This is a genomic window from Pseudoalteromonas undina, assembly GCF_000238275.3.
Classification (GTDB): domain Bacteria; phylum Pseudomonadota; class Gammaproteobacteria; order Enterobacterales; family Alteromonadaceae; genus Pseudoalteromonas; species Pseudoalteromonas undina.
Genome location: NZ_AHCF03000004.1, coordinates 634384 through 692054 on the forward strand (window position 1 = coordinate 634384; position 57671 = coordinate 692054).

The window sequence follows — 57671 nt, forward strand, 5'->3', positions numbered from 1 at the left end:
TCGAAGAGCATAATGTGTTTGCTTACCCATTTAGAGATCCTGCACAAGTAGGGCAACCTTATTGGCGCGATGTAGGGACCTTAGATTCATTTTGGGAAGCGAACATGGAGTTGGTTATGCCTGAGCCTCAATTGGATTTGTACGACCCTACTTGGCCAATTTGGACATACCAAGAGCAGCTTCCTCCAGCTAAGTTTATTTTTGATGATGACGATCGTCGGGGTATGGCTGTTGATTCAACCGTATCCGGTGGCTGTATTATTTCAGGCTCATTAGTGAGAAAGTCATTACTGTTTTCTAATGTACATATTCGCTCATATTGTACTATTGAAGAGTCGGTTATTTTACCCGGTGTTATAGTTAACCGTGGGTGTAAAATAAAACGTGCCATTATTGATAGAAGCTGTGAGATCCCCCCAGGGTTAGAAATTGGTTATGATCGTAAAACCGACGAAGCCAATGGCTTTAGAGTATCTAAAAAGGGAATTGTTTTGGTAACCCGCGAGATGCTGACAAAGTTAGACACTAAGTTAAATCAATAATTAAATAGCAAGGCGAAAGCCTTGCAGCTAACTATAAGAGTAAATAAATGCATGTATTAATGGTTGCCGCAGAAAATGATGCGTTACCTAATGCCAAAGTCGGTGGTGTTGCCGATGTCATACGTGACGTACCTAAAGCGTTAGCGGCACAGGGACTAACGATTGATGTGGTAATTCCTGATTATGGCTTTGAATTGGGTGAGCGCCGTTTTATTGGTGAAGTCAACGTTGCGTTTAATTCAGCCTCTCACGTTTTATCGCTGTTTGAAATTCCACAAACGCAAAATGCAGTGAGGCAAATAGTAATAAGCCACCCTTTGTTCAGCCAATCACATAGTGTGTATTGCAACGATGATAACAATCGTCCATTTGCTACTGATGCGAGTAAGTTTGCACTGTTTAATGCCGCGATTTGTGAAGCGCTTTTACAAGGGGTTTTAAAACAACCAAACACGTTACATTTACACGACTGGCACAGTGCTTGTGTGGCGGTGTTACTAAAATTTGAGCCTCGCTATCGTAAACTTGCTAAGCTGCGCTTGGTGTACACGGTTCATAACTTAGCCTTACAAGGTATTCGCCCTTTTAAAGACGATGACTCTAGCTTAGAAGCGTGGTTTCCCTCATTAAGTTATGATGGCCAATTGCTTTGTGATCCCCGTTACCCTCATTGCTTTAACCCCATGCGCAGTGCTATTAATTTAGCCGATAAAGTACATGTGGTTTCACCCAGTTATAGCCAAGAAGTGCAGATTGCGAGTAACGATGCAGGCGGTTTTTTTGGTGGTGAAGGACTTGAGCGTGATTTACAACAAGCGGCTGAGCAGGGCAAGCTGATTGGGATACTCAACGGCTGTGATTACACAACTCAACACCCGAAGCAGGCAACGCTTAGCGAGCTTTTAGAGCAGATAGAAGCTACGCTTTTTAGCTGGATGGCAAAAAACGTACACTTAGACAGCAGCCACTATATTGCTCACCAACGTGTTTTACAATTTATGGCATCAGAGCAGCAAGGGCCTTTAGTGACCAGTGTAGGGCGGCTCACCGAGCAAAAAGTATTGCTGCTGTGCCAGCCATACAACAATAGTTTAACTATTGATGAGGTATGCAAGGTTATAAACCAATATAATGGTCGCTTGATTGTATTGGGCTCGGGCGATAAAAAACTAGAACAATTATTTACCACTGCGATGGCACGAAATAGCAATTTATTGTTTTTAAAAGGTTATGGCCAAGGTGTTGGTGATTTAATGTATCAACTAGGGGATTTATTTTTAATGCCTAGTTCTTTTGAGCCGTGTGGTATTAGTCAAATGCTGGCAATGCGAGCAGGTCAGCCTTGTCTTGTGCACAGTGTTGGCGGCTTAAAAGATACAGTTGAGCATAATGTGACTGGTTTTAGTTTTACTGGTGATACCTTATTAGCTCAGGCAGAGGCACTGTTGCATAGTTTATCTGAGGCCTTGAATGTAAATCACGCTAATCCTAAGCAATGGCAAGCGATAAAAAATAGCGCTAAGAACAGCCGCTTTGGTTGGGATGACGTTGTAACTGATTATATTACATACTTATATTAAAAAATTTATTAAAGTTCAGTGACATCCGTTCCTATTTGCGCTTTAATTACTTAGTCTGGTGGAAATAATAAAAAGTAGGTAATGTGTCGGTATTTGTGGCAAGGCAAGCAATCCTTAATCGTAATCAAAATGTAGTTGCATATGAACTACTGTTTCGCGATAGCCCTGAAAATTGCTTTCCTGGTGTTTCTGATGGTCAAGCAACGGCTCGCCTGATCATGGAAAACCAGCTTAACTTAGGTACTCGCCATATTACTTCGGGTAAAAAAGCGCTGATCAATATTGGTCCTGAATCATTAAAACTCGATTTATGCGAATTTTTACCCTGTAAAGATGTGGTTATTGAATTACTCGAAACCATAGAGCCCACCGACGATACCTACGAGCTATGCCGTAAACTCTTTCACAGTAACTATAAATTAGCCCTTGATGACTTTGTTTACTCACCGCAGTGGGAACGTTTTTTAAAGCTAGTTAATTTAATTAAATTTGATATTCGGCTCACGCCACTGGATGAAATTCCACTGGTGGTCAATAAGCTAAAAAAACACAAAAATATTAAGCTGTTAGCTGAAAAAATAGAAACCGATGAAGAATATAAATTAGCTCGCCAAATGGGGTTTGATTATTTCCAAGGGTATTACTTTGCCCGCCCCGCAATGATAGAGCAAAAAGATATTCATTATAATTATGGTCTTGTCATTGCCATTTATTCAGAAGTAATGAAGCCAGATCCTGATGTGAAAGTAATCACCGGTTTATTTGAGCTTGATGCAGCACTAGCATATAAATTATTGCGTTTATTGAATAGTGGTGTATTTCCCCTGCAAAGCCAAATATCTTCATTAAAACAAGCGCTGGTTTACCTAGGGCAAGCGCGTTTAAAAAAGTTTGTTAGCCTAATTGTTACAGCACACACCGCGCGCACTAAGCCGATAGAGCTTATGCAAATGTGTGTTATTCGCGCTCGCTTTTGTGAATTAATAGCCAGCAAAGTCGCCAAACAAGTTCAAGGTGAGGCATTTTTAACTGGGCTGTTTTCTTTGCTTGATGCTATTTTAGATAAGCCAATGGACTTGTTGGTTGATAAACTGCCATTCCCAGATGAAATTAAAGTAGCACTAACCGGTGAGAAAAATGACTTATATTATATTCTTGAAACGGTAAAAGCATATGAAACCGGAAGTTGGTGGGCGCTTGAGAAAGCGGTATCACTCATTAATTTAGACAGTGCTTTTTTACCAAAATTATACAAACAAGCTGTAAAATGGGCCGATAGCTACAAAGATAATATTTAAAAGGATAGGGTTTGCGCAATTATAATATGGACTTTATAAGGGGCATAGCAGTACTTGGACTGGTATTTATTAACTGCTATTCCTTTGCAATTTTTGAACTCAATTACACTCCACTTACCACACCTCCAGCTAGCGATAATTTTTTACACACCTTAAGCCTTATATTTGTTGAAGGGCGGTTTCGCACATTATTTACGTTATTATTTGGTGCTGGTCTTTATATTCAGTTTCAGCGTCAGCAATGTATTCAGCCATTAAAAAAACGCCTATATTGGCTTATTGTGTTTGGCTTAATACATGGGTTGTTACTGTGGGCGGGTGACATTTTGTTTTTATATGGGGTGTCAGCATTACTGGTATTACGCTATTTAGATTACACGGACGAAGAGCTTAAAAGCAAAGCGGTCTTTTTTACTTTTATCGCTTTACTTGCCACAGCAATGTTTATGTTAGGGCTTAATGAAGAACCACTCTATAGGGATTCTCCCGAGTTTTACCAGATATATAATAGTTATTACCAAAGTATTGGTGCGCATTTTAGCCAAAATATAACAATGAGCATTTATATGTTGCTAACAGTGCCTATTTTATTACTGTGGGCAAGTGCTGGCTTTATGCTAATTGGTATTGTTGCCTACAAATGTAATGTGTTTAGTGATGGATTTAGTAGGTCGGGGCTAATTAAACTTGCTGTGTTAAGTTTGTTGCTGACTAGCTTACGATTAGTGTTAGATTCATATGAACAAGGTATTGGTTATGCGTTACAAGAGCCTGTTAATGAACTGGCTGCTTTATGTGTGGCGCTGCTTTATATTCATTTAATCGTTAAACTATGCAATAACAGCGCGCAAATAGGGGGGCTCATTCAACACGTAGGGCGGTTAGCGTTTACTTTATACATAAGCCAAACCATTATGCAGTTATTATTGTTTAAAGTGCTTTTCCCTCAGTGGGCGCTTAGTTTTAACCGCATTGATTATTGGCTTGTTGCTATTTGCTTAGTGGTTGTACAGCTTATGTTTACTGCACTCTACTGTCGTTATTTTAAGCAAGGGCCTCTTGAATACCTATGGCGTAAATTAGCGCAAATTAAGCGCGAAAAAATAGCTTGAGTAGTTTAAACTATGCGCCTTTATATTTAAGAAGATTTGCCATATGACAGACTTAAAGCGTTTAAATAAATTTATTAGTGAAACAGGGTTTTGCTCACGCCGTGAAGCCGATAAATATATTGAGCAAGGTCGTGTTACTGTTAATGGTGAATTACCCGAAATGGGTGTTAAAGTCGCACAAAGCGATGTGGTATTGGTTGATGGTAAGCCATTAAAAGCACCACCAAAACGGGTTTACATTGCTTACAATAAACCAGTCGGTATTACCTGTACCACAGAACGAAAAATTCAAAGTAATATTGTAAAAGCGGTTAATTATCCTGACCGTATCTTTCCTATTGGTCGCTTGGATAGGCCCTCAGAGGGGTTGATTTTTTTAACCAATGAAGGGGACATCGTTAATAAAATTCTTCGTGCTGGCAATAACCACGAAAAAGAATACGTGGTTACCGTAGATAAACCACTAAACCGCCAGTTTGTGAATAAAATGGCAAACGGTATTCCTATTTTAGATACCGTGACCAAAAAATGTAAAGTGACGCAAACGGGTGCCCAGCAATTCACTATTATTTTAACTCAAGGTTTAAATCGCCAAATCCGTCGTATGTGTGAATATTTAGGTTACGAAGTGGTTACATTAAAGCGTGTGCGTATCATGAATGTAACCCTTAAAGGGTTAAAAGTAGGGCAATGGCGTCATTTAAGCGATGCAGAAATGGCGGTTATTAACGACTCGATTGCTGATTCAGGTAAAACACAAGAACATTCGCTGTATGATGATAGTCTGCAGGGCAATCTACCTGAACAATCTAAACGTGCACATAAGCGTGAGTATCAAGGTGACAAGCCACGAACAAAGAACAACGAACAACATAAGCAAGCCAACAAAAGCAGCCGTAATACGCCATATCAGAAACGTTCAACCACCTATGTTGGTAAATCAAATGCCAATAAAGCCAATTCCGCATCAGGAACTAAAGCTAAGAGCAGTGGCACGTTAAGCTTAAAAAAGTAATTAAGCTGGTATAAATCAAGCAAATAAAAAACGCAGCCTAGGCTGCGTTTTTTTATTAATGATTAAGACTGTTTAGGGTAGTCAATTCTAAACACCACAGTGTATAAAACCGGCACCACAATCAGGGTTAGTATGGTGGCAAAACCTAAGCCAAACATAATGGTGACCGCCATTGATTGAAAGAATACGTCAAATAATAATGGGATCATGCCAAGTATTGTAGTGATAGCGGCCATGGCTACAGGGCGCACACGGCTTACGCCTGAGTCAAATACTGCTTGATAGGGTGATTTTCCTTCACTAAGTTCTAAGTTTATTTGATCGACCAATACAATACCGTTTTTAATCAGCATGCCGCTTAAGCTTAATAAACCCAGTAGCGCCATAAAGCTAAAGGGGGCGTTCATTACTAATAAGCCTGCGCTTACACCAATAATAGCCAATGGCACGGTTGCCCATATAACTAAGGGCTTTTTAACTGAGTTAAACAGTAATACTGTTACCGCAAACATGGCTAAATAACCCAGCGGTAACGAACCAAAAATAGCCTTTTTCGCTTTGCTTGATGATTCGAACTCACCGCCCCATTGCATTTCATAGCCTCGCGGTAAATCAATTGCCTCAACTTCAGCGCGAACTCGAGCAAATAATTTTGCAGGGGTTTCATCACCCAATACATCATGATCTGCCATTACCGTTATGGTACGTTTACGATCACGACGCATAATTAAGCTGTCTTCCCACTCAACAATAAATTCATCAACTACTTGAGTTACCGGCACAAACACGCGTAATACCGGGCTGTAAATTTGTAAATCGTGAACACTGTCTACATTTAAGCGCTCGCTAGCTGGTGAGCGGGCAATAATAGGCAACAATTGCGTACCATCACGATAAACACCCACTTGCTTACCCGACAGGCTCGTTAACAGAACTTGGTCAAGGTCAAACTTGGTGATCCCCAAGCGGCGTGCTTTTTGTTCGTTAAATTGGGGGCGAATCATTTTAGTGCGTGCACGCCAATCATCGCGAATGTTAAAAGCACCGTCGTCTTTGGCGATAATTTCTTTTGCTTGAGATGATAGCTGTCTTAATATCACCGGATCGGGGCCTGAAAACCGCGCCTCTATTTTAGCATCAGTTGACGGGCCAATTTCCATTGGTTTTACTTTTAGCTTTGCTGACAGCGGATGTTGCTGTGCGTAATCACGCACCTTTTGCATTACTTTAGCGACCGCATCACGGTTGGTGACACGAATAATTAACTGCCCATAAGCAGGATAAGACTTTTCTGGCGCGTAAGTTAGCATAAAGCGCGGCGCACCTTGGCCCACCGTACTGGTGATTTCTGTGACCAGTTCATCCTTTTGTAAATAAGCTTCGAGCTGTTTTATGCCCTCAAGGGTGGCACGAATATCAGCACCTTGATCTTGCCAGTAATCCACATAAAACATCGGTGTATTTGAGGCTGGAAAAAACGATTGTTTTACCGAGCCAAATCCCACTACAGCGCTGCATAAAAGGGCAACCATAAGGACTAAGGTTGTTTTTCTAAAGCGCATAGCTAAATTTAATATCGCTTTATAACCATTGAATATGATGCCTTGATAAGGGTCTTCATGTTCTTGATTATGTTCGTGTTTAAATTCGGTTTCTTTAAACATTAAATGGGCAAAAAATGGGGTAAGGGTAATTGCGGTGATCCAGCTTAATAGCAATGAGATAAACAGCACCCAAAATAAGCTGCCGGCAAATTCACCACTGGCATCTGAGCTTAAACCAATTGGTGCAAAAGCGGTTATAGCAATAACTGTTGCGCCAAGTAGTGGCCATTTCGTTTGATCTACAATATTAACTGCGGCTTTGAGCTTTGTTTGACCGCGCTTAAGGTTGATGAGAATCCCTTCGGTAACAACAATGGCATTATCAACCAGCATACCTAGCGCAATAATTAGCGCGCCTAATGATATACGCTGTAGATCAATTGCAAACAGCTTCATAAATATAAAGGTGCCTAATACCGTCAGTAATAAAATACCGCCAATAAGAACACCGCTTTTCAAGCCCATAAAAATAAGTAGCACAACAATAACTATTGCAATGGCTTCTATTAAGCTAACAATAAAACCATCTACAGACTGCTCTACTTCTTTTGGTTGGTTATACACCGAGCTAATATCAATACCATGTGGGCGTTGATATTCAAGAGATGCTAAATGTTCATCTATGTGCTTACCTACATCAACAACATTAACCCCAGACATAAACGAAACACCAATAAGCAGCGCCTGTTGTTGATTGTAATGAATGACATTGGTCGGTACTTCAGCATATTCACGGTACACTTGTGCAACATCGCCTAAATAAATTAGTTCGCTCGCACCAGGCTTTGAGATTAATAAGGTTTCCAGCTCCGTTACATCTTTAAATTCACCGGTTGGATGTAAGCGAATAGACTCATCACCGACACGAATACGTCCAGCGTTAGACACCGTGTTTTGTGATTGCAGCAAGTCATAAATATGACTAGGTGCAATACCTAGCTGTGCAAGCTTGCGGGTCGATACCTCAACCATTACTTGTGGTTGTTGTTGTCCTGCAATTGTGACTTTGCTAACACCTTTGACTAAAACAAGTTCACGCTTTAAATAGTCAACATAGTCTTTTAATTCATCATAAGAGTAGCCATCGCCAGTAACGGCAAACATAACGCCGTAAACATCGGCAAAATCATCAATTACATTACTCGGGTAAACACCACTTGGCAGCGACGGGCTTAGGTCGTTAATTTTTCGACGCATTTCATCCCATATTTGCCTTAGCTCTTGTTTACGATAGGTGCTTTTCATTTCTACGGTAATTTGTGATTTACCATTAGATGAAATAGAGGTGACATAATCAACATAGGGGAGCTGTTGGATGGCGTTTTCAATTGGAAATGTTACTTCTTCTTCTACCTGCTGTGGAGATGCGCCCGGATACAAAGTGATTACCATGGCTTTTTTCAAAGTGAACTCAGGGTCTTCTAGCTGGCCTAAATCAAAGTAAGACACGCTGCCGCCTATTAATAGCAACAACGTAAACATCCAGCTAATGACTTTCTTTTCAATAGATAGTTGCGCAAAGCCCATAATTATAAGCCTCGCTCTTTATTCCAAGGGCGAACAGACATGCCTTCTTGTAAAGAGTGAACACCGGCAGACACAATTTGTTGGCCTTCTTTTACGCCGCTAAGCACTTCAATAGTGTCGTGATGTAATTGACCTACTTGCACTGCTTGCTTATGTACAGTGCCAGTTTGCTGATTAAAAACCCACACATAAGCATTATCGCTTAGGCTTTTATTCGGATCTGAAAATACCGACTCAATTGGTAAAATAGTGTAGGGAGTTTGTGAGCGAGTTACTTTACTTAAATCTATCATCACTTGCCCAGACATACCCGCAAGCAAATTAAAATCTTTTGGCACCGGTAATGAAAACACCACTTTATAGGTAAGCGTTGCCGGATCGGCTTGAGTATCCCATTCTTTTAGTGTGAGTTTGTATTGCTTGTCGTGATAGCCATCAAATTCAACCATAGGTTGGTATTGGGTATCTTTTTGAATGCGCGCAACGATTTTTTCAGGAACCTGTATTTCTACATCCATAAAATCGCGAGTTTCTAGGCGCAGAACATTTTGTTTTGCTTGAATACTCTCAAAGTTTTTTACAAACACTTTAGCTACTATGCCAGCAAAAGGAGCACGAAGCTCACTGTATTCTAAATTGGTTTCTGCAATTTTAAAGGCTGACTCGGCAACTTGCTCATTAGCAACCGCTTGATCAAGCTCTGATTGACTCGTGATGTTTTTGTCGAATAATTGTTTAATGCGTTTTAGCTGTGATTTTGCCAGTTCGTATCGTGCTTTACGTTCGTTATATTGTAATTGAAAATCCTCAGGATCTAACTTAGCCAATAGTTGTCCTTTTTCAACTTGTTCACCAGCTAATACAGGAAATTCAACCAACTCACCGTTGACCCTAAAAGCAAGATATGAGCCTTGGTTTGCAACCACTTCAGCGGGGAAACTGCGAATGTTAGTTTGTGAATCATGACCAATGCTAAATAATTTAACCGGACGAATAGGCTCTTCCTTAGCTATATTCTCGGGCTCTGAGCAGCCTATTAAACTTAGTAATGTCGCAGATAGTAAACATAAGCGAAACAGTGGCATGATATCTCCATGATAAAAAAAGGCTAAATAAGTGTGTGCAGCATACGCTGCAAACATATAAAATAAAATTCATTAAATTTTAGAAACTCAATAAGTTTTACTTATGATGTGCTGAGTGGCCGATGAAACTTAACCAATTACAAATATTAGATGCTATTGTGCAAAGCGCGAGTTTAAGTGGAGCGGCATTAAAGCTACATAAAACGCAACCAGCGCTCACATTGGCGATTAAAAACTTAGAAGCTAAGTTAGGCTTTGACCTACTGGACCGTTCTCATTATCGCTTACAACTTACCGAAAAGGGGCGTATTTTTCATCGCGAGGCTAAACAGTTATTAGCCGCTAATGAGCAACTTACTCAGCTCGCAACAGAGCTGGCATTAGGCAATGAAGCGCAATATAGAGTCTGCTACGAGCAAATTTGTCATATGCAAAGTTATAACGAGATCATAAGTAATACTTTTAAGCATTTTTCGAGTACCGAATTTCGTTTAACCAGTGGTAAGCGGTTTGTGTCTTTAGAGCAAGTTAATACCGGTCAAGCCGAGCTTGGAATAGGCCCGTGGTTTGATTTATTCCATGCAACTGGCGATTTAGAAAGCCTACCCATTGGTAAACTAGATATTGGCATTGTAGGAGCTAAAGGGGTTTTACCTAAGCAGCTTAGCTATGATGAATTACAGCTTTACCCGTGTTTGGCTATGTTTGAAAGTGGTTTGAGCATAGACAGCGATAGACTTTCCTATTCAAAAGGAGCTGTGGTGATGAAAATTGATGATATATCTACCTTGAAGTCTTTTCTACTTTCAGGGGCTGGTTGGGCAATGATGAGTTTAGGGCATTGTAAAAAAGAAATAGCCGCTGGCTCATTACAGCAAATCATTGTAACCGACAGAGAGCACCAGTTCAGTGCGCAAATTAGAGCCTTTCGTCAGCATGCTATGCATCATGGGCCTGTAGCGCGTAAAATTTGGCAGCAATTTAAATTACTCAGTGAGGAGTATTTAAGCAAGAATGGACGTTAATAAAGAAACGGTTATTTACACTATCATAGCCAATATACCCAAAGGCAGTGTTGCCAGTTATGGCCAAGTAGCAGCACTTGCGGGTTATCCTAGTAATGCTAGGTTGGTAGGTCGTTTATTAAAAGAGATGCCAAAAGATTCGGCGATCCCTTGGCATCGAGTGGTTAATAGCCAAGGTAAAATATCATTTCCCGAAGGAAGTGATAAATATCAAGAACAACGACAAAAGCTGTTATTAGAAGGTGTTAATTTTAAGAATAATAAAGTGAATATGCGCGAGTGTAGATGGGAGTGATATAACCACTCTCGTCAGATAAGTGCCCGTGTAGGTTGGACAAGTGGCGGAGCCACGCCACCCGACAAAAATAATGAATTTACCAGAAACAACCCAATTTACCCGTTAGCGATATAAATAACTGATTTATACTGTAAGTTAAACCATCTATATTGACTGAGTGCCAATTGCAAACATTGGTAACGCCTCGTTAAGAGGCAAATAATATGTTGGCTAAAATTAGCGACGAAGGAGCAAAAGCCAACTGTTTTTTGTCCTTTTAAACGACTTGTAAAATGTTTTGTTACGTATGAACCTAGCAACGGGCTTTTCAAAATATTTAAATGATACAAATGCTACTGAAACAGTTAGAACGAAAGATAATAATAATTTCAATTCAACATTTAAATTAAGCTTGTTTACAAAAATAATAATTGGCATGTGAAGCAAATATAATGAATAAGATACTTTTCCCAAGAAGTCACCGAACCTGTTAGCTAATAGTACATTGTTATCAGGAACTAAAAATACAATGCAAAAAAATACGGAACTCATTACAAGTAATACTTCATAGCTTAACCACATTCTTGTCTTAGCATCAGACGTGACAGATGAGATTTCTGGGTACATAGCAGGTATTAATAGTAACACTAGAATAAAGTAATGTTTCTTAAGGTATTTCGGTACCTCAAAAGACTTATAGTGCATTCCAAAAATAACCCCAATAAAAAAATAAGGTAAACTTCTTAACGTATTAAATAAATTGTAACGTACTCCGTTTATGTCTCCATATACTCGAGGAAAGTTTGCGAAAAACAGCAGGAGCATAACCGCGAATATTGAAAGGTAAATATAGCCTCTCCTATTCTTTGAAAATGACCAAAAAATCAGAAATATGAAGTAAAATTGTATTTCAGGGGGGATTGACCAAAGTATGCTATCACCATATAAAAATAGCAGATGACTAATCAGTGCATTCGTATCTGGAATGTTATAAAGACTATCATTGCCGATTAAGGACAAAACATAAGAGCTAAGTACAATAACCAAGAATAATGGAACTACTCTTGCGATTCGAGCTAATAAGTAGTGCTTGATATTAACTTTGCTGAATTCTTGGGTCAGGTATAGGTGAGACATTAAAAAGCCACTCAGCAAGAAGAACAGCATTACACCGTACGCTCCAGAGCCTCCGCCTAACATTCCATTAAGCCAATTTGTTATATCGCTAAAGTGAGTAATAAACACAACTAATGCAGCCAACCCACGTAATGTGTTTAATTTTCTAATCTCCAACTAAAACTCCGGACTTGAATAATACAGGCATCTAACGCCGCCAACAGCGGCCGAGCGTAGCGAGGTCCATGCTGCTTGGCCTTGTTACATACTCATTGACCAATTGGGTAACTCACAATTGTTTGAAAGTCAGTGAACGCCATCATTTGATTTCCTTTAAGACCATGAAATGGAAACTCCGAGAACGTATAACCTCTAGGCGACAAGTCAAAATGTAGTTGGTCATCTCCAAACGCTAGTTTTCTTGAGTGCGCAGGAAATGTTCCTTCATCTTTCTTGGTTACCATAAACGCAATTGGAAAAAAACTGAGCAGACTAACTGTCGCAATGTGGCCTTCATTATAAAAGCCAACGCATTTAGCACTTAAGTGCTTGTTAAATGGGTAGAACCAGTAGTAAATATCATGAGAATCATCAAGTGCCGAGTCATCACCAAGAACAAAATCTTTCAGTGGTTGTAAATATGGTGAATATTTTTGAGGGCTCTTACACTCTTCTACAGATGTAGCAGCTAGGATATGGCCTATCATAGCTCTTGAAAACTTCATAGAGTCAACATCTGTAGATATGAAATTATACGGGTGGTTTAAGCTCGTAAAATAACCTTTAACTTTTAATGTAAGAGACTTACAAACTCTGGCGATCTCATCATCATTACCGCCAAGATGCTCATTATTGCACTTATGGCATATAGTCTTAAACTTACTTCCATTTGGTGACTCAACCCCTTTTACCTTGGAAGCTCCGACTCCCATTAGCTCAGTGATATGGCGTTGCTGTACCTTAGTTATTGTAATTGCCCCCTTAGGCGGAACGTGATCTGGCGACAACCGACCGAAAGAACCGCATATAAGACAATAACCTTCATTAATCTTTGTATGTGCAAATCTCTTAGAGATATTTTTGCTATAGTTTCCCATGACTACCTATGACGTATGTAACGCCCGCATAAGCGGCTATTAATAATGGGCTAAAATTATTGAGCGCAGCGACAATAGCCCATTGTTAATTGTCCGAGCGAGTTTACGAGCCTTGATGCTCTTGTTATATGGCGATTTACACTAAACCTTACCGCCCAAAATAGTGGCTTGCGTCAGAGTCTACTACTGTAATATTTTTGGTTTTTTCTTTTAGTTTCAAAACAACTTCATCATTGGAAACTGAAACGACGTCTATAAAATTGAATTGTTCACCTAGCTCACCAGGGGCTTCAGAACACCAACCAACTTTCTTTGAATGGCATCTATAGAGTTTATTATCTTCAATTTTTAGAAAAAATCGCCACGTAGTGTCAGTGATAAGATAATTATCATTGTGCCCTGATTTGATATTTTCAAAAAGTGCTTCTTCTTCGTCAAAGTTCATCTACTTTCCATAGCCATATAACAATTTAATAGTGCGCTCATCGCGCATATTTCTGCCGACTTAACGCTCATTTATCTATTTTATATGGTTTTAACAAATTATCTAAGGCATTACTATCACTAAGTTTTCTAAATTTTTTAGGTAAAGTTAAATGGACCAATATGCGCACAGCGCTCATTTTCATGAATATATGCGCAAGAGCAGTTTAACTAATCTATTAACGACAATATTTAGTCAATCTCAATGACCGTTTCTCGCTGTGTGTTGCATCGAATGGTTGAACTCACAGCTCAAACCAGACTAATCTATATGGCTAACCAGCCTAATAAACATAATTACTGATCGAAATATAATGGCTAACACATCCACCAATAACAAAGAGGTGCCAAATAGCATGGCTATATTGAGTGCTTTTAGCACTATAAAAAATAGTACCTACACTATAAAATAAGCCGCCAGCTAATAGCCAATAAAGTGCATTGATAGGCACGTTTAAATAAAGCGGATACACAATGGCTAATGCAAACCATCCCATTAATAAATAAGTAGCCAGTGAAACTTTTTTATTGCCATTTTTAACCAATAGCTTATAAGCGATGCCTGCAAACGCTACTGTCCAAATAAAGGCTAAGGTAGCCCAAGACCAGAGCCCAGATAACGACAGCAACAAAAAGGGCGTGTAGGTGCCAGCAATCAGTAAATAAATGGCGCAATGATCACATTTTTTGTAAAACGCTCTCAATCTTGGGCGCACACTGGCGTGATAAAGCGTTGAAGATAAAAATAAAATAAACAAGCTACTGCCGTATATCAGAGTACTGGCATAGCCTTTCACACTATTAGTTTGTTTTACTAAATCCCAAACAACAAAAGCAGCGAATACAATGCCTAAGGCATGACTAATAACATTTAACAGCTCTTCTTTTTTAGAATAGGGAGCTTCAAAAGACATAACAGATCCTACCACTTTGCGAATAAATTTTAGTGTACATGTGTACGCTGAAATTTTCAAATACGAAATAAAGTCATTAATTTACTGAACATTAACAAACACACTATTATTTGGTTTTATTTTTAAATTCATTGGTCAAAATTACTAATCTAGATTTTGTGGATTTCTTTTTAATTTATTTATTTCATTTTAAAACAATGGTTTATAAGGTTTTTCCATTGTGGCATAGCCCTTGATTGTAACTAAGCGTACTAACCAATAAACAAACAAGGAATACTATTATGAATACTTCAATCAACATCACAATCGCAAGCTTACTTGTATTAGGTTCAACTAACGTTAACGCTACAGAAGTCGATTTAAATATTACAGATATGCTAACTAACACTGTGTCTACTTATGTGTCACAGGCAAGCAACGAACTTGAAAAGTCTGTAAAAGAAGCCGTTTCTTTTGATGCACAGGTTATTCTTGACAGCTTACTTGAAAATAATCCTGTCGTTGATAACAGCAACATGGACGAAAAACAACGTGTAGTTAAAGCACAACCAAAGCAATAAAAAGGGAATAAAAGTAATGAACAGTGAGTTCGAATTATTAGCCTTAATGTTGGCACCTGTGGCAAGTATACTGAGTGTTTATTACTTGGTTTACATGATAAAAAATGTGGGAACGAGGTTTAATTAGCGGATGCATTTGCACTGTAAAGCAATTGATGTAACTAAAGCTGATCGACTTGAATAAAGCGCACGTAAATAAAGGCAGAGTGTTTGAAAGAAGTAGACTTTATGAAACGTGCGATTTTCCCATTACCTATATTTATATTACCTGAAGGCTATACGCGATTACGTATATTTGAGCCTCGTTATTTAACGATGGTAAAAAACGCATTAAAAACCAATAGCGGTTTTGTTTTATGTACCTTTGAGCATGACACCCCGTTAAACATAAGCGCCCAAGGCTGTTTAATGGATGTTATTGACTTTGATCAAGACGAAAGCGGTATGCTGTTAATTGATGTATTTGCATCTAAGAGTGTGCAAATAGATAACGTGTATCAAGATGAGCAGGAACTTCGCCATGGTGATGTATCCGCTTGCAACACACCTTATTGGTACAACAAAGATAACCACGAAATTGGTCAACACCAACTTTTACAAGTATCACTAGAAGACGTTTTTGCGAATAACCCCGATTTGCAATCGCTTTATAAAACCACCAAATTTAATCAGCTTGCGTGGATTGTGGCGCGTTGGCTTGAATTACTTCCCATTTCTATTGAGAAAAAACAACAACTTGCATTTGAGACTAACTTTGATAACTTGCTTAGATTCCTCCATACTGTGATTAATAACGAATTTGCCTAAAATAATTATGATCCGCTTGTAACCATTGCTCGTAATGGTATTTACTAAAGCAATAACGGGACATTTTACTATGGTAAGTCAACAACAATCACTAAGTTGTGAACCTAACACAGGTAAGTACACTGCCATGCCAGAAACACCAAGTACGGAACTCAGGGAAGCATTAGTTAATGTAGCTCAATCTCGCGATAAAAAATCTTTCGCGTACTTGTTTGAATATTTTGCACCTAAGATTAAGCGCTTCGGCATAAAGCAGTTTGGTGTAGAAGCCCAAGCAATGGAATTAGTTCAAGAAACCCTCACTTCCGTATGGCGTAAAGCCCACTTATACAATAGTGAAAAGGGTGCAGCTACTACTTGGGTCTATACCGTAATGCGTAACGCCTCTTTTGACATGCTTCGTAAAATGAAAAGTAACAAAGAAGAAAATATTAGCGAAGACATTTGGCCGTTATTGAACGAATCTGAAGATACACATCACGAATACAGCGACCACCTTGAAGACCAACAAATTAAACGTTATTTAGATAAATTGCCTCAAGCGCAAAGAGAAGTTGTGCGCGGCGTTTATTTTCAAGACATGTCGCAAGAGCAGTTAGCTCAACAATTAAACATTCCAGTAGGCACGGTAAAATCACGATTACGTTTAGCCTTGCAGAAATTACGTAATGAAATGGGAGATCAGCATGATTAAACATCACCCGAGTGAAACACTACTGACACAATACTGTGCAGCAACACTTCCAGCATCGCTTAGCCTCGCCGTATCAATACATGTTGATATGTGCCCAGTGTGCCAAGCTAAAGTTGAAAAACTTGAAGCGGCTAATGCGCGAGCAGTTTTTAGTGACAATATGGATGTGGCAACTGATGAGCAAGCCGATCAAGCCGATGATGTAATTGAATCAAGTTTACTTGATATGATCACGGCCGATGACTCGATTGATGAAGTATATTCTGTTGAACCAGTTAGTATTAATGTTAATGAGCATAATTACAGCTTGCCGAGAGCTTTAACACGGATCTCGCATGGTAAATTTACCCAAGTAGGTAAGCTTGCGCGTTCTCGAATAGCTCTTGATGATGGCCATTTACGTTCAAGCTTGTTACACATAGATGCTGGTGGAGAAATTCCGGAGCACACACATACCGGTTTTGAGGTTACTTTACTGCTTGATGGTGAATTTACAGACGAAGAGGGCAGTTATGTTCCTGGTGACTTTATTTGGCAAGATGGCCGTCATCAACACACCCCCCTAACAAAAGAGGGATGTTTGTGCTTTACTGTTGTTAGTAGTGCGCTACATTTCAATAAAGGACTTAGCAAGTTACTTAACCCAATTGGTGGCTTGATTTATTAAGAGAATCTATGCAAACAGATACAATAAAAATAGGTATTAGCGCCTGCTTGGCAGGCGAAAAGGTAAGATTTGACAGTGGCCATAAAAAATCAAATTTTTGTATGGAAGAGCTGGCCAAGCATGTTGAATATAAAATGTATTGCCCAGAGGTTGCGGTAGGATTACCAATACCTCGTCCAACCATTCGTCAAGTAAAAACAGGCGATACCATCAAAGTGTGTCGTCCGGATGGCACGGGAGATGTTGGCCCACAGCTCACAGAATACGGTAAAAAAATAGCTACAGAACAAGCAGGGCACCTAAGCGGATTCGTTTTTTGTGCTAAGAGCCCAAGCTGTGGCATGGAGCGGGTAAAAATCTACAATGAAGCAGGAACCGGTAACACCTCTGAAGGCGTTGGTTTCTTTGCTGAACAAATCATGAAACATAATCCTTTACTACCTTGCGAAGAAAATGGACGTTTAAATGACGTTCATTTACGCGAGAACTTTGTAATGCGTGTTTATACATTACATAACTGGCAACAGTTAGTGAAAGAGCCCGTTACTGTTCATCGTTTGACCCAGTTCCATGCTCAATACAAATATTTGTTAATGGCTCATAATTATCAAGCGTATCGTGATTTAGGCAATCTACTTGGAACGTTTGTAGGTGACGATGTTAATGCTCTAGCCGACGAGTACATTTTAGGTTTAATGAATGCGCTTAAGCGTCCTGCTTCAAGAAAAAATAATTCTAACACGTTGATGCATTTGCAAGGTTACTTCAAAAAAGATTTATCAAAAATCGAAAAGGAAGAAATGCGAGATGCAATTGATGAGTATCGCCAAGGGTTGGTGCCGCTGTATGTACCACTAACATTGCTTAAACATCATTTAAAGGTTCACCCGAATGAGTATTTAAGTAAGCAAATTTACTTTAACCCTTATCCTAATGAACTTAAGCTACGTTACGGTTTGTAATGAATTCACTATTTTGGTTTAGGCGCGATTTGCGCCTTTTTTCTAACGAGGCGCTGATCGAAGCGCTAAATAATGGTGCTAAACACGCCATTTTTTTTGTGTGCGAAAAACAATGGGCACAGCATAATACTGCTGCCATTCAAATTGACTTACTTAAACGCAGGGTGAGTTATATTCGCGAAAAGCTTGCCAAATATGGCGTAAATTTGCATGTAATAGACGCCCCTTTTTTTGCCGATTGCCAAACTAAACTTCTCGATTTTTGTCAGCAACACGATATTAAACACATAATAGCCAACACTGAGTATGAGCTAAATGAATTTAATAGGGACAAAGCGATTCAGGCACAGTGCGACCAACAGCAAATAACATTTACTTTATACGAGGGTGATATCATTGCTCCTGTAGGTAGTGTGCGCACTCAAAATAATGAAATGTATAAAGTATTTACACCGTTTAAACGCGCATGGTTAAAGCAGTATCAAGATACACACTTTAGTTTATTACAGTGGCCGATATCTGAAGAGCCGATAGAAATCGAACAGTGTGAGTTACTAAGTGGTGATGAAAGCTCAATAAAATGGCCTGTTGACGATGATACTCTATCAACCGTAGTCGATAATTTTATTCACGATAAATTAGCAAGCTATGATGACGTACGAGACATACCCAGTGTAAAAGGAACATCGGGCTTAAGCCCCTATTTAGCACTAGGGGTTGTTAGTAGTAAACAATTAATGGTTAATATACAACAACATTACCCCGATATACTGACCACCTCAAAAAGTAAAACGTTTACCTGGGTTAACGAACTGATCTGGCGTGAATTTTACAAACACCTAATTGCTGAATTCCCAAAACTTTCACGCGGTGCCAATTTTAACGAAAAGTACGATAGTGTGAGTTGGCGTGACAGTGACGCTGAGTTTAAGCAATGGTGCGAAGGCCGTACAGGCTATCCACTTGTTGATGCCGCCATGCAACAGCTATTGCAAACAGGCTGGATGCATAATCGTTTAAGAATGGTGGTTGCGAGTTTTTTAACTAAGCACCTACTGATTGATTGGCGTAAAGGCGAGCAGTTTTTTATGCAGCATCTTATTGATGGCGATTTAGCCTCAAACAATGGTGGTTGGCAATGGGCTGCAAGTACCGGCTGTGACGCACAACCTTACTTTAGAGTATTCAACCCCATTACCCAAAGTGAACGCTTTGATCCAAATGGTGATTTTATTCGTAAATATCTGCCTGAATTACAAAAAGTGCCAGATAAACACATTCATTTCCCACATACTTACTTAGCAGCAACGGGACAAAGTGAACACTGTTACTGGCCAGCAATAGTTGATCATAAAGCGGCACGAGCGAGGGCTTTAGCTGCATTTAAGGTGTGATATGGATAACCAATTATCAGTCGATAAATTTGTAGAAATATATCAAAAGCTTGATAAAGATAACCTAGAGTTATTAACTGAAATTTACGCTCAAAACATTCACTTTATAGATCCGCTGCACGAAATTAATGGCCTTGAAGATTTAAGTCGTTATTTTTGTGGTTTATATAGTAATGTTAAGTATTGTCGATTTGACATAACTGATTCATTTACCAGTGATAATAATGCATTTGTATACTGGACAATGCATTATTCTCACCCAAAACTTAACGCAGGCAATACAATTTCAGTGCAAGGGCACAGTAAACTAGTATTTGAAGGTGCGAAAATTATTAAACACCGCGATTACTTTAATGCTGGAGAGCTTTTGTATAAGCATATTCCATTACTGGGCAACATTATTAATTTTATTGATAAAAGGGCTGGTTAATTATGATTACGCTTATTACAGGTGCAACATCAGGTATAGGTGAACAACTCGCGATAAAGTATGCAGAGCAAGGTGATACAGTCATTGCGTGTGGACGAAATACGCAAAAGCTCGCAGAACTTGCCAAGCATAACAACATAAAAACCTGCCAGTTTGATGCAACCAACTTGCAAGATATTAAAGCTGCGACTCTCGGCTATCCGCAATTTGACCGCGTTATTCTTAACGCCGGTAATTGCGAATATGTTGATGATGCACGCAATTTTGATAGCGCCCTTTTTGAGCGTGTTATTAATGTTAACTTACTTTCTATGGGGTATTGCTTAGAGGCTCTTTTACCCAAAATAACATCAGGCGGCCAACTAGTGATGGTCAGTTCGAGTGTTACTTATTTACCTTTACCGCGTTCAGAAGCGTATGGCGCATCAAAGGCGGGCGTAAGCTATTTAGCTAAAACCCTTGCGGTTGATTTAAACGACGTTGATGTAACACTAGTCCATCCTGGTTTTGTAAAAACACCGCTTACAGACAAAAATGATTTTCCTATGCCTATGGCTGTTAGTGCTGAAAAAGCGGCTGACTATATAATCAAAGGCGTAAAAAAACGTCGTAAAGAAGTCCATTTTCCGTATCGTTTCACACTTATATTAAAAGCACTGCGAATATTGCCACTTTCGCTTTGGCTTAAAATTGCAAAAGGATTAACCCGTTGAAAAAAATAGCAATAATTGGGACTGGTGTATCAGGTTTAACTTGCGGACACCTATTGCATAAGCATTATGATGTCACACTATTTGAAAAGAATGATTATATTGGTGGCCATACTGCCACGGTTGATGTAAATCACAGCGGCATTAACTACGCAGTTGATACCGGTTTTATCGTATTTAACGATAGAACATACCCTTACTTTGAAAAGCTGCTTGAGCGTATTGGTGTAAAACGTAAACCGACCCAAATGAGCTTTAGTGTTCATAATGAAGCAACTGGCTTTGAGTATAACGGGCATACATTTACTAGTTTGTTTGCTCAGCGCAGAAACATAGTGAGACCTAAGTTTTGGCGTCTTTTGTACGATATTGTGCGCTTTAACAAACTGTGCAAGGCTTTGTATGAAAAAGGCCAATACACTGAGCAATCACTTGGTGAGTTGCTACAACAGCATCGCTTTAATGACTTTTTTAAATACCACTATATTTTGCCAATGGGTGCAGCTATTTGGTCGACAAGCATTAAAGAAATGGAAAACGTGGGCGTAGAATTTTTTGTAAAATTCTTTTTTAACCATGGTTTATTAGACATTACCAATAGGCCGCAATGGTATGTTATTCCGGGAGGCTCTCGTGAATACATTAAGCCGTTGATAGCTGGTTTTGCTGATAAAATACAGTTAAACACTGACATTAAATCGGTAACCAGAGACGAGCAGGGAGCCACCATTACATTTGCTGATGGTCAGCAAGCCCTGTTTGATAAGGTTATTTTTGCGTGTCATTCAGATCAAGCGTTAGCGTTACTCGGTGATGCCTGCGAGCAAGAAAATAAGGTGTTGGGTGCTATTCCATACACTGAGAACTCGGTGGTATTGCATACCGATGTTTCATTATTACCAGATAGGAAAGCAGCGTGGGCGAGCTGGAATTACTTACTAAATAATAATACCGACAAAGCCGCTGTTGTTACTTATCAAATGAATATACTTCAAGGGATAGAGTCTGATACCCAATTTTGTGTCACTTTAAATCACTTAGAAGGGATTAATCAAAGTAAGATTTTACGTGAGTTTACTTATCACCATCCTGTGTTCAATCAACAATCTATTGCTGCTCAACAGCTGAAAAATACGGTTGACGGGCAAAACAATACTTATTTCTGTGGGGCTTATTGGTATAACGGCTTTCATGAGGATGGTGTGCGCAGTGCCGTCGATGTTGCAAAACAACTTGGAGTAGAGTTTGACTAATGCAGTGTATTTAGGCGATGTAAAGCATCGCCGTTTTGCTGTAAAACATCATGCGTTTAATTACCCACTTTATATGATGTGGGTTGATTTAAATAATACTCATGCGCTTAATGGCGTCCATAAGCAGCTTGGAACTTCAGGGTTTAAAGCATTGAAGTTTGAGCAATCTGATTATTTAAAAGGGTTACCCGATAGTCATCATCAGCCCATCATAGAGCGTGCTCATGCGCAGCTAGCCCAGTTAGGGGTAGATGAGAAATTTAGCCATGTGTACCTGCTAGGGCAATTACGCTGTTTGGGGATTTATTTTAGTCCAGTTAACTTTTACTTTTTTGGCCAACAAAACAATGAGTTTAGCTATATGGTGGCCGAGGTGAGTAATACCCCATGGAATGAGCGACATTACTACTTGGTTCCACTACAAAAAAAAGTGAACTTTAAGAAAGTATTTTCCGTATCACCCTTTATGAATTTGGATATGAACTATCATTGGACTGTTCGTCAAAAGAAAGACAATATACTGATACGTATAGAAAATAAGCGCGATGAAGAACTACTTTTCGATGCATCGTTAAGGTTACAGCGTCAACCCTTGTGCAATAAACAAATGAGCAAGTTGTTGAAGCGCTTTCCTGCGATGACATGGTCTATTTTCAGAGGTATTTACTATCAGGCATTTAAGTTGTTTGTTAAAAAAGTCCCATTTTTAGGTCATTCAGGCAAACTTTAAATTTAATTTATGTTGTTTTATAAGTAATAACAATAATATAGGTAAGTATATGGAAAAGGTATCGAGCTTACGCGTTCAGGAACGCACCAGTTGGTTTACTAATTTTTATAAAAAGTTAGTGTTTAAAGCGTTCTCGTCAATTGAAACAGGTCAGATAGTGTTGGTTGAGAATAACCAACAGTCTGTATTTGGGGATGCGTCTTCAGAGCTGAAAGTTACTGTCACCGTTAACGACAATGCCATGTATAAAGCGTTCGCTCTTTCTGGTAGCGTGGGTGCGGGTGAGTCTTACATTTTAGGGCAATGGCAATGTGATAATTTAACTCGGTTAATCGAAATTTTTGCGATTAACCAAGATCAACTAGATGCATTTGAAAAAAAGTTCGCGTTTTTTAGCAACATCGCTCACCGTATAAACCACATAAAAAACAAGAACTCACATGCGGGTTCAAAAAAGAATATTGTCGCTCACTATGACTTAGGAAATGATTTATACGAGTCTTTTTTAAGTAAAGAAATGCTTTATTCGAGTGCAGTCTACCCAAGTAAAGATGCTAGCTTAGAACAAGCACAGCAGTACAAGCTACAACGTATATGCGAACAAGTTGAGCTACAACAAGGCGACACTGTTATTGAAATTGGCACCGGGTGGGGCGCGTTTGCTATTTATGCCGCTACTCATTATGACTGCCATGTAACCACCACAACCATCTCTGACGAACAACACGATTATGTTGCTAATAAAATTAACCAGCTTGGGCTTGAAAATAAAATAACCTTGCTCAAGCAAGATTATCGCTTATTGACTGGCAAATACGATAAGTTAGTTTCAATCGAGATGATAGAAGCCGTTGGGCATGAATACTTACCCAGCTTTTTTACTAAGTGCGGTGAGTTATTGAAAGACAACGGTGCTATGCTTATTCAAGCAATTACGATTAGTGACCAGCGTTATCAACACTATTTAAAAAATTCAGACTTTATACAACAGTATATTTTCCCCGGTGGGTGTTTGCCTTCGCTTAACGAAATGAGTGAACAAATTAAAAATAACACCGACATGAATATTCACACCATAAACGACATTGGTGCTCACTATGCCCGCACTCTTGCTGATTGGCGAGAGCGTTTTATTGCCAGCTGGCCAAAGCTTGATAGCGATAAGTTTGATGATCGTTTCTATCGTTTATGGCTTTTTTACCTTGCTTATTGCGAGGGCGCATTTAGAACCCGAGCAACCAGTACCGTGCATTTAATGGCACGCAAACCCCGCTTTACGAGTAGTAATGATGAGATTGCACTCGCTTATTAATTTTGCGCTGTTTCAAGTAGTGTGGTTTATGTGCCTGCTACTTGAACAGCATGCAATTGTATACTCTGCTGTAGTCATCGCTTTGATGTTTTACTTATCAGCACAAAAAAAACAAGATGCTTTGCTGGTTTTAAAAGCCCTGCCACTAGCACTGTTGTGTGAGTTTATTGCGGTTCAGTTAGGGTTATTCGAATTTAAAGTCGATCCTCTGCCATTTTGGTTGGTGTTTTTATGGGTCGCATTGTTGCTGTGTATCAATACCTCTATGTCGTTTCTGACAAACCTTAAACCATGGCAAGCATTTGCTGTGTGTTTATTATTTGCCCCTGGCAGTTATTGGGCCGGCTCACGATTTGAGGTATTAGAGTTAGGGATGCCACTGTGGCAGTTTTGGCCACTTTACGGTGCTTTATGGGCTGCAACATTTACGTTTATTTTATTTTTAAACGGTAAAATAGGCGAGTTTGTTAAGCAATAACACAATACAGTTTGGAGATAACGATGAAAACGCTTTTAAATTTACTTATTGTTTATGCTTTATTTAGCCCTGTAGCTAATGCTGATACTCAGTTTAACAAGGTGGGTGAAGCACGTATGGAATACCTGTTTTGGGATGTTTATGATGCAACGCTTTATACACCTTCTGGTAGTTACACCGCTAAACAAACGCCTGTTAAATTTACCTTAACTTATTTGCGCGATTTTGACGCTAAAGACATTGTAAAAGCGACTAATGAGCAGTGGCAGCACCTAGGTAAACCTCAACTTTCAGAGCGCTATGCTGATAAATTACTCTCGATATGGCCAAATATTAAAAAAGGTGAATCGTTAACCTTGCTGACTGATAAGCAAGGACACAGTATTTTTTTCCATAACGATAACCAAATAGGTCGCATTGATGATGCCGCATTTGCTGAGGATTTTTTAGCTATTTGGTTAAGTGAAAACACCTCAGAACCATCAATTAGAAATCAACTATTAGGGATTTAATATGATTAATCTAAAACGCGTTAAAGTTGCCATGGTATTGGCCGTAAGCTTTTTTATTGCAAGTTGTTCAGCTCCAAGTGTTGAACATTACAAGGGTTCAGAACCAAATTTCGATTTTAAGACTTTCTTTAGTGGTGATTTGAAAGCCTATGGCGTTGTACAAGACTTTAAAGGTGAATTAACCCGAAAGCTTGTTGTTGACTTAAACGCTACATGGGATGGCAATAAGGGCACTATTGAAGAAGACTTTGTTTACGATGATGGAGAAACACAAAAACGCATTTGGAAAATTACCTTAAACGACGATAACACATTAACAGGAACAGCCTCTGATGTTTTAGGGATAGCTACAGGAGAGAGTGATGGTAGTGTGTTTCATTGGAATTATAATGTAGAGATCCCTTACGATGGCAGCACTTTAGAAGTTAATTTTGATGATTGGATGTACCTAGTAACAAATACACGCTTGATAAACCGCACGTCTATTGTTAAGTTTGGTGTTGAGGTTGGGGAAGTAACCTTAGTAATAGAAAAGGTAGAGTGAGTCATTAAGGTGCAAAGTTGCACTAATAGTGTGCTTAAATTAAGCTTTTGTTAACTCAACTCGCTGTATTTTACAGTGAATTTTACTATTTTTACTAATTTTTTAGTATTTTAGATAAAAAACGTAATTTGCTGTTGCTAACTCTTCGAAAATGCATAAAGATAGGATTTGCGAAGGCAAAATAATAACGAATAGGAATCTAATAATGAACAAAGCTCAACTAGTTGAAAAAATCTCTACTGACGCAGAAATCTCTAAAGCAGCCGCTACACGTGCACTTGACGCATTCACAGGCGCTGTAACTTCTTCATTAAAAGAAGGCAACTCTGTTGCATTAGTTGGTTTTGGTACTTTTTCAGTTAAAGAACGTGCTGCACGCACGGGTCGTAACCCACAAACGGGTGCAGAAATCCAAATTTCAGCAGCGACTATTCCAAGCTTTAAACCAGGTAAAGGTCTTAAAGACCAAGTAAACCTATAATTTTAGGTTTATAAAATATAATAAAAGGGCTATTTAGCCCTTTTTTTTTGTTGTAAATTTATCGCTTATTTAGCTTTAAGCGCTTTATCTCCTCGGCCAATGCCGACTGCGCCTGAGCGTACCACTTCAATAATGTCGGTCTCGTGGCGTAAAGTATCTAAAAATGACTCTATTTTATCGGTGCTACTTACCAATTGTAGGCTGTAACTTTGACGACCCATATCTAAAATAGCCCCTTGAAATACATCAACAACACGAGTTACTGCCGCACGAGTAGTTTCATCTTTGGCAAATACTTTTACTAACAGCAGTTCACGCTCTATGTGGCTCATGTCAGTTAAATCAACCACTTTAAGCACATCGACCAGCTTGTTTACTTGTTTTGTTATTTGTTCAACAATTCTGTCATCACCTTTAGTGGTTACCGTAATACGAGAAAGAGACTCATCATCTGTGGTACCCACTGTTAAGCTATCAATATTGTATGCTCGTTGAGAAAAAAGCCCCACTATACGTGATAACGCACCAGGTTCATTTTCTAATAATATAGATAATATACGACGCATTATGCCTTCACTCCTTTTCTTAACCACATTTCGTCTATACCACCGTGCTTAATTTGCATTGGGTAAACATGTTCTTTTTCGTCTACTAAAATATCTAAAAATACCAATCTGTCGGTTATCGACATGGCTTTGTCTATCGCGGGTTGTAACTCATCAAGGGTGTTTACTCTGATCCCAACATGGCCATAGCTTTCAACAAGCTTTACGAAATCAGGCAAAGATTCCATATACGATGAAGAATGCCTACCGCCATAAATCATGTCTTGCCATTGTCTTACCATACCTAATGAACGGTTATTTAAGGAGATCACCTTTACTGCTAAGTTATACTGTAAACAGGTTGATAGCTCTTGAATGTTCATTTGAATGGAGCCGTCTCCAGTCACACATAAAGACTCTTTATCAGGAAAAGCCAGCTTAACCCCCATAGCCGCAGGTAAACCAAAGCCCATAGTGCCTAGGCCGCCTGAGTTGATCCACTGACGAGGGTGTTTAAATGGATAGTACTGCGCGGCAAACATTTGATGTTGGCCAACATCAGAGCTGACATAAGCATCTCCGTTGGTCGCTTCATATATTGCCTCGATAACTGCCTGAGGTTTTATTTTGTCACCATCGCTGTTGTAACTAAGGCATTTTTGTTCACGCCAGCTAATCACTTGTCGCCACCAATCTTCTTGTGCACTGCGATCAATTTTAATTGGGCTGTTATCTATGGCAGTTTGTAATTGCTCAAGTACCGTTGCCAAACAGCCAACAACAGGAATATGTGATTTAATGGTTTTAGAAATAGAGGTTGGATCAACATCGACATGGACAATAGTGGCATTTGGGCAGAATTTTTGAACATTATTAGTAACCCGATCATCGAATCGTGCGCCAAGTGCTAAAATAACATCGGCATTGGCCATCGCTTTATTGGCTTCTAATGTGCCGTGCATACCCAACATACCAATAAAGTTAGGGTGAACGCCCGATATACCGCCCAGTCCCATTAACGTGTTGGTAATAGGGGCATTAAGTGACTCGACTAAATGAGTTAGTTGCTCTGAGGTGTTTGAAAGCACAATACCGCCACCAGAGTAGATAACCAGTTTTTTTGCTTCTAAAATAGCAGTAACGGCCTTACGAATTTGTTTAGAGTGACCCTTGGTATTAGGGTTGTAGGTTCTGAGTTCTGTTGCCGCTGGAAAGTTGTAAGCAAAAGTTAGCTCTGGGTTAAGCATGTCTTTAGGAAGCTCTACTACCACAGGCCCTGGGCGGCCAGTGCTGGCAATATAAAAGGCTTTAGCAAGAATATTGGGAATTTCACTCGCGCTTCTACAATTAAAGCTATGTTTTACAATCGGGCGAGAGCAACCAACAATATCGGTTTCTTGAAACGCGTCATCACCAATAAGACTTGTGGGCACTTGACCTGATAACACCACCATAGGAATAGAATCCATATACGCAGTTGCTATGCCTGTTACACAGTTTGTTGCACCGGGACCTGATGTAGCAAGTACAACACCTACTTCACCGGTGGCTCTTGCGTAACCATCGGCCATGTGTGTAGCCGCTTGTTCATGGCGTACTAAAATGTGCTCAATATCGTCTTGCTGAAAAAGTGCGTCGTATAAATCTAATACTGAGCCGCCGGGATAACCAAATATATACTTTACCTTTAGCTCTTTTAATGACTTAACAACCAATTCAGAGCCATTATATTCTTGTTTACTCATCCTCATTCCTCTGTTGATTACATGCAAAAAAAAACCCCCGCGTAGTGCGAGGGTTTTAAAAAGCATTTTTCACCTTTTAATACATCCCCGCTGGGCTTATCACTAAGACCAGTACGAGTAAGACTAAAAGGCGAAATTGTGTATTCATGATGTTTTGCTCTTTAAAATAAAATGCTGTTTAAATAACAATTTTTGTATGTGGTTATTTTTAAGGCTTTTGAGCACACATGTCAACCCATTAAACTGATTTTTGGATTAAAAATTCATTTTTAAATGTTTTTTAATCTAATAATCTATTTGATATGAGTTATTTTCACTTTATAAGCAGAAATTATGCAGTTTTGCGTGTTTGCCTAGGCTTGGGGATGGTCAGGGGGAAATTTAAATGCTGTGTTTCTGGCATAAAAAAAGCCAGCATTAGCTGGCTTTTAATTTAACTGTCCTAATTACAGACGGTCAATTACTGATTGTGTGAAATCAGTAGTGCCGTGGCTGCCGCCTAAATCGCGGGTAGTACGGTCGCCTGATTTAATCACATCAGCAACAGCGCTACGAATACGCTCAGCTGTATCGCCCATGTTTAAATGCTCTAGCATTTGAATAGAGGCTAAAATCACTGACGTAGGGTTTGCAAGGTTTTTACCAGCAATATCAGGTGCGCTACCGTGAACAGCTTCAAAAATAGCAGCATCTTCACCAATGTTTGCACCAGGTGCCATGCCTAAACCGCCTACTAAACCAGCACATAAGTCAGATAAAATATCGCCAAATAAGTTCGTTGTAACGATCACGTCAAACTCTTCAGGGGTCATTACAAGCTTCATACATGTTGCATCAACAATCATTTCAGTTGATTCAATTTCAGGGTAACGCTCAGCTACTTCACGCGCCACTTTTAAGAATAAACCAGAGGTTGATTTTAAAATATTTGCTTTATGTACTGCAGTTACTTTTTTACGACCTTCGCGCACAGCAAGTTCGTATGCGAACGTTACAATTTTTTCTGCGCCTTCGCGAGTGATCACTGATTTTGCTTCAGCTTCAGTACCATCTTCAGATACAACTTGGCCTGCACCTGAATACATACCTTGTGTGTTTTCACGAATAGTGATGATATCAATATCGTCGTAACGGGCTTTAGTACCGGCAAACGATTTAACTGGACGTACATTGGCGTATAAACCAAATTGCTTACGAAGCGTTACGTTGATAGATGTAAAACCTTCGCCTACAGGCGTGGTTAATGGACCTTTTAAGGTGATTTTATTCTTAGCAATTGTGTCAATTGTTTCTTGTGGAAGCAATTCGCCTGTTTTTTCAAGCGCAGCTAGGCCAGCGTCAACAAATTCATAATCAAAATCGCATCCTGCGGCTTTTAGTATTTCAAGTGCTGAGTCGATAATGCTTGGGCCGATGCCGTCGCCTTTGATCACTGTTATGGTTTGTTTGGCCATGAACTTTTCCTTTAAAGATTTGGATACACACATAAATAAAAATACTCAACAGAGTTTAGACTACTTATATGACAGGGGTACTAAATTTGAGCCGGCATTTATACCAATTTATCTCTCATTTTGCCAGTTTATAGTATGAATACAGGGTATAATCTTGAGTTATAATGGTAATAAGTCAGCTAAATACTATTGTGAAGCCCTAAGCGCAGCAGCGATTGATTAAAATCGGCTTCACTTTGCCAGCCATGGCGACTAAGTTGTTGATTTAATATTTGCTGTTGCCATGCTGTTAATGGCTGGTTAGGTTTAAGTACGCGCTGCGCCACTACCTTTAATGCTGCCCATAATTGACCAGCATCATCAAGCTGCTTTTTAGGCAATTTCTCTGCATTTAATAAAGCCGACGCCCATGGGTCGCCACTAAGTAATTCGTTAAGCTCACTGTTTAAATGAGAGGCATCTACGTTGTTTACACCAAAAAATGTACTAAAAGGTGTATCGAGAGATTTATTCGGTGTTTGATCAATGGTGATTTTTCTAGAAACATCTGCGCTGTAATGTATCAACACATAATATAGGTAAGCATATAAGCTTAAACTAACACGCTCACCTTGAACGCGGGGATTATGCTTTACTAATAGCTCTAAAATATTTACTAAACAACTAATACGGGTGCATAAAAAGGCATGTAAAGGATGAGCAATACTATTTACTAATTGTTGAAACACTACCCCTTGAATAATAGCCGGTGCTTTATCGTAACCTACCATAGATAAACTATGTCTTAAATCTTTAGCGGGTAATAGCTCTTTGTTGTAGTGCTTTACTGCTAAGCATACTGACTTTATAACGTCAGGGTAGGGGGTAAGTAAGGTGTTCAAAGCTTTAAAGCTGTATTCTTTTTGCGTTTTTATTTGTTTAACTAATTGGTACAAGGGTGCTTGTGCAGAGAGTTCACTATTCGGGATATTAAGATATTCACTGTCCCATACTTTTAAAAATAAGCGGTTATCATTGCATTCCCATGCTTTTGAGTCATCCATTAAGGACGCTTTAATACGATACCATGCCATTTTAGTATTGGCGTTATTAACTATAATATGTCGGCCTTGCGTATCCGTGGCTAAATAAACCATAGCTTGGTCGGCATACACGACTTGGCTGCCAGGCACATATTGTCCAACATGTGCGACTAGCGCTTTTAATAACGTTTGTGCAAATGAGTTGGGAGTTCTTATATATAAATCAGCTACCGCTTTATAAAAATTTATGTGCTGTTGTTTTTCATTACAAGTAACGTTAAGTGCTAATATATTAGCTAAAGCAACCAACACACTGGCACCGTCATAAAGCATAATTTTAGGTGTATCTAATAATGCGTGTTTGTATTTGCCTAATTTTGCCAAAATATGAGCAATTTGGTGCGCGGGTTGTTTAGCCGTTAATAATACTTTGGCTGCAAGTTTATGGCGTAACTGCCACATTTTTTTATCGGCTTCGTTAAACGTTTGCTGTTGAGCTAACTTATTTAATTGTTTAGCAACACAAAGGTGCTCAACTAATGAGGCACTAATATAAAGCTCGGTTAAATCGTTGTCGTAGTTTTGACTACGACACAAAGCACAGGTTAATACACATTGATTAACCACTAAATTGGTTGCGTAACTATACTGTGTTTTATATAAATTTAACTGAGCTTGCAAGGCCGCTGGGTTTTGTTTGTATAATGCAGCGTATTGCTCTGAAAGCTTACACACAAGAGGGTAGAAGGTATGCCACTGACTTTTATTGTTATGGGAGCTTAAAAGCAGTTGCGTGCTTTCGAATAGCTTTTTTAGTTTACCCGACAGTGGAGCTTCCATTAAATCTCCCCATCATTATGCTCAAGGTATTTTTCATAAGCACTTGGGCCCCACATTATTAGTTGGCCATTTTTAAATAATAACCCAGTACATTCATCCATGGTGGTGATACCGTCTGAGGTTTTATGTTGGGTACGATAAAAAACCACCTGCCATACTTGCTCGCCATCACGCCTAGCATAGGTTAAATCTGGGCTACCTAAATATTCAAGCACATCATTTAGCGTAAAGGTATCTTCTAAACGCAATTTTTCGATATAGCGTTTATTGAATGCTTCCCTGTCTTGCCAAATCATAGCTTGTGGATCGTCTTTATAGAACATAATAACTGACGTAGCTATTAGAGCGTATAAACCTAATCCTAATATTAAATACCTAATAAACTTTTTAAACATTGCCAACCCAGACCAAAATAGCTATCGCTAGTATACGTATTGCTAGTGTACAGTGCTATTAACTTGCGACTAATTAAGCCTTAACTGCTTTAAACTAAAGCCTAAATGGATATCTGTACGCAAACTCACCAATTGCTTAGAAATAACAAACATATCCATATCTTCATTAAGCTTTTTTTGTAGCCGCGTATTTAACGATTCATCATTTAGCGCTTCTTCAATAGAGCTATATTGATTAACCAATTGCTGCGCGGATTTAACACCAATACCTTTAACACCAGGAATGTCGTTGGTTTTATCGCCTGCGAGTGCCCAAAAGTCGATGAGTTTATGTTGAGCGACAGCAAAGCGCTCTTCAATGTGTTCTTCATTGAGGTGTTGCTTTTTAAAGTAATCGTATACTTCAATATGCTCATTCAAATGAGGCAAAAAGCCTTTATCAGTAGAGACAATGGTATTGTTTATCTGTTTATTAGCCGCTTTATGCGCTAAAGTCGCAATAATATCGTCGGCTTCATCGTTAGTCGGTTCAAATACCACTATACCGGTTTCTTCAATGGCCGCTTTAAAATGGGGTAACGCGTTTTTTAGGGTCTCTGGCATAGGTGCACGCGAATGTTTGTAGTCTTTATAAAAGTGGTAACGCCAGCTTTTGTCACCATCAAAAACCGCAATTGCATGGGTTGCATTGGTGGTCGTTAAAAGTTTTTTGCATGCATGTGCAACCCGAGCACAGCAGGCTTTTAACATGTGCTCGTCGCTGTGATGGCTTTGGTTTGCATCAACAGCATAAATGCGCCTAATTAAATTAAGCGCATCAATAAGGAGTAAATGGGGATTCAATTATAAACTCACGCTTTTATTGTATAACAAGGAATATACTTACTTCCGGGAAGTTTCATTCTACCTTGTTCTACAAATGCTTGTAAAAGCTTGTCCATTGCTTTCATTAAGTCAGGCTCACCACTTAGCACATAGGGGCCATGCTCTTTAATTGCATTTAAGCCTTCTTCTTTTACGTTACCAGCAACAATTCCCGAAAACGCACGGCGTAAATTAGCGGCAAGCTGTTGTTTGGGTTGATCAAGGTGTAAATCAAGTGACGCCATGGCTTCATGAGTTGGATAAAAAGGCTGCTGAAAATCATTTTCTATTTTCAACGTCCAATTAAAGTAATAAGCATCGCCTTGGCTTTTACGATATTCGCGAACTCCGCTCATAGCCGATTTAAGCTTTTGGCTAACTAATTGAGGATCATCAATAATCACTTCAAATTTACTCAGTGCAGCATCACCTAAAGTCATTTGAATAAACTTACAAAGCTCTTCAAAGTAAGCTTTGCTGTGTTTAGGGCCAGTTAAAATAACAGGTAAACATTGCTTGTCGTTTTCAGGGTGTAACAAAATACCTAATAAATAAAGTAACTCTTCGGCTGTACCTGCGCCACCTGGAAAAATAATAATAGCGTGTGCGGTGCGAACAAATGCTTCAAGGCGTTTTTCAATGTCGGGTAAAATAACCAGCTCATTTACAATCGGATTGGGTGGCTCTGCCGCTATAATGCTGGGCTCAGTTAAACCTAAATAACGATTATTGGTAATACGTTGCTTTGCGTGGCCAATAGTTGCGCCTTTCATTGGGCCTTTCATTGCACCAGGCCCACAGCCAGTACAAATATTTAATCCACGTAACCCCAGTTCATAGCCAACTTGCTTGGTGTATTTATATTCGACTTCGTTAATAGAGTGGCCACCCCAACATACAATCATGTTAGGTTCGCTATTTACCTTAAGCGCGTCGGCATTTCTAAGCATATCAAAAACCATATGGGTAATGGCTTTAGTTTCTTGGAGGTTCTTTTCATACTTTTGGCAAATAAACAAAATATCGCGAATAACCGAAAATATGTGCTCATGAATGCCTGTTACTATGTGGCCATCAACAAAGGCCGTTTGCGGAGGATTTTCTAACTCAATTTTTATACCGCGTTCACGGCTAACCAAACGTATATCAAAATCTTTGTGTTTATCGTAAATATCATTGCTTACATCGGTGTGGCTGCCTACATTGAGCACGGCCAATACACAGTTTCTAAATAGTCTGTAGCGTTCGCTGGTTGATGATTGCTCGAGTAAGTCTACTTCTAGCTGCGACAATAAATCTAATACCCCTGTAGGGTTTAATTGTATTAGCATCGACATTCTCCTTGAAACTTCTTGGGTAAATTTACTGCGTAGTTATGCCTTATACTCAAGGGTAAAAGTGCATAACACTATTTACTAATACACAGACGATCCCGGCCTGAGTTTTTAGCATCGTAAAGAGCCTCATCGGCTCTATCAAATGCTTTTAGAGGCGTATCACCCTCTTCAAATTGGGTTGCGCCTAAAGAAACAGTAATTTGTATTTGCTTGTCTTTAAATTTAAATGGGATCTTTTTAATCGACAGTCTTAATTTATCGAGATGCTCGACGGCGTTTTCAAGTGAGGTACGGGGCATTAATAACACAAACTCTTCGCCGCCATAACGGGCAATAAAATCAGTTTGTCTAATCGATTTTTGCAGCGCTTTGGCAATCACTTGCAAGGTAATGTCGCCGGCTGTGTGACCAAAACGATCGTTAATTGATTTAAAATGGTCTACATCAATAACCACTAAGGTTATGTCTGACGGGCGTTCGTTAAATACATTGATTTCGTGATTATAACGTTCATCAAAAGCTGCGCGATTAGGTAATTTGGTAAGACTGTCGAGTAAACTTTTAAAACGTTGTTCATTCAAACGTTTCTTATAATTACTAACTTTGTTTTCTAAACTGCCAATTCTATCGTTTATTTGTGCAAAGCTAGAAATTAAAATTTGGCGATCTTTTTGTTCTAGCTGCTCTTTTTCTAAAATATCAGCACTTAATGAGCGTAACTCATTTTCAACCAATTGCTTTAACTCTGTAATTGATGTTGCTTTATTTGTTTGTGTATTTAAATTTCTTAGCTTTTCACCAATTCGTTGATTAATTGAGTCAAACTCAACAGTCATCGATTCAGAATGTTCGCTGGTCGATACTAATGAGCGATGTAGCTCTCCGAGTGTTTGGTTTAAAGAGGTTAAGAAGCTTTGTGCTGACGCGCGCTCAACTTGAATGCTTTGTACAATAAGTGTGATTACATCAATTGCTGCATCAAGTAGCTGGTCTACGGCTTTATTTTTAGCAATACGTTTTTTTATTAAATACAGCGCTTCGTTGGCTTCTTCTTCGAGAACTAGCTGACTGACTAATTTAAATAGCTTTTCAGTAAGAGCACTTAGATTTGGAGGCTCAAAGGTATCGTTGCTTTTAGCAATTAAGGCTTGATGATAAAAAGTGATCAGCTGATTTAAAACAGGGATAAACCCATGTACAGATTGAATATCGTCTAGCTCGTTATCAAGCAAATGACGCAGTGTTCTGCGGGTATCGTCAGGCAAGCCTTTGGTTTGTTGTAATTGCTTACCTGCATTTTGTACACTGGTAAAGAGGTCGCGTTGATGTGCTAGTTGAATGGCTTCTTGGTTTTTAAGCAAAGCTAAAATATCATCCACTAAAGGGGCAAAGTCTTCAAAACTCATTCCTTTGTTTAACGCGCTTCGAAACTTAGCTAGGCGGTTATCAAGCTCAGTATCAAGTCCCTTACAGCTTAAAGACAACTTAGCTGCAAAATTAGAAAGCGTACTAACTTGATGTTGGCGAGCACTTTCTATTACTTTTCTACTGTCGATTGCTTGCTTTAGTTTTTGTTCCACCGTATTGGAGCTCCTAGACACCTACACACCATCATCGTAATACCTCTATTGTTTTAGTTTACAACAAAAACATATTAATAGTAGGGATGAGATCAAAAACTTAATGTTTTTAATAACAAAATACGAGCGATCTTAAATATAAGTGCATTTACCGCTTTTAATTCACTTTTAAAATGGGTCTTGTTAATCTTGGTACAACAATACGTTATATAAAAAAGAGCCTTCATGAAAAAGCTACTTGCCTTATCAATTTTAGCTGCCTGTTCAGCACCAGCATTTGCCGACGTTAACTACGCTTTAAATATCTCTCAGCCAGAGCATCATTTAGGTGATGTAAATGTAGAGTTTCCTAAAACGGCGCAATCATATTTAGATGTAAAACTGCCAGCATGGCGTACTGGTCGCTATGAAATTTTAAACCTTGCCAATGGCGTTCGCTATTTTAAAGCCAGCGACGATGAAGGTAATGCATTAAAGTGGGAAAAAATAGACCACAGCACATGGCGTATTCATTTAAACGAGCCGACTGAAGTTAATGTTGATTACCAAGTGTATGCCAATGAGCTAGGTAAGCGCGCTCGCCATATTGACGACAGTCATGCGTTTGTTGATGCATCGGGCTTTTTTATGTTTAGCGAGTCATTTCGCCAAGAGCCAGTTACGGTTGAATTAAACGTACCTAAAGCATGGCGCTCTGTGTCGGGTATGGAAAACTATAAAAATAAACACAGCTTTAAAGCCAGTGACTACGACGTGCTAGTTGATTCTCCAATAGAAACCGGTGTTAATGAACTGCGTACTTTTGAAGTTGATGGCCGTGAGTATGAACTAGTGGTGTGGGGCGAAGGTAATTACGACATAGAACTGATGCTAACCGATCTGAAAAAGCTAGTGGCAACGGGCAATGTAATTTGGGACAGCTACCCGTATGAGCGTTATGTATTTATGGTGCATGCTACATCGGGCGCGGGCGGTGCAACCGAACACTTAAACTCAACTATTATTCAACGCCCACGTGATCGCTTTGCTAAACGTGAAGACTATTTAGCTTTTATCAGTACAGCGGCACATGAATTTATTCATACTTGGAATGTAAAAGCATACCGTCCTAAAGGACTTGCGCCATATGACTACACTAATATTAATTATTCAAAATTGCTGTGGATTGCTGAAGGGTCTACCAGCTATTTTGAAGATCATTTATTAGTGCGTTCGGGTATTCAAACCACCGATGAATTTTTTAAGAACTTTAGTAAAACCATTAATCGCCACCTCACTACCCCTGGTCGTGAAGTGCAAAGTGCAAGTGAAACCAGCTTTGATAAATGGATAAATCAAGGTGGCGATCATGCACGTAATTACGGCACTAATATTTATCTTGAAGGCTCGTTATTGTCGATGGCGTTAGATATAGACCTACTTGAAAAAAGCCAAGGTAAAATAAGCTATAAAGACGTACACAACGAACTTTATAAGCAACATAAGCTACCAGCGGGTTTTACTGAGCAAGACGTATTAGCTATTTTAAAGCAACTAACAGGGCGTGATTACAGCGCTTGGTGGCAAAAAAATGTTAGCACACCAGCCAGCCTAGATTTTGATGAATTATTGGCAAAAGTTGGTTTAAGCTTTGAGCTGCCTGAAAAAGCCAAGGCCATACCAAGCTTAGATGCCTTTACTAAAAATACCGGCGAACTGCTTACACTTACCCATGTACGCCGCGATGGCGCAGCATGGCAAGGTGGCTTAACTACAGACGATAAACTCGTCGCTATTAACAAAAAGCATGTAGGGAAAAACTTAACCGCGAGCCTAGAAACCTTTAAAGCAGGAGACAAGGTAACTGTTGATTTTATTCGCCGTGATGCATTAATGTCGACTGAGCTTGTGTTGTCTGAAGATTTCGACAAACCTAAAAAAGTAGTCGCTAATAAAAATGCTACTGCTGAGCAAAAAGCGCTGTTTAAAGCATGGATGGGCGTAGCGCATCCAAATGATGTGAAAAAAGACGACTAGCATCGTATATCATATTGTTTAAAAAGGAGCTTAGGGTCACAAACCCTTAGGCTCCTTTTTTGTTTATTGGGCGCTATATTGTAACAATTTATCTCAGTGCAGTTGACCTGACTCATACTTAATGAGTAATCTGCTGGTTCAATAATAAAAGGGATTCTATAATGCGTTTAAAACCTCTTGTTGCCACGTTGGTAGCAACCTGTTCACTGGCTCTTTCTTCTGCGGCTCATGCCGATGAAGGCATGTGGCAACCTCATCAACTACCAGAGCTTGAGTCAATTTTAAAAGCCAAAGGGCTTGAAATTAGCGTTGATTCAATTTCAAAATTAACCGAATTTCCAATGAATGCGGTTATCAGCTTAGGCGGTTGTACAGCCTCGTTTGTTTCGCCAAAAGGCTTAGTTGTAACTAACCATCACTGTATTTATGGTTCGGTGCAATATAATTCAACGCCTGAAAATAACATTTTAGAAAATGGCTTTTTAGCAAAAACACCGGCTGAAGACCTACCAGCTGCGCCAGGTTCACGTGTGTACGTAACCGAAACAGTGACCAATGTGACCGATAAAGTGATTAGCGGCACTAACGAGCTAAGCGCAAAAGCACGCTATGATGCGTTAGAAAAAAATCAAAAAGCACTCGTTGCACAGTGTGAAGCTGATGCTAGCTACCGTTGTAATGTGTATTCGTTTCATGGTGGTTTAGAGTTTTACCTAATTAAATCGCTGGAAATTAAAGATGTACGTTTAGCGTATGCACCTGCCATGGGCGTAGGTAAATATGGTGGCGATATAGATAACTGGATGTGGCCGCGCCATACAGGCGATTTTGGTTTTTACCGCGCCTATGTAGGTAAAGATGGCAAGCCAGCAGAGTACAGTGAAGATAACGTACCGTACGTGCCAGAGTCTTACTTAAGTGTAAGTGCTAAAGGCGTGCAAGAGGGCGACTTTGTTATGGTAACTGGCTATCCAGGGCGTACCAATCGTTACCGTATTGCCGCAGAGGTTGATTACGTATTTAACGACAGTTACCCTAAAGCGCGCATGCACAATACTAAATACGTGTCACTAATTGAAGAAAACTCAGAAGATGGCAGCAAAGCCCGTATTGCTTACGAAAGCACCATAGCAGGTTACAACAACTACATTAAAAACTATGGTTCGATGATTGAAAGCTTCAAAAAAGGCACCATGTTTGAGCGTAAAAAACAGTTTGAACAAGAGCTTACAAGCTGGATAAACAGCGATAGCGAGCGTAAACAGCGCTACGGGAATGTGCTTAATGAGTTATCGGCATTAGTAGCACAATCGCAAGAGCACAGTGAGCGCGACCGTATGGTAGGCTATGTTCATCGTTCACAAATGATCAGCACGGCACGTCGTTTATACCGCTTAGCGGTTGAAAAACAAAAGCCAAATAGTGAGCGAGAATCAGGTTATCAAGAGCGCGATTTACCGCGTATTAAATCTTCTCTTGAGCGTATGTCACGTCGCTTTGATGCCAATGTAGATAAAGCTATATTACTGCACTTTTTAGAGCAATATGCAGCATTACCTAAAGCAGAGCGTTTTAGTGAAATTGATAAAGCTTTTGCTTTAGAAAACGGCTTTGATAAAGCAAAACAAAGTGCATTGCTAGATGAAATGTATGCCAAATCAAGACTAGATAATGAAATTGTACGTAATTCATTATTTGAACAAACACTAAGTCAGCTTAACCAAAGCCAAGACCCGTTTATGCAATATGCAAAAGCTATATTTGCTGTGATGAAAGCCGAAGAAGATAAGTCAAAAGCCTTGGCTGGTAAGTTACAAGCTGCTCGCCCAGAGTTAATGAGTGCAATTATTGCCTTTAACAAAGCGCAAAACAAACCGGTTTACGCCGATGCAAACAGCACATTACGTGTAACTTACGGCACGGTAGGCGGTTATTCTCCGCAAGATGGATTAGTGGCTACGCCGTTTACTTCACTTGAAGGCTTATTGGCTAAAAACACCGATGTTGACCCATTTAATGCGCCTAAAAAGCTGCAAGAGCAAATTAAAGCGAAGCTTTATGGTGATTACACTGGTGGCATGAATACTGTTCCAGTTAACTTTTTATCAAATGTAGACACGACAGGTGGTAACTCCGGTTCGCCAACGCTTAACGGCAATGCTGAGCTGGTGGGTTTATTGTTTGACGGTGTGTACGAAAGCATTATTGGTGATTGGGATTACAACCCTGAACTAAATCGCTCGATTCATGTAGATTCGCGCTACATGCTGTGGGTAATGGATAAAGTAGATAACGCCCAAAACTTATTAGACGAAATGAAAATCGTAAAATAAGTAGCAGTTAAAATAATCAAAAGGCGCTTTCTTAACTGGAAGCGCCTTTTTTGTTTAAAAATGTTTGGATTAATTTAACTTAGGGTACGGGCTTCGGGGGGAGCTAATATTTAACTTTTCACTGGCGCGTTTAAGACTGTGTGATGGTTTTGGTTTCTCATTTTTTGCTCATTCACTTCTCCTTGTGTAATAAGACCCTTAAGTGATTGATTTACCATGAGGGTGCACAGACGCTGCGCTTTTGTAGGAGCAGGGTGTTTTTAAATTTAAACTTCTTTGATAAAGGTAAATACGTTACGCTTAATTTATTAAATGCCAACTAACATAATTTTACCTTGTGCCATGCCCTCAAGCTGGCAGCTAAAATCAATGCGCTTTTCAGCAGGTGTTTTATACAGCAAAGTGAGCTTACGAAAAGGCGTGGTAATCACTTTGACCGTTTTGATTTGTAAACTAACGCGCGTTCGCTTGTCTAAAAAGGCAAAAGCCGTTTCCGTTAACGCTTTTTTACATGCGCTTAATGCTGTATTCGTCACAACGCCCGATAATATTGAGTTACTAATATCTTCAGCCGACAAGCTACTATAGCCACTTGCCATTACGCACGCGGCATAAATATCAAGTATGGCAATGGCACGTACTTTTTGACTTTTTGGATCCTCATAAACAGCCATTACACAGGGGACTTTAGACTCATCGAATACCTGCGGTTGAATTGTGTTTACGATTAAAGACTGACTTATATGTTTATGAAACAACCGTTCTAATTGCGACAGCTTTGGTAACGCTAAATCACTGTTTAATTCAATTTCATCAGGAATGACTTCGTTATTTTCTACAAGTTGAACCAGAGGTAATAACTTATCGTGAAGTTGTTCATCGGTAAAAGGTTTTGACAGTACAAAAGATGCGCCAAAGCTAATAGCTTCTTCAATTTGAGACTTTTCATCAACAGTGGTTAGCATCGCGACTATTATATTAAGTTGTCTTTGCTTTATTGCACGTAATAGCGTCACTCCACACATATCAGGCATATGCCAGTCTGTAAGCACAATATCGGGGTGCCAACTACCAATCAGCGTTAACGCAGATTTAGCATTGTTGGCTTTTTCTATTAATAACTTCCGATAACCAAACTTTTCCAACCCTCGGCGTACAATTTCAAGTGTTGCATGGCTATCATCCACGATAAGTATTTTCACACAGGTAACTTTTTTTTAAATGTTGTTGTTATTATGGCAGATTTTTTTGACAGCGCTAAACTCAAGTAAATAAACACTTAATTTAAGATAACTAAATAATGCCATATGCCGTATTTCCGCCTGAGGTTTATCATTATATTGCTATAAATTTTGGGCTACTTATTTTAGCCGCGTGGTTTTATATTCTTTTACTGATACTCAGAGAGTTTAGGGCATTTGCACTTAGCATGGTTAAAAGTAACGGAACAATGGATGATGCTACGTTAGCTATGTGCAGAGAGTCTGTTGAAAATGCTATGAGCTATGTTAACGATAATCGAAAAACTATCGCTGAGTTAATCAGTGTACAAATGCTATTACAACAGCAATTGACAGAGGTTACTTCATCAACCAAAGATCATGTTACCGAAAAAGAACAACAGCTAATCGATGATCTCAATAAAAAATTAAAACGCTCGCATAAGTTAATCCGCAAACTTAAGGGTGATTTGGATAAAAGTGTTGAAAAATTAAAAGTTACTCGCCAAAAGCTCTATGCACAATATGATGCAGTGACTGTGCTTCAAGAAGAAAAAGACCAGTTACAAGCAGATTACGAAGCGCTTAAAACCGCAAGCGAAAATAGTGATAAAACATCAAACGCAGATGCATCCTCAACGCCCGACCAAACAAGATTACTTAACACTTTAAACGAATATAAAAGGCAAATTGCAGAGCAAGACCAACTGCTACAGCAATTGCAGTTACAAACTGACGGGCCAGAAAGTAGTGAGGAATTAGATACTCTAAAGCAAGAGCTAGAGAAAACCCAGTACGCACTTAAACACCTTACAAAAGAAAAAAAATTCATTGAAGGGCGCTATTTAGAAATGATGAAAAATAGCCAAAAACCAAGTTAGCAAACATCTATTTTTAGTATGAGCCAGTAAACGTTACTACTGTGTTTTCTACTCATTCACTTCTCTTTGTGAAATAAGGTATTTAGTGATTTATGCACAAAGAGGGCGAAGAGACGCTACGCTTCTAAAAAACAACACTGTGCTTTTCACTCATGCTTTAGCAAATATTGATGTGTTGCATAATTGATTGATTGTTTTTTGTTAATTAAAGGCTGAGATGTAAATGATTAAATAAACCTTATTTAAGGTTTTGTCGCACTGGCGACAGCAGCCAAAGAGGGGCTACCGCTGGTCCCTCTCTGGACACTCTCAGCGCACCCGAGCGTCACGCTTTATCCTTCAAATAAACCATTGCTTGAACGTAAGCGGCGTATATTCACCATCCTTGGCGAAGTTACGCCTTGTATTTCATCCATGGAATACATTACTCAGCAATACCTTATTTTCAGGGCGTGATGAAGGGGGAAATGTTAAACGTAACATGGGTAGTCACTTTTTACTTCGGTCGATTACAATGAAGCCCAGTAAACAAAGGCAACCTCAATTATTATTAGTGTTTTGCATTAACGATTGGCAGCAAAGTGCCAGAAGCAGATGGTCAGGAGTTATAATGTCTGAAGTCAAGATTTGACCCCTTTGGCTTCTAAAGAGTCGATGACTAAAACGGGTGTCAAAATAACCTATTTGTGGGGTAGCCTTGAAGAAGGTGAATTTAGAGGTGCACTTCTCAAATTTCCACCAGGTGTATCAGCAGCACTGAGCAGTAAAGCAAATACACTTCACGCTGTATTAATCAAAGGAAAGATAGCCTATCAAACACAAAGTAGTTTAAAGGCACTTAAACCCGGTAGTTATTTTGGTTCAAATGGCCTACATGCTCACCAACTTTCTTTCAACGATGATGATGAAAGCTTTATTTACGTGCGAAGTGATGGTGAATTCGACATTATATTAAACCCTAAACCCTAAACCCTAAATTCTAATTTATATCAATAAATGCAAGGCGGTCGTTACTTGAAAGTTACGACAGCCTTGGATAAACACAAGTCATGTCAATATTAGAATTTGCTGAATCAGCGTTGTTCAAATAGACTGGCTCAGTATGAGTTGGTAGTCGTTATTGTTATATTGCCTATGGTTTGATCATTAATAAGGGTAAAGACTGCCATTTTGATAAATGTTTGCCAGCCAGTCATTCACGATAGTGTTGGCTTCACTGAGTTCAGCCTGTGAAAGCTGAGGGTATAGCCGTTGCTCAAACCATGCATAACGATTATATAGTTCACCGTTTTCCGTTATTTCCATCATTAGGCGATTTAATGCGTACGACTTTGCTAAGCTATTACCGCTGATTTGTTGCGAATGATACAAAGCCGACAATTTCATTAACGCTTTTTCACTGCCATGCTGGGCTGCTTGCTCTAAAAAAGCGATTTTTTGTAGCTTGAATGCATCGCGCTTTTTAATGTACTCATCTCTGTTTTGTGTTTTAAAACCTTGTGATTGCATATAAAACTCTGCTGTTATATCAGCAAATGTTTGTTGCGCTGCAACAGATCCGTTTTGCGCTGCATCATAAAAATATAAATAAAACTCACGACGTTGCTCCTGATTAATTCCACTACAGTAATCAAATCTTTCTAACGTAGCATCAATTGCTTCACCTGCATCGGTATAATCAGCTATGGCTTCTAGCTTTGCTTGTAAGGCAAAATCATCAATAGGGGCAGTAAAGCAATATCTTAAATTGGCTGCAACAATATACTTTGCATCAATATCGCCTTTGCCAGCCTTATTTTTTAACTGCACTAAATGTGTTTTTAGTTGCCCTTGTTGTTTCCAGCGAGGAATAGCCATTACAGCAAGTTGGTTATTTTGATCTTGTATGCCTTTTTCTAAAGGGGCGATAGTGTTTTTATCGGATAAATCATCGAGTGTTTTTTGTTTTAAACTAAGGGGGGGAGTTGTTTTTAATGTATTTGGTTCCTTTACCACTGAGTTGAGAGGTGAAGAGTGCGATAATCGGCCATTGCTATAATTTAGTGCAATCAAAAGTAATATTAAGGCTAAGCATAGGCAAAGTAAAACACCTAAATTTTTATTATTTATTTTCAAAGGCTTGGTACCTTTTCTTTACGTTAAGTTAAAACAGATTAAATTCCTATTATCCTAAGTTAGCATGTTAGTTATTAAATAACTTCATCTTCATTAGCTGGATCACCACTCTCATCTTCGCTTTTAATTTGTTTTTGCTTCATTCTTTCAATTTTTTTTATTTCTTGAGGAGGAATAGGGTAGATTGATATTAATGGAAAAAAAGCTAAAAAGACCAATGCCCCCTTTGGCATTTTTTTGCTCCAAGTAACTAACTTAAACATTCCCTGAAAAACTACTAAGGCGAGTAACATTCCACCCAAATAATACACTTCAATATCAATAGCGTTGAGTAAATCCATTTATCGCTCCATCTTGTTATAGTAACTCAATGGGGAGAGTGCTGATCATATTCAAGAGTTAAATGATTTTTGGTACTCATTTACTACTCATTGCTTTCTCTATGTTCAAATGGTTTTAAGGACATTGTCGGAGTTTAGGTGTTTGTCATATTCCTGGTTAACATTTGATAAATGCTTATTAAATAAGTTAAAACGATAACGCAAGAGATAGCTAAAATACTAATGTTAGGGAATAAATACCAAGCGGCTACAATTAAAATACTTCTTAGCACAGCATGAATTAAGCCAACAGGGTGTTTAACGATCCAAGAATACACTACCCAATGAAGTCCTAAGCCAACGCCTAAACTCAAAGGAACAAATTCAGGTGCATTTAAAAGTAACGGTATATGGACAGCCCAAAGAAGATTAACCATCACTATGCATAAACCCATTAGTTTTGCTAAAGGATTAGATGAGGAAACTAAGTTCTCATTTCTAAATTTAGCAATTACTAAAGCTATAGGAAAAATACCGCCTGTTGCAAAAAGTAGAATATATATAGAAATATTTGCGCTAAATTGTGTACTTAAAAGCCCAACTAAACCCCAAATAATGATTCCAGCAACCGGCATTGAAATAGATCTGTTTGAAGATTGTTCAAATTCTATTCTGTATTCATCTAATGTCAAAATACTCTCCTTGCTTGAGTAATGCTCAGACTTATTGAAGCACATAACGCCCTGTTAAGGTGTGAGCAACGCAATACCGATGTTGCCGCATACCACCGTATACACCAAACGCAACGCATAGTAAAAATGCCACGCGTTGCGAATCACTCTTAAACAGTTTGTTATGCATCATTTCCACGGATTTTGTTAGACCATAACTTGACTACTCTTCGCTCTTTTTTTACCAGCCTAGCCCGCCACATGAGATCCGCAAGTAATATCGCGATGACTGAGTTGAAACGTGCTCTAGGAGTTGATTTTGCTTCGAACTCAGGAGAACCACACCAAGGTAATTGATTTACTAAGTGAGCCACTTTATCCGATTCAAAACTAACACCACGCCAACTATGACCAAACTCATTCCGAATTTTACGGATAAGTGTGATTTCGCGAAACTCATTATCTTGAATTAATCCAAGAGCATGTGCTGCTGTTACCTTTGCGGCAAAAGTGCCTAATGGCGCATTAAAACCAGATATTAGATCTTTTCCTGACCTATTATCGGCAAAAAATTCTCCGAGGATATTACCTAGCCAATCATCTAACACCGCAGCAGCATTTAAAGCCGCACCGCGATCACTCTCTTTGTTAAACTCACTAAGAAACTCTGATAGTTCCATAGTTTCAGGTTCTGACTTCATAATAGTCCTGATGCATAACAATTTAATAGTGCGCTCATCGCGCATATTCATACCAGCGCTGCGATCATTTTCTTTTACATATAGTTTTAACAAATTACCTAACATATTACTATCACTAAGTTTTTATTTTGTTTAATAAATACTTAGAGGAGTAATATGCGCGCTTGGCTCATTTTCTTGAATATATGAGCGACAGTAGTTTGAACACTTAGATATAGTATCAAATCTATTTCCTTCAACATTCTTTAGTATATTTCATGTGCACTTTGTAACCATTAAATGCTACGTTAGATGTAACTATATTGAAGGAATAAATTATGAAACTTGAGTCTTTAGCGTTGCACCATGGTTATGAATCTGAAGCCACAACTAAGTCGGCGGCGGTGCCGATTTATAACACCTCTTCGTACACCTTTGATAATACTCAGCATGGCGCTGATTTATTTGATTTAAAAGTGCCAGGTAATATTTATACCCGCATTATGAACCCGACCAATGCCGTACTTGAGCAGCGTATTGCGGCGATGGAAGGCGGCATTGGTGCGCTGGCGGTGGCCTCGGGTATGGCGGCGATTACTTATGCAATTCAATGTTTATGTGAGGTGGGCACTAATATTGTAAGCACCAGCCAAGTGTATGGCGGTACTTATAATTTATTTGCTCACAGCTTGCCGCGCCAAGGTATAGAAGCGCGAATGATTAAAGCCGATGATTTTGACGGTTTTGAAAACGCGATTGATGAAAACACCCGTGCGGTTTTTTGCGAGTCAATTGGTAACCCTGCTGGGAATATTGTTGATATTGCTCGCCTTGCAAAAATTGCCCACAGTAAAGGAGTGCCTTTAATTGTAGATAACACCGTGGCTACGCCGTACCTGTGTCGTCCATTTGAGTTAGGTGCCGATATTGTGGTGCACTCACTCACTAAATATATTAACGGCCATGGTACCGCGATTGGCGGTATGATTGTTGATTCGGGCAAGTTTGACTGGAAAGCCAATGCGACTCGTTTTGCGATGATGAATGAGCCTGATCCGTCGTACCATAATGTAGTGTATACCGATGCGTTTGCTGAGGCGGCGTTTATTGGTCGTTGCCGCGTTGTACCACTTAGAAATACCGGTGCGGCGCTTGCGCCTAAAAACGCCTCTGATATTTTAATTGGCCTTGAAACGTTAGGGCTAAGAATGGATCGCCACTGCGAAAACGCGCAAAAAATTGCTGAATATTTAGAGAGCCATCCTAAGGTGCTTTGGGTTAATTATGCGGGATTAAAATCAAGCCCGTATAACGAAATGAGCCAAAAAATTACCAATGGTAAAGCGTCAGGTATTTTAAGTTTTGGTATTGCCGGTGGCCTTGAAGCCGGTACGCGGTTTATTGATGCTCTAAACATGATTTTACGTTTGGTAAATATTGGCGATGCTAAATCGCTTGCTTGCCACCCAGCATCGACCACTCACCGCCAATTAAATGATGAAGAGCTGGCCAATGCTGGCGTTAGCCGCGATTTAATTCGTTTATCGGTGGGTATTGAAAACATTGACGATATTATTGCCGATGTAAGCCAAGCACTCGATAAAGCTTAAACCGTACAGTAAATACCTCAAACTTTTTTGAGGTATTTATTTTTGCAATTAAAAAGGAGTGCCGTTAGATGAAGTTATTAATTTTTATCGGTTCGGTTAGAAAAAGTACCCCACCTAAGCCTGCGCGTTTAGGGGAAAGGGTAGCGAAAGCATGTGAGCGTTGTTTGGTTGAGCATTACTCTGAGCATGAAATAGAACTTATTGATCCGCTCGATTATGATTTAGACCCTGTGTTTAAACCGCACTTTGCCTATACGCAGGCTGAGGTACCTAAACAACTTGATGATTTAGCAGCAAAAATTAAAGCCAGCGATGGCTTTGTTATGGTGAGCCCTGAATATAATCATTCTATGAGTCCGGCACTCGCTAATTTGCTAAACCATTTTGGTAGTTCTTTATTTGGCTATAAACCCAGCGCGATTGTGACCTATTCTGCAGGGCAGTGGGGCGGCGTGCGCGCTGCTGTTGGCATGCGCAGCTTTTTAAGTGAACTGGGCTGTTTGCCGGTATCAGCAATGATCCATGTACCAAAAGCACAGGATGTGTTTATTGAAAGTGGTGAAGCAAACAATGCGGCAGAGCAAACATCGTGGGATAGCTATTTTTCGCGCACCTTTAATCAATTAATGTGGTGGGCTGAGGGCGCAAGCAAACAACGTGAAGCGTTAGATCCTAAGCAATTAAGCAAAGATTTTAAACGTGACCCATCACAGCGTAATGCGCCTTAACGGTTAAAAATTTAAGCTAGTCTTTTTTGGCATCTTCACGAGGGGAGGCCAATATTGCTTCTTTTTGTTCGTCAGTTAAAATAATCCAGTCGAATATTTCGTCGCTGGTGCGACCGCACCCAGTACAGTAGCCCTTCATTCTATAACATTCACCGATACAGTCTGTTTTTAAATGAGTGGATTGTTTACTGGGTGTTTGGCGCATACATTCTCTCGTCATTATTTAGTGGCGACGGGCTTTCCTACTTCTAAAGAGGTCGACCAAGTTTTAATTTTTGATAACGTTTTGCTGGTATAAACAGAAATAACCGGCGACTTATCATCAAGTACAAAGGTAGTACGCAGCGACGTTTCTGACTCTTTTTGTGTTTCTAACCAGTTGTTTTTTTTAGTTAAACATTGGCGAGTGAGTTCAACTGCTTGTTGATGCATAGCTACCGCCTGCTGTTGATCTTTGTAGCTTTCTTGGCATTGATAGGTCACAGTTTGATTGTTAAAGCTAGTCACTTGGCAGTTATCGCCAAATACGTTGTACTTTGCAGTCCACACATCTAAATATGAGTTTTGTACTTTGGTGTCTTTTAACGCATCAAATCGATTATCGAATTCGGTTATTAAGCCATCCATTTTTTCACAGGGCGTTAAGCTGTCTAATTTGGCTTTTTGCTCGCTGGTTAAACTGCTACATCCAGACAAAATAAGACCAGTGAGTATAAGCGATATATAAGTTTTCATAGTGCGCTATCCTTTTGTAATAGCTATTCCTTGAATATTAGCTAAAGGATACCTAAGGGAGAGAATAAATGCTATTGAGAAGGCTGAATTAAAAAGAAAATTATGGCTTGTTATAACGATGTGCGCCACATAATGGCGCACACAGTAATCGTTGTATTTACTTATGACGACCTTGTAGGCAAGCAACTACATCAGTGAGTTCTAACCCTTGTCGTTGTAATAGTACAACGAGGTGATATAACAAATCGGCCGACTCGTTGGTAAGTTCATTGTTGTCGTGTTTCATTGCCGCAAGTGCCACTTCTACATCTTCTCCACCTACTTTTTGACAGCTACGGCTTAAGTCTTCTGCGAACAGTGACGCAGTGTAGCTTTTAGCGCTTCGCTGTTCATAAAGCCTTGCATTAAAATTACGCCAGATCGGGCATCTTGAACAATGGCAGGGATCATCTCGCTTTTAGCGAAAGCAACTTGAGTTCGTTTTTCTAAGGTTACTTGCATAGTCTTGCTGCCACTTGGTTATCGATTAAAAATTGTTTTAGTTCACCGATGTTTATCACGTTTTTGTGAAAAAACACTGGCTGCGAGCGCACCATCCACTTGGCTTTGTTGAAATACATCAACAAAATCTTGCATGCTGCCTGCACCGCCTGAGGCGATTAAAGAAGTATCACACAGCTGGCGTATTTTGCTGAGTTGCTCGTTGTCGTAACCGTTGCGGCTTGACGCATTAGGATCGCCAGTAAGCTGATAAACTAGATATTCACAGGTTGTTTCGTCAAAAAAGCTGTCAATGCCAACAACTACACACTGCTTGCCAAACTCATCATGTAATTCTTTAATTAGCTCTGGACGCGCAATAGAAGGGCTATTAATACTGATTTTGTCAGCGCCACGTTCAAGCACACGAGCTGCATCAGCCACCGATTTAATACCACCGGCTACACAAAATGGAATATCGATATGGCGGGCAATGTTTTCCACCAAATTGACATCGAGTAGGCGTTTTTCAACACTTGCACTGATCTCGTAAAACACCAGTTCATCAGCACCGGCTTCGCTGTAAGCTTTAGCTAGGGTAAGTACATCGCCAACCACTTCGTGGCCTTTAAATTTAACCCCTTTAACGACTTAGCCGTCTTTTACATCTAAACAAGGAATTATGCGTTTTGATAACATGAGAATGCCTAGTTTTTAAAATTTTGATTTGAAATAAAGCTGTTTTTACATTTATCGTTTGTATGACTAAATAGAAGACACATAGACTGCACTTGATATGTTATTTATTTGATAAATTTGAATAGTTCATTTAATGAATGAATCTTAATGCATTACTATGCAATGAATTCTTAGCCTCACCACATAATAGAACTCCGGCTATGTTAATACTTAAAGCTAGAACTTAAAGTGATAATTAATGCCTTAAAAAAGTATTCGCTTCAAAGCTTATTTTAAATTTATAAAATACTAAATTTAAAATGTTTATTTGGAAAAGCGATAACAGTTTCTGCCGGAGTTTTTAGCTTCATAAAGGGCTTGGTCTGCCTGTGTTTTAAGCTTAATGCTGGTTTGAGTTTCTGACGCGCTGGTTGCAATACCAATGCTTATACCTAAGCTGCATTGCTGATCAAAAATAGTAAAGGGGGTGTTAATACTTGTGATAATTCGCTCTGCAATATCCGCTATTGCTTTTTTATCGTTTAACTGAGGAAGAATTGCTGCAAATTCATCTCCCCCAATGCGCGCAATAATATCTTGTTGTCGCAAACAACTTTTGATGCGAATCGCCACCTCTTTAAGAACTTCATCACCTGCACCATGGCCTAATTCATCATTGATGGGTTTAAAGTAATCTAAATCAAGGTACATAAGTACCAAAGGGCAGGAAAGCTGCGTTGCTTTTATGATTTCTAAATCAAGCTGCTCTAAAAAAATACGGCGGTTATAAAGCCCTGTTAAACTGTCAAAATAAGCATAGTTTTCTACTTTGGCTTGATATTTTCTTCTTTTAATTGTGTGGATGGCAAAAGTATAAATAACAAATATCATTAACGTCATAATACCAAGATAAAGAGCGATAATAAGTTTCTTTAAGCTACTAAACTCACTCTCTATTTTAGCCAGCGGGACTTTATTAATTAATGTCCATTCGGGTCTGTTTATTAGGCTATTAGCGATATTATTTGGGAGCAACATGTCGTTTAATAAAGTTAAGTGATCATAAATATAAACATTGTTTTCATTTTCAATAATTCCATTCGCTTGGGTTTGCATGCTTTGCCATATGTGTGGCTGCTGATCTTTAAAACGGTGTTGCGGTCTGTTAGCAAACATAAATGACCATTGCTTATTGGTATCTCCAAATAACCAATAGCTATCTTTATTAAGCAGCATAATATTGCCTGATGAATTTTTTGAGATATTGTCTAATTGGCTAAGTAAGTGAGCTCCTTCAAGGTTGACGATAAGTAGCCCTATTTTAGTTCCTTTGGGTCCCATTAGCACAGAAGCTAAACGTATCATTGGTTTAAAAGGGCGTTCTATCTCACCGTTTTCAAAGTTTAAATCTAATGGGGAAATAAAAATAGCTGACGGGTTCATTTTTATAGCCTGTTTAAAATAGTAACGATGGCTTTTGTCTTGTAGCTGCTCTGCTGAGACTATAGCAACATTGTGCTTGTCTCTATGCACCCTTAATAGTTCCTTACCTGTTAGATCAAGAATTCGAATTTGTGTATAAAAGTTTTTAATAGAAATAAAGTTAGCATAGTCTTGCTCTAGCTGAGCTCTATTGACCGAACTTAAAATGTCATGATCTTTAAAATGATGATTGTTTCTTAAAATCAGCAAGTCACGAGAGGCATGATTAAGTTGTTGTAAAAAAGCTTTTTTTGCTTGTTTTAATTCATTTTTTTCATGTTGTATAACATTATTAATACGTGTTTGTAATTGGCTTTGGTAAAACATATATAAGGCGATATATAACAATACCGCAGAGCAAAAGTAGGCCAATGAACTAGTCAGTTTTGTCGTGTTTTTTTGTGTGTTATGTGATTGGTTTAATGAAAAAGCATATTTAATTACGAATAAATAAATAAGCGAGACACTTAAGCTACTTAAAATTAAGCCGTCAATGAGCATGATTTGCCATTGTTTTAACATGAGAGCATCAAAATTAAAGGCAAACATTATGATTGCTTCAACAGTGAACACAATCATAGCTATTTTTATAATAAGGAACTCAGTTCTGAGCTTTTGGTGAGTTACAAAGTCATTATCGCGAAATAAGTAAAGGGTAGTGACAATCGCTACTAACGCGATAAGGCTGGAATCTAATATTACTGAAAGCCAAACACCGGTAAACTTGGTAACAAATGCGGCTAAAAAAAGCATAATAACAGCTTCACTAAACGCTAAAGATAAAAAGAGGATCAGTAAGCGTTTTATTGGCATGAAAGTATCCGTGGAGTAAGTGTTATTATTGAATTTCAAAACGAAAACATTTTGTAACTATATAATAATTATAAAGGATGAGAATTACTATAAAGTTTATTAAATTAACTGTAGTTTTGACTAAAGTATAATAAGGATCCGGTCAAAGCAGAACATTGTTTAACCGAATCCTACAATTTAGAGCTTAATTACTCGCTTACTGATTTTGTTTAACATTCATAAAAATAGCATATAGCACGGGTATCACGATTAAAGTCAGCAGGGTAGCAAACAGTAATCCAAATACTAAAACCACAGACATTGATTGGAAAAATGCATCAAAATACAGTGGAATAACCCCTAACACCGTGGTCAGTGTTCCCATCATTACCGGTCTTACCCGACTATTTGCCGAATCGATAATGGCATTATATGCAGCTTTACCTTGGCGAATTTCCATGTCCATTTGATCTACTAATACAATGGCATTTTTAATTAACAAACCAGAGAGCGATAGCAATCCTAATATGCCCATAAACTCTAGTGGAATTTGTGTGGTTACCAGTCCAAAAACAACACCAATTAAGGCTAATGGCACGACAAGCCAAATAATAATTGGTTGTTTTAAAGCGTTAAATAACACAATAACAATCAGCACCATGGCTAAAAAGCCCAGCGGAATAGTTGAGGCCAGCATTTCGTTAGATTCTTTCGATTGTCCGTATTCGCCATCCCATTCAAGTCGATACCCTTGAGGTAGGTCAATGGCTTCTATTTTAGGCCTTACCCGATTAAATAACTCTGAGGCTAGTTCACCTGGTAGTGGATCGGCTTGGGCTTTTATAGTCCATTCGCGGTCTTCACGCTTTAAAATACCATCGCGCCAGACGGTTTTAAACCCATTGGTTACTTGCGCAAGGGGCAGTGTTTCACCGGTTATATTGCTTTGCACTTGAATATTTCCAATATCGTTTATGTCTACACGTTCAGCTTGTGGCGCTCTAACAATAATAGGAATGAGCTCTTCACCTTCACGATACTGCCCAACGATTTGCCCCGAAAAATTTTGCTGTAAGGCTTCAGCAACCGCTTTACGCGTTACACCAGCGCGCTGTGCATTAATGGCAGAATACTGTGGCTCAATAACACTAATGCGTTGTCGCCATGTATCTTTAATTGATAGAGCGCCGCCATCATCAATTAATATTCCTTTTGCTTGTGCAGCTAGCTCTCTTAATACATCTGGGTCGGGCCCTTTAAATGTGGCTTCTATTTTAGAGCCCCCACCAGGGCCCATTACAAAGCGCCATGCTTTGCCTTGAGCATCGACAAAGTTATCGTCAATGTAATTTTGTACGGTAGGTAAAAGTTGATCTAGCTTTTTGTAGTCATCGACTTTAGCTAAAATTTGCCCATAAGAACTATTTGGTGACTCACTACCATAAATAAGCATGTAGCGAAGACCGCCGCCGCCAATAAGCGTTTGTATACCTTCAACGCCATTTTGTTGCTTTACAAATTTCTCTAACTTGAGCATATCTCTTTTGGTTTTTTCAATATCGGTGCCTTGTGGTAGCCAAAAATCAACCACCATTTGCGGTGTGGTAGAAGCTGGGAAAAAACCTGATTTTACAAATTGAAATCCCCACATAGACACACTAAAAGTGGCAACCACAATGGCAATACTAAGCCAGCGGTGATGCAATGCCGAAACCACAACAGATTGATATAACGCCATGAGTTTATTCGGTTTTGCTGAGCCTGAGGTGTCGTTATCTTGCTCTTTAAACAAGCAATAACAAAATAAGGGAGTTAGGGTAATGGCAAATAACCAGCTGTATAATAAAGAAATTAAAATAACCCAGAATAAATGACCGGTAAATTCAGCGGTATCACCTGGGGCAAGACCAATAGGCGCAAAAGCAACAATGCCTACCAAGGTACCACCCAGTAGTGGCCACTTAGTTTGCTTGACGACTTCGCTGGCAATGTCTAACTTTTTACGGCCTTTTTGTGTACCAACTAAAATCCCTTCGGTCACAACTATGGCGTTATCAACCATCATTCCTAACGCGATAATCAGCGCTCCAAGAGAAATTCGATGCATGGGTATACCGCTCAAATCCATGGTCGCAAGGGTCGCAAAAATGGTTAGCAGTAATACTGCGCCAATAATAATTCCTGAGCGCAAACCCATAAATAGCAGCAGGGTAACCATTACGATCACCAGTGCGACTAAAACATTCACTACAAAGTTGTCGACTGAATCTTGTACTACTTTACCTTGGTGGTAAAACTCATGCACTGTGATACCCAGCGGTCTGAGGTTTTCAGTTTGTTTTACTTTGTCATCAACGCGGTCAAATACTTTAACCACATTAGCGCCCAATACACTGGCGACCCCAAGTGAAATTGCAGGTTTAGAGTTATAACGGACTAACTTGGTTGCTGGACTTTGAAAGCCACGGTATACATTGGCAATATCTTTAAGATAAATTGTTTTACCTTCACCGCTGGCACTAACCAATAGATTTTTAATGGTATCAACGGAGTTTATTTCTCCGGTAGGGTCGATAAAAATACGTTGATCGCCAATTTGAGTGTTACCAGCGCTCAATACAGCGTTTTGCTCATCTAAAATGCCGTAAATATTATTAATAGACACGCCTAAAGAGGCTAACTCTTCACGAGCTATTTCTACAAATATGCCTTCTTGCTGCACGCCTGTCATAGCAACTTTGGCTACGCCCTCTACTTGTAAAATGTCACTTTGCAAATCTTTAGCGTAGGCATGTAACTCGTCGGGTGAGTACCCTTCGGCGGTTATTAAATAGCTCAAGCCATACACATCACCAAAATCGTCATAAACTTGTGGCGTGCCAGTACCAGGCGGTAATGTTGGACGTGTGTCATTTATTTTGTTTCTGAGCTTAGTCCAAATAACTTGCAACTCAGATTTAGTCGGGGAAAACTCTGATTTAATCTCTACTTTAATTTCAGATAAACCTGTAGATGAGGTGGATGATATAGTATCAACTTCTTGTAGTTCTTGAATTGCACGTTCAAGTGGCTCAGTGACCTCTTTTGCAACTTCTAGTGGGCTTGCACCTGAGTACGAGACAAACACTTGCGCGGTGCGAATTATAAATTCGGGGTCTTCAAACCGCGCCATATTTTTATAGGATGAAAAACCAAACCCTAGCGTTAAAATAATGAGTATGGTGCTAATTAATTTATTATTGATTGTCCATTTTGCTAAATCCATTACCGCGCTCCTATGCTTTAGTCCAAGGACGTACTTTCATACCCTCAGTTACATAGTTTGCACCTGCACCAACAATTACATCGCCAGCACTTAAACCGTCAGTGACAATGAGTTGTTCTCCAATGCCATTTTCAATAGTAACGGGAGTTTTAGAAGCTTGCATAGTTTGAGCGTCAACCGTCCATACAAAGTGTTCACCATTTTGTTCAAAAATAGCAAAGGTTGGCACTAATAAACGAGTGGATGCTGAGCTGGCTTCACGTGTAAGTTTTAAACTGGCATTCATACCTGGCAATATATTAAGGTTATTTGGTACAGCAAATGCAAATCGCACTTCATAAGTTTGACTCGCAGAGTCAGCTTCTAAATTGGCACGTCTAAATGTTGCTGGAATGGGGGGAGTCGATACATCTTGTAAAATAACTGACGCTACATTGTTTTGCTTAGAGTCAACCGTGGCCACAATTGAAGCGGGAATATTTACCACCGCTTCCATTTCGCCTTTACCAAATAAAGTAACAACATGTTGACCCGCGCTTATGTTTTCAAGCTGCTTTACTGGCACCTCAGCAACAATGGCATCGTAAGGCGCTATAATTTTACTGTCAGATAGTGCTTTTTGCGCTGAGTCATATTGTGATTCTGCTACTTCTTTTTTAGATTTTAGTTGCTCTATATCTCGTTGTGAAATAACCCCATCTTTAGCGAGCTTTAAACCCCGTTGGTAATCATTGTCGGCGGTTTCAAACTGAATTTTGCTCGACTTAACCTCATTAATAAAGTTTCGTTGTTCCAATACGGCTATTACATCGCCTTTTTTTACGTTTTGTGCGGCAATAACGTTAAGCGTTTCTAGCTTTCCGCTAACTTGAAAAGCAAGCTTTGAGCTATTTATAGTGTCGATAGTGGCGGGGTAGGTGAGCGTTTTTGATTGCGACTCATCACCTATGGTTATTAGTTTAACCGCACGTGGTTCGTTTTGTTTTTGCGTGCTGACTTCACTTTCTGAGCAACCGGCTAATAAAAGTAGAAACATGATACTAATCAAATTAAATTGAGTAAAACAAGGTGTTTTGATCATCTGGTTTACCTTAAATAAAAAGTGCGTTGTTAATTGTTGGCATTTTTAAGCAATTAAAAATTATAAAATAGCCAATTGAGTTTGTTTTCAAATTTACCTTAAATGCAATGTATTAAGTAGTAACTACTGACTACTTGAATGGAAGCAGCCGTTAGCTAATGAGCAATAAATAACATTTTAATTTCAACAGTTTATTATTACTTGTACGGTTTTGTATTAATTTGTTTGATTGTGTAGAAAGCACCAAAATTACAACTTAGTACTTGCTCATATAGGCCTAAGTATAATTAACAATCAGCTTTTTAAAAGCGCAAGCTCATAAACATTAGCTGTTTATAGATTTAAAACCATAAACTGTATTTTTTATTAATTAAATTGAAATATTAATTGCTTAGCAGCGGTCTTGTAAAAGTCATGTTGGTATCGCTTGATAAAAGCGCTTCAACGTAAGGCATCACTCAGTAATGGTTAGCCATTTATTTACAGACGTAATGTTAACTATGAATAACTCCTAACATAATCATTAAAAAATAATCACACGAGGTCTAATCCTACCATGAGTAAAAAAATCACCTTAATTGCAATAATCACTT

At 39.1% G+C, this 57671-nt stretch carries 53 protein-coding genes and 2 pseudogenes (2 of these 55 only partly in view); 29 read left to right on the forward strand and 26 right to left on the reverse strand.

Annotated elements, in window-relative coordinates; translation table 11 throughout:
* The 5 genes from glgC to rluF form a co-directional block, all read left to right on the forward strand.
* On the forward strand, window positions 1–542 hold the final stretch of the coding sequence (gene glgC, locus PUND_RS17720) for a glucose-1-phosphate adenylyltransferase (RefSeq protein WP_010388932.1). It extends 733 nt beyond the left edge of the window; only the last 542 of its 1275 coding nucleotides appear in the window; its start codon lies beyond the left edge, outside the window; it ends in the stop codon at window positions 540–542.
* A gap of 47 nt (window positions 543–589) precedes the next feature.
* Window positions 590–2122 carry a glycogen synthase gene (locus PUND_RS17725; RefSeq protein ID WP_010388930.1) on the forward strand — a complete coding sequence of 511 codons (1533 nt, stop codon included), beginning with the start codon at window positions 590–592 and terminating at the stop codon, window positions 2120–2122.
* 83 nt (window positions 2123–2205) lie between these two features.
* Window positions 2206–3420 (forward strand): EAL and HDOD domain-containing protein, encoded by a 1215-nt coding sequence (locus PUND_RS17730; protein WP_010388929.1) that lies wholly within the window; start codon window positions 2206–2208, stop codon window positions 3418–3420.
* A gap of 26 nt (window positions 3421–3446) precedes the next feature.
* Window positions 3447–4532 carry a DUF418 domain-containing protein gene (locus tag PUND_RS17735; protein ID WP_010388927.1) on the forward strand — a complete coding sequence of 362 codons (1086 nt, stop codon included), beginning with the start codon at window positions 3447–3449 and terminating at the stop codon, window positions 4530–4532.
* A 43-nt stretch (window positions 4533–4575) separates the two neighbouring features.
* Window positions 4576–5547 (forward strand): 23S rRNA pseudouridine(2604) synthase RluF, encoded by a 972-nt coding sequence (gene rluF, locus PUND_RS17740; RefSeq protein ID WP_010388926.1) that lies wholly within the window; start codon window positions 4576–4578, stop codon window positions 5545–5547.
* Window positions 5548–5609: 62 nt separating this feature from the next.
* On the opposite strand, the gene PUND_RS17745 is transcribed toward rluF, so the two are convergent.
* Both PUND_RS17745 and PUND_RS17750 read right to left on the reverse strand, forming a co-directional pair.
* On the reverse strand, window positions 5610–8678 hold the full coding sequence (locus PUND_RS17745) for an efflux RND transporter permease subunit (protein ID WP_010388925.1): 3069 nt from the start codon (window positions 8676–8678) through the stop codon (window positions 5610–5612).
* 2 nt (window positions 8679–8680) lie between these two features.
* Window positions 8681–9763 carry an efflux RND transporter periplasmic adaptor subunit gene (locus tag PUND_RS17750; RefSeq protein WP_041709337.1) on the reverse strand — a complete coding sequence of 361 codons (1083 nt, stop codon included), beginning with the start codon at window positions 9761–9763 and terminating at the stop codon, window positions 8681–8683.
* Between the two features lie 122 nt (window positions 9764–9885).
* Between PUND_RS17750 and PUND_RS17755 the strand changes: the two genes are divergently transcribed.
* Window positions 9886–10788, forward strand: coding sequence for a LysR family transcriptional regulator (locus PUND_RS17755; protein WP_010388923.1), 903 nt, complete (start codon window positions 9886–9888; stop codon window positions 10786–10788).
* Window positions 10778–11083, forward strand: a complete 306-nt coding sequence (locus tag PUND_RS17760; protein ID WP_010388922.1) for an MGMT family protein — start codon at window positions 10778–10780, stop codon at window positions 11081–11083. Before PUND_RS17755 ends, PUND_RS17760 begins: the two co-directional genes overlap by 11 nt.
* A gap of 219 nt (window positions 11084–11302) precedes the next feature.
* On the opposite strand, the gene PUND_RS17765 is transcribed toward PUND_RS17760, so the two are convergent.
* From PUND_RS17765 to trhA, 4 genes are all read right to left on the reverse strand, one after another.
* On the reverse strand, window positions 11303–12358 hold the full coding sequence (locus PUND_RS17765; protein WP_021033129.1) for an acyltransferase family protein: 1056 nt from the start codon (window positions 12356–12358) through the stop codon (window positions 11303–11305).
* Between the two features lie 92 nt (window positions 12359–12450).
* Window positions 12451–12906, reverse strand: a complete 456-nt coding sequence (locus PUND_RS18415; RefSeq protein ID WP_240539522.1) for a hypothetical protein — start codon at window positions 12904–12906, stop codon at window positions 12451–12453.
* A 520-nt stretch (window positions 12907–13426) separates the two neighbouring features.
* Window positions 13427–13723: a hypothetical protein gene (locus tag PUND_RS17775; RefSeq protein ID WP_010388918.1), complete on the reverse strand. Its 297-nt coding sequence runs from the start codon at window positions 13721–13723 to the stop codon at window positions 13427–13429.
* 322 nt (window positions 13724–14045) lie between these two features.
* Window positions 14046–14675, reverse strand: a complete 630-nt coding sequence (gene trhA, locus PUND_RS17780) for a PAQR family membrane homeostasis protein TrhA (RefSeq protein WP_010388917.1) — start codon at window positions 14673–14675, stop codon at window positions 14046–14048.
* 281 nt (window positions 14676–14956) lie between these two features.
* Here trhA and PUND_RS17785 point away from each other — a divergent pair, with 281 nt between their 5' ends.
* The 15 genes from PUND_RS17785 (at window position 14957) to PUND_RS17855 (ending at window position 26209) form a co-directional block, all read left to right on the forward strand.
* Entirely contained in the window at window positions 14957–15235 is a 279-nt protein-coding gene (locus tag PUND_RS17785; protein ID WP_010388916.1) for a hypothetical protein, read from the forward strand.
* A 228-nt stretch (window positions 15236–15463) separates the two neighbouring features.
* Window positions 15464–16042 (forward strand): LON peptidase substrate-binding domain-containing protein, encoded by a 579-nt coding sequence (locus PUND_RS17790; protein WP_041709407.1) that lies wholly within the window; start codon window positions 15464–15466, stop codon window positions 16040–16042.
* Between the two features lie 70 nt (window positions 16043–16112).
* The gene (locus PUND_RS17795) at window positions 16113–16736 is read left to right on the forward strand and encodes a sigma-70 family RNA polymerase sigma factor (RefSeq protein ID WP_010388914.1); all 624 of its coding nucleotides are present in this window, start codon (window positions 16113–16115) and stop codon (window positions 16734–16736) included.
* Window positions 16729–17403 carry a ChrR family anti-sigma-E factor gene (locus tag PUND_RS17800; RefSeq protein WP_010388913.1) on the forward strand — a complete coding sequence of 225 codons (675 nt, stop codon included), beginning with the start codon at window positions 16729–16731 and terminating at the stop codon, window positions 17401–17403. The genes PUND_RS17795 and PUND_RS17800 overlap by 8 nt, the downstream gene beginning before the upstream one ends.
* Window positions 17404–17411: 8 nt before the next feature.
* Window positions 17412–18365 carry a YbgA family protein gene (locus PUND_RS17805; protein ID WP_010388912.1) on the forward strand — a complete coding sequence of 318 codons (954 nt, stop codon included), beginning with the start codon at window positions 17412–17414 and terminating at the stop codon, window positions 18363–18365.
* Window positions 18365–19759: a deoxyribodipyrimidine photo-lyase gene (phrB, locus tag PUND_RS17810; RefSeq protein ID WP_010388911.1), complete on the forward strand. Its 1395-nt coding sequence runs from the start codon at window positions 18365–18367 to the stop codon at window positions 19757–19759. Before PUND_RS17805 ends, phrB begins: the two co-directional genes overlap by 1 nt.
* 1 nt (window position 19760) lies before the next feature.
* Window positions 19761–20189 carry a nuclear transport factor 2 family protein gene (locus PUND_RS17815; RefSeq protein WP_010388909.1) on the forward strand — a complete coding sequence of 143 codons (429 nt, stop codon included), beginning with the start codon at window positions 19761–19763 and terminating at the stop codon, window positions 20187–20189.
* A 2-nt stretch (window positions 20190–20191) separates the two neighbouring features.
* A complete protein-coding gene (locus PUND_RS17820) occupies window positions 20192–20902 on the forward strand; it encodes an SDR family NAD(P)-dependent oxidoreductase (protein ID WP_010388908.1) in 711 nt (236 codons plus the stop codon).
* Window positions 20899–22152, forward strand: coding sequence for an NAD(P)/FAD-dependent oxidoreductase (locus tag PUND_RS17825; RefSeq protein ID WP_010388907.1), 1254 nt, complete (start codon window positions 20899–20901; stop codon window positions 22150–22152). Before PUND_RS17820 ends, PUND_RS17825 begins: the two co-directional genes overlap by 4 nt.
* Window positions 22145–22882, forward strand: coding sequence for a DUF1365 domain-containing protein (locus PUND_RS17830; protein WP_010388906.1), 738 nt, complete (start codon window positions 22145–22147; stop codon window positions 22880–22882). Before PUND_RS17825 ends, PUND_RS17830 begins: the two co-directional genes overlap by 8 nt.
* Before the next feature lie 49 nt (window positions 22883–22931).
* Entirely contained in the window at window positions 22932–24194 is a 1263-nt protein-coding gene (locus PUND_RS17835; protein ID WP_010388905.1) for an SAM-dependent methyltransferase, read from the forward strand.
* A complete protein-coding gene (locus PUND_RS17840) occupies window positions 24172–24672 on the forward strand; it encodes a DUF2878 domain-containing protein (RefSeq protein ID WP_010388904.1) in 501 nt (166 codons plus the stop codon). Before PUND_RS17835 ends, PUND_RS17840 begins: the two co-directional genes overlap by 23 nt.
* A gap of 23 nt (window positions 24673–24695) precedes the next feature.
* Window positions 24696–25184 (forward strand): chalcone isomerase family protein, encoded by a 489-nt coding sequence (locus PUND_RS17845; RefSeq protein ID WP_010388903.1) that lies wholly within the window; start codon window positions 24696–24698, stop codon window positions 25182–25184.
* A gap of 1 nt (window position 25185) precedes the next feature.
* Window positions 25186–25728 (forward strand): DUF3833 domain-containing protein, encoded by a 543-nt coding sequence (locus PUND_RS17850; protein WP_010388902.1) that lies wholly within the window; start codon window positions 25186–25188, stop codon window positions 25726–25728.
* Window positions 25729–25933: 205 nt separating this feature from the next.
* A complete protein-coding gene (locus tag PUND_RS17855) occupies window positions 25934–26209 on the forward strand; it encodes an HU family DNA-binding protein (RefSeq protein ID WP_008112559.1) in 276 nt (91 codons plus the stop codon).
* Window positions 26210–26274: 65 nt separating this feature from the next.
* Here the strand turns inward: PUND_RS17855 and ilvN are convergent, their stop codons facing one another.
* From ilvN to PUND_RS17895, 8 genes are all read right to left on the reverse strand, one after another.
* Window positions 26275–26775: an acetolactate synthase small subunit gene (gene ilvN, locus PUND_RS17860; RefSeq protein WP_010388900.1), complete on the reverse strand. Its 501-nt coding sequence runs from the start codon at window positions 26773–26775 to the stop codon at window positions 26275–26277.
* The gene (locus tag PUND_RS17865; protein WP_010388899.1) at window positions 26775–28499 is read right to left on the reverse strand and encodes an acetolactate synthase 3 large subunit; all 1725 of its coding nucleotides are present in this window, start codon (window positions 28497–28499) and stop codon (window positions 26775–26777) included. Before PUND_RS17865 ends, ilvN begins: the two co-directional genes overlap by 1 nt.
* A gap of 446 nt (window positions 28500–28945) precedes the next feature.
* A complete protein-coding gene (locus tag PUND_RS17870; protein ID WP_008112567.1) occupies window positions 28946–29953 on the reverse strand; it encodes an isocitrate dehydrogenase in 1008 nt (335 codons plus the stop codon).
* 179 nt (window positions 29954–30132) lie between these two features.
* A complete protein-coding gene (locus tag PUND_RS17875) occupies window positions 30133–31815 on the reverse strand; it encodes a hypothetical protein (protein ID WP_010388898.1) in 1683 nt (560 codons plus the stop codon).
* A complete protein-coding gene (locus PUND_RS17880) occupies window positions 31815–32210 on the reverse strand; it encodes a DUF3192 domain-containing protein (protein WP_010388896.1) in 396 nt (131 codons plus the stop codon). The genes PUND_RS17875 and PUND_RS17880 overlap by 1 nt, the downstream gene beginning before the upstream one ends.
* A gap of 69 nt (window positions 32211–32279) precedes the next feature.
* Window positions 32280–33053 carry a flap endonuclease Xni gene (gene xni, locus PUND_RS17885; RefSeq protein WP_010388894.1) on the reverse strand — a complete coding sequence of 258 codons (774 nt, stop codon included), beginning with the start codon at window positions 33051–33053 and terminating at the stop codon, window positions 32280–32282.
* 8 nt (window positions 33054–33061) lie between these two features.
* Entirely contained in the window at window positions 33062–34405 is a 1344-nt protein-coding gene (gene ppnN, locus PUND_RS17890) for a nucleotide 5'-monophosphate nucleosidase PpnN (RefSeq protein ID WP_010388893.1), read from the reverse strand.
* Window positions 34406–34482: 77 nt separating this feature from the next.
* Window positions 34483–35991 (reverse strand): GGDEF domain-containing protein, encoded by a 1509-nt coding sequence (locus PUND_RS17895; protein ID WP_010388892.1) that lies wholly within the window; start codon window positions 35989–35991, stop codon window positions 34483–34485.
* A gap of 225 nt (window positions 35992–36216) precedes the next feature.
* Here PUND_RS17895 and PUND_RS17900 point away from each other — a divergent pair, with 225 nt between their 5' ends.
* Together PUND_RS17900 and PUND_RS17905 are read left to right on the forward strand one after the other, a co-directional pair.
* On the forward strand, window positions 36217–38007 hold the full coding sequence (locus tag PUND_RS17900) for a M61 family metallopeptidase (protein WP_010388891.1): 1791 nt from the start codon (window positions 36217–36219) through the stop codon (window positions 38005–38007).
* A gap of 161 nt (window positions 38008–38168) precedes the next feature.
* On the forward strand, window positions 38169–40340 hold the full coding sequence (locus tag PUND_RS17905; RefSeq protein WP_010388890.1) for a S46 family peptidase: 2172 nt from the start codon (window positions 38169–38171) through the stop codon (window positions 40338–40340).
* Window positions 40341–40648: 308 nt separating this feature from the next.
* On the opposite strand, the gene PUND_RS17910 is transcribed toward PUND_RS17905, so the two are convergent.
* A complete protein-coding gene (locus PUND_RS17910; RefSeq protein WP_010388889.1) occupies window positions 40649–41542 on the reverse strand; it encodes a response regulator in 894 nt (297 codons plus the stop codon).
* A gap of 98 nt (window positions 41543–41640) precedes the next feature.
* On the opposite strand from PUND_RS17910, the gene PUND_RS17915 reads away from it, so the two are divergent.
* Both PUND_RS17915 and PUND_RS17920 read left to right on the forward strand, forming a co-directional pair.
* Entirely contained in the window at window positions 41641–42441 is an 801-nt protein-coding gene (locus PUND_RS17915; protein WP_010388888.1) for a hypothetical protein, read from the forward strand.
* 654 nt (window positions 42442–43095) lie between these two features.
* Window positions 43096–43410, forward strand: a complete 315-nt coding sequence (locus PUND_RS17920; RefSeq protein WP_010388887.1) for a DUF4437 domain-containing protein — start codon at window positions 43096–43098, stop codon at window positions 43408–43410.
* 177 nt (window positions 43411–43587) lie between these two features.
* On the opposite strand, the gene PUND_RS17925 is transcribed toward PUND_RS17920, so the two are convergent.
* The 4 genes from PUND_RS17925 to PUND_RS17945 form a co-directional block, all read right to left on the reverse strand.
* The gene (locus PUND_RS17925) at window positions 43588–44556 is read right to left on the reverse strand and encodes a hypothetical protein (protein ID WP_010388886.1); all 969 of its coding nucleotides are present in this window, start codon (window positions 44554–44556) and stop codon (window positions 43588–43590) included.
* A gap of 74 nt (window positions 44557–44630) precedes the next feature.
* Window positions 44631–44897, reverse strand: a complete 267-nt coding sequence (locus PUND_RS17930; RefSeq protein ID WP_010388885.1) for a hypothetical protein — start codon at window positions 44895–44897, stop codon at window positions 44631–44633.
* A 134-nt stretch (window positions 44898–45031) separates the two neighbouring features.
* Window positions 45032–45568 (reverse strand): DUF7010 family protein, encoded by a 537-nt coding sequence (locus tag PUND_RS17935; protein ID WP_010388884.1) that lies wholly within the window; start codon window positions 45566–45568, stop codon window positions 45032–45034.
* Between the two features lie 161 nt (window positions 45569–45729).
* Complete coding sequence (locus PUND_RS17945; RefSeq protein ID WP_010388881.1) at window positions 45730–46353, reverse strand: mannitol operon repressor; 624 nt, start codon at window positions 46351–46353, stop codon at window positions 45730–45732.
* Between the two features lie 212 nt (window positions 46354–46565).
* On the opposite strand from PUND_RS17945, the gene PUND_RS17950 reads away from it, so the two are divergent.
* Together PUND_RS17950 and PUND_RS17955 are read left to right on the forward strand one after the other, a co-directional pair.
* Entirely contained in the window at window positions 46566–47837 is a 1272-nt protein-coding gene (locus PUND_RS17950; RefSeq protein WP_008112587.1) for an O-acetylhomoserine aminocarboxypropyltransferase/cysteine synthase family protein, read from the forward strand.
* A 68-nt stretch (window positions 47838–47905) separates the two neighbouring features.
* The gene (locus PUND_RS17955) at window positions 47906–48565 is read left to right on the forward strand and encodes an NADPH-dependent FMN reductase (RefSeq protein ID WP_010388880.1); all 660 of its coding nucleotides are present in this window, start codon (window positions 47906–47908) and stop codon (window positions 48563–48565) included.
* Window positions 48566–48581: 16 nt separating this feature from the next.
* Here PUND_RS17955 and PUND_RS17960 read toward each other — a convergent pair whose 3' ends face one another.
* The 7 genes and pseudogenes from PUND_RS17960 to PUND_RS17990 form a co-directional block, all read right to left on the reverse strand.
* Complete coding sequence (locus tag PUND_RS17960) at window positions 48582–48770, reverse strand: DUF1289 domain-containing protein (protein WP_041709346.1); 189 nt, start codon at window positions 48768–48770, stop codon at window positions 48582–48584.
* A gap of 14 nt (window positions 48771–48784) precedes the next feature.
* Window positions 48785–49300, reverse strand: coding sequence for a hypothetical protein (locus PUND_RS17965; RefSeq protein ID WP_010388878.1), 516 nt, complete (start codon window positions 49298–49300; stop codon window positions 48785–48787).
* A gap of 157 nt (window positions 49301–49457) precedes the next feature.
* Window positions 49458–49801, reverse strand: a pseudogene (gene hisE, locus PUND_RS17970) (phosphoribosyl-ATP diphosphatase).
* Window positions 49792–50479: pseudogene (gene hisF, locus PUND_RS17975) on the reverse strand (imidazole glycerol phosphate synthase subunit HisF). The pseudogenes hisE and hisF overlap by 10 nt, the downstream one beginning before the upstream one ends.
* Window positions 50480–50782: 303 nt before the next feature.
* Window positions 50783–52753 (reverse strand): diguanylate cyclase domain-containing protein, encoded by a 1971-nt coding sequence (locus PUND_RS17980; protein WP_010388876.1) that lies wholly within the window; start codon window positions 52751–52753, stop codon window positions 50783–50785.
* Window positions 52754–52949: 196 nt separating this feature from the next.
* Entirely contained in the window at window positions 52950–55997 is a 3048-nt protein-coding gene (locus tag PUND_RS17985) for an efflux RND transporter permease subunit (protein ID WP_010388874.1), read from the reverse strand.
* A 10-nt stretch (window positions 55998–56007) separates the two neighbouring features.
* The gene (locus PUND_RS17990) at window positions 56008–57078 is read right to left on the reverse strand and encodes an efflux RND transporter periplasmic adaptor subunit (protein WP_010388873.1); all 1071 of its coding nucleotides are present in this window, start codon (window positions 57076–57078) and stop codon (window positions 56008–56010) included.
* A 556-nt stretch (window positions 57079–57634) separates the two neighbouring features.
* Between PUND_RS17990 and PUND_RS17995 the strand changes: the two genes are divergently transcribed.
* On the forward strand, window positions 57635–57671 hold the 5' portion of the coding sequence (locus PUND_RS17995; protein WP_010388872.1) for a catalase family peroxidase. 971 nt of this gene lie beyond the right edge of the window; 37 of the gene's 1008 nt are visible here — the first part of the coding sequence; the start codon lies at window positions 57635–57637; its stop codon lies beyond the right edge, outside the window.

Excerpts from the sequence above, each read along its gene's own strand:
- PUND_RS17955 (WP_010388880.1), top strand. The coding sequence starts at position 47,906 with ATGAAGTTATTAATTTTTATCGGTTCGGTTAGAAAAAGTACCCCACCT.
- rluF (WP_010388926.1), top strand. The coding sequence starts at position 4,576 with ATGACAGACTTAAAGCGTTTAAATAAATTTATTAGTGAAACAGGGTTT.
- PUND_RS17855 (WP_008112559.1), top strand. The coding sequence starts at position 25,934 with ATGAACAAAGCTCAACTAGTTGAAAAAATCTCTACTGACGCAGAAATC.
- PUND_RS17845 (WP_010388903.1), top strand. The coding sequence starts at position 24,696 with ATGAAAACGCTTTTAAATTTACTTATTGTTTATGCTTTATTTAGCCCT.
- PUND_RS17725 (WP_010388930.1), top strand. The coding sequence starts at position 590 with ATGCATGTATTAATGGTTGCCGCAGAAAATGATGCGTTACCTAATGCC.
- PUND_RS17795 (WP_010388914.1), top strand. The coding sequence starts at position 16,113 with ATGGTAAGTCAACAACAATCACTAAGTTGTGAACCTAACACAGGTAAG.
- ilvN (WP_010388900.1), bottom strand. The coding sequence starts at position 26,775 with ATGCGTCGTATATTATCTATATTATTAGAAAATGAACCTGGTGCGTTA.
- PUND_RS17815 (WP_010388909.1), top strand. The coding sequence starts at position 19,761 with ATGGATAACCAATTATCAGTCGATAAATTTGTAGAAATATATCAAAAG.
- PUND_RS17990 (WP_010388873.1), bottom strand. The coding sequence starts at position 57,078 with ATGATCAAAACACCTTGTTTTACTCAATTTAATTTGATTAGTATCATG.
- PUND_RS17880 (WP_010388896.1), bottom strand. The coding sequence starts at position 32,210 with ATGTTTAAAAAGTTTATTAGGTATTTAATATTAGGATTAGGTTTATAC.
- PUND_RS17805 (WP_010388912.1), top strand. The coding sequence starts at position 17,412 with ATGCAAACAGATACAATAAAAATAGGTATTAGCGCCTGCTTGGCAGGC.
- PUND_RS17840 (WP_010388904.1), top strand. The coding sequence starts at position 24,172 with ATGAGATTGCACTCGCTTATTAATTTTGCGCTGTTTCAAGTAGTGTGG.
- PUND_RS17785 (WP_010388916.1), top strand. The coding sequence starts at position 14,957 with ATGAATACTTCAATCAACATCACAATCGCAAGCTTACTTGTATTAGGT.
- PUND_RS17930 (WP_010388885.1), bottom strand. The coding sequence starts at position 44,897 with ATGGATTTACTCAACGCTATTGATATTGAAGTGTATTATTTGGGTGGA.
- PUND_RS17945 (WP_010388881.1), bottom strand. The coding sequence starts at position 46,353 with ATGTTAGGTAATTTGTTAAAACTATATGTAAAAGAAAATGATCGCAGC.
- PUND_RS17760 (WP_010388922.1), top strand. The coding sequence starts at position 10,778 with ATGGACGTTAATAAAGAAACGGTTATTTACACTATCATAGCCAATATA.
- PUND_RS17835 (WP_010388905.1), top strand. The coding sequence starts at position 22,932 with ATGGAAAAGGTATCGAGCTTACGCGTTCAGGAACGCACCAGTTGGTTT.
- PUND_RS17870 (WP_008112567.1), bottom strand. The coding sequence starts at position 29,953 with ATGGCCAAACAAACCATAACAGTGATCAAAGGCGACGGCATCGGCCCA.
- PUND_RS17790 (WP_041709407.1), top strand. The coding sequence starts at position 15,464 with ATGAAACGTGCGATTTTCCCATTACCTATATTTATATTACCTGAAGGC.
- PUND_RS17950 (WP_008112587.1), top strand. The coding sequence starts at position 46,566 with ATGAAACTTGAGTCTTTAGCGTTGCACCATGGTTATGAATCTGAAGCC.
- PUND_RS17745 (WP_010388925.1), bottom strand. The coding sequence starts at position 8,678 with ATGGGCTTTGCGCAACTATCTATTGAAAAGAAAGTCATTAGCTGGATG.
- PUND_RS18415 (WP_240539522.1), bottom strand. The coding sequence starts at position 12,906 with ATGAAGTTTTCAAGAGCTATGATAGGCCATATCCTAGCTGCTACATCT.
- PUND_RS17920 (WP_010388887.1), top strand. The coding sequence starts at position 43,096 with ATGACTAAAACGGGTGTCAAAATAACCTATTTGTGGGGTAGCCTTGAA.
- PUND_RS17735 (WP_010388927.1), top strand. The coding sequence starts at position 3,447 with ATGGACTTTATAAGGGGCATAGCAGTACTTGGACTGGTATTTATTAAC.
- PUND_RS17915 (WP_010388888.1), top strand. The coding sequence starts at position 41,641 with ATGCCATATGCCGTATTTCCGCCTGAGGTTTATCATTATATTGCTATA.
- PUND_RS17985 (WP_010388874.1), bottom strand. The coding sequence starts at position 55,997 with ATGGATTTAGCAAAATGGACAATCAATAATAAATTAATTAGCACCATA.
- phrB (WP_010388911.1), top strand. The coding sequence starts at position 18,365 with ATGAATTCACTATTTTGGTTTAGGCGCGATTTGCGCCTTTTTTCTAAC.
- PUND_RS17755 (WP_010388923.1), top strand. The coding sequence starts at position 9,886 with ATGAAACTTAACCAATTACAAATATTAGATGCTATTGTGCAAAGCGCG.
- PUND_RS17980 (WP_010388876.1), bottom strand. The coding sequence starts at position 52,753 with ATGCCAATAAAACGCTTACTGATCCTCTTTTTATCTTTAGCGTTTAGT.
- PUND_RS17850 (WP_010388902.1), top strand. The coding sequence starts at position 25,186 with ATGATTAATCTAAAACGCGTTAAAGTTGCCATGGTATTGGCCGTAAGC.
- PUND_RS17960 (WP_041709346.1), bottom strand. The coding sequence starts at position 48,770 with ATGCGCCAAACACCCAGTAAACAATCCACTCATTTAAAAACAGACTGT.
- ppnN (WP_010388893.1), bottom strand. The coding sequence starts at position 34,405 with ATGCTAATACAATTAAACCCTACAGGGGTATTAGATTTATTGTCGCAG.
- PUND_RS17900 (WP_010388891.1), top strand. The coding sequence starts at position 36,217 with ATGAAAAAGCTACTTGCCTTATCAATTTTAGCTGCCTGTTCAGCACCA.
- PUND_RS17750 (WP_041709337.1), bottom strand. The coding sequence starts at position 9,763 with ATGCCACTGTTTCGCTTATGTTTACTATCTGCGACATTACTAAGTTTA.
- trhA (WP_010388917.1), bottom strand. The coding sequence starts at position 14,675 with ATGTCTTTTGAAGCTCCCTATTCTAAAAAAGAAGAGCTGTTAAATGTT.
- PUND_RS17965 (WP_010388878.1), bottom strand. The coding sequence starts at position 49,300 with ATGAAAACTTATATATCGCTTATACTCACTGGTCTTATTTTGTCTGGA.
- PUND_RS17800 (WP_010388913.1), top strand. The coding sequence starts at position 16,729 with ATGATTAAACATCACCCGAGTGAAACACTACTGACACAATACTGTGCA.
- PUND_RS17875 (WP_010388898.1), bottom strand. The coding sequence starts at position 31,815 with ATGGAAGCTCCACTGTCGGGTAAACTAAAAAAGCTATTCGAAAGCACG.
- PUND_RS17820 (WP_010388908.1), top strand. The coding sequence starts at position 20,192 with ATGATTACGCTTATTACAGGTGCAACATCAGGTATAGGTGAACAACTC.
- PUND_RS17775 (WP_010388918.1), bottom strand. The coding sequence starts at position 13,723 with ATGAACTTTGACGAAGAAGAAGCACTTTTTGAAAATATCAAATCAGGG.
- PUND_RS17865 (WP_010388899.1), bottom strand. The coding sequence starts at position 28,499 with ATGAGTAAACAAGAATATAATGGCTCTGAATTGGTTGTTAAGTCATTA.
- PUND_RS17905 (WP_010388890.1), top strand. The coding sequence starts at position 38,169 with ATGCGTTTAAAACCTCTTGTTGCCACGTTGGTAGCAACCTGTTCACTG.